This is a genomic window from Pseudomonas sp. Ps21-P2 (assembly GCF_039672565.1).
In the GTDB taxonomy this organism is placed as follows: domain Bacteria; phylum Pseudomonadota; class Gammaproteobacteria; order Pseudomonadales; family Pseudomonadaceae; genus Aquipseudomonas.
This window is the reverse complement of the sequence record NZ_JBDFPL010000010.1, coordinates 56154-113183: the sequence shown is the minus strand read 5'-3', so window position 1 is coordinate 113183 and position 57030 is coordinate 56154. Positions and strand designations below refer to the sequence as shown.

Below are 57030 nucleotides of genomic sequence, written 5' to 3'. Positions count from 1 at the left end.
TCACGTGAAGATCGAGTGTCGTTTGGCTGCTCTGAGGAGGCCGATTTCACCTACTTCGGCGAGGCGCTGTTCGGCAAGGCACTGGTGGAAACCGACGATCTGGTGCAAGCGTTCAATGAGGCAAAAGACATCGTCGCCCAGCGTGAGACGGACGAAAGCTTCGAAGCCTCCGAGCCGCAGATGTGGGCGCCGAAAGGTGTGGTCGCCCATTGGCGGCAGCTGCGCAAGAGCCAGGCGGAGCGGGCGTTGAATACCGTTCGACGCTGAGTGCTGAGGCCCAAAAGCGGGGTCGCTTGAACATTTCATGTGTTTTTGTGAAACCCTCCCGCTTCGCTCGCAGTCTGTTCCGGTACAGCGCCTATGCTTGTGGCGTATCAAGGGAGAAAGATCATGTACTTGACGCCTCAGCACATTTTGCTTGCCGGAGCTACCGGATTGACTGGCGAGCACTTGCTCGACCGCCTGCTTAACGAACCCACTGTCACCCGCCTCCTCGCCCCCAGCCGTCGTCCTCTGGCTGAACATCCACGGCTGGAAAACCCGGTCGGCGATCTCCAGAGTTTGCTGCCCACTCTCGAAGGTCCGGTGGACATCGCTTTCTGCTGCCTGGGCACCACGATCAAACAGGCCGGTTCCCAGGAAGCGTTTCGGGCCGTGGATCTGGACATGGTCGTGGCGTTCGGCAAACGTGCTCGCGAGTTGGGGGCGCGTCATCTGCTGGTGATCAGCGCGGTAAACGCCGACCCGCAATCGAGCATCTTTTACAGCCGCGTCAAAGGCGAGATGGAAGAAGCGCTGAAGCTTCAGGGCTGGCCACAACTGACCATCGTCCAGCCGTCGTTGTTGATTGGCGAGCGGCAGGATCAGCGGTTTGTGGAACAGCTGGCCGCGCCGATTGCCAAGTTGATCCCCGGCAAATACGGCGGCATCGAAGCCTGCAACCTCGCCCGCGCGTTGTGGCGCCTGGCGCTGGAAGAGCAGGAGGGGGTGCGGGTGGTTGAATCAGATGATTTGCGGCGGTTGGGGAAATGACTGAGCACTGCTCAAGCTGACAGCAAACACTCCTACATGGAATGCGTTCGGCCCGGACACCGCAGCATATTGTAGGAGTGAGCTTGCTCGCGAAGAGGCCATCACATCCGACGTATCTCCGACAGGACATAGACCGCCGCGAGCAAGCTCGCTCCCACATGGAATGCGTTCGGCCCGGACACCGCAGCATATTGTAGGAGTGAGCTTGCTCGCGAAGAGGCCATCACATCCGACGTATCTCCGACAGGACATAGACCGCTTTCGCGAGCAAGCTCACTCCTATAGGGATCGCCGATAGGAATTACATCCCGCCCGTAGCCTGATATCCCACACCCAGCGCGGTCAGGATCGACAGCGGCAGCAGCAGCGTGTCGAGCAGCGCGCTGCCGGGCAAGTCGAGCATGGGGTATTTCGGCGCCTCGGTGCCGAAGCGGTCCTTCTCACAGCAGCCGCCTTCGATGGCGTACAGATCCAGTCGCGTCCCGGCGTAAACGACTGGCGCGCCGGGCTGATTGGCATCGAGGGTGCGCACGGTCGAGCAGCCTGTGGTCAGCAACAGACCCAGCGCAATGACGACGAGCTTATTCATCAGCGCCAAAGTGATGCTCGCCCCAGCGCGGCAGCATGTCCTGGGGAATGCTGAGCAGATTGAGAATCCGCGCGACGACGAAATCCACCAGATCGTCGATCGTCTGCGGCTGGTGATAGAAACCGGGCGACGCCGGCAGAATCACCGCGCCCATGTTCGACAGCTTGAGCATGTTCTCCAGATGAATGCTGGAAAACGGCGCCTCGCGGGGCACCAGAATCAACTGCCGACGCTCCTTCAACGTCACGTCTGCGGCGCGCTCGATCAGGTTGTTGCAGGCGCCCGTGGCGATTGCCGACAACGTCCCGGTCGAACACGGCACCACGACCATCGCACTCGGCGAACCGGAACCGGACGCCACCGGCGACATCCAGTCTTCCTTGCCGTAGACCCGAATCTGGCCCGCGGTCGCGCCGGTGTATTCGTTGAGGAACGCCTGCATCATCTGCGGCTTTGGCGGCAGGTTGACGTCGGTTTCCGTGGCCATGACCAGCTGCGCGGCCTTGGAGATGAGGAAATGCACTTCGCGGTCTTCGCGCACCAGGCAGTCCAGCAGGCGCAGGCCGTATTGCGCGCCGGACGCGCCGGTCATCGCCAGGGTGATGCGTTCCGGGCCGCTCATTGCAGGGCCTCCGCAAGTTTGCCGTGCAGGCCGCCGAAGCCGCCGTTGCTCATGATGACTACATGGGTGCCGGGCACAGCCTGGTTTTTCACCAGATCAATGATGCCGTCGAGGCTGTCGCAGACCAACGATGGAATGGTGCACTGGGCCGCTGTTCCCGCCAGATCCCAACCCAGATTGGCCGGCGCATACCAGACCACCTGGTCAGCTTGAACAACGCTTTCCGGCAGACCGTCGCGGTGGGCGCCGAGCTTCATGGAGTTGGAACGCGGCTCGACGATGGCGATGATCGGCGCATCGCCGACCTTCTTGCGCAGACCGTCCAGCGTGGTGGCGATGGCGGTCGGGTGGTGGGCGAAGTCGTCGTAGATGATGATGCCGCGCACCTCGGCGACCTTTTCCATGCGCCGCTTCACGCTCTTGAACGCACTCAGCGCTTCAACGCCCTGCTGCGGCACGACGCCCACGTGGCGGGCGGCGGCGAGGGTCGCCAAGGCATTGGCGACGTTGTGCTGGCCGGTCATGCCCCAGTCGACGACGCCCTGGACCGCACCTTCAAACAGCACCTCGAATGTTGAGCCGTCATCGCTGAGCAGGTTCGCCTGCCATTGACCGCCCTCGCCCGTGGTTTGCACCGGCGTCCAGCAGCCCATTTGAATCACGCGCTCAAGCGCGGGCTCGGTGGTCGGGTGAATGACCAGGCCTTCGCTCGGAATGGTGCGCACGAGGTGGTGGAACTGCCGCTCGATGGCCGGGAGATCGGGGAAGATGTCGGCGTGATCGAATTCCAGGTTGTTGAGGATGGCGGTGCGCGGGCCGTAATGGACAAACTTGGAGCGCTTGTCGAAGAAGGCGCTGTCGTATTCATCCGCCTCGACGACGAAGAACGGCGTATCACCCAGGCGCGCCGAGACATCGAAGTTCTGCGGTACGCCGCCGATCAGGAAGCCCGGTGCCATGCCGGCGTGTTCCAGCACCCAGGCGAGCATGCTGCTGGTGGTGGTTTTGCCGTGGGTGCCTGCAACGGCGAGCACCCAGCGACCGCGAAGGACGTGATCGGCCAGCCATTGCGGCCCGGAAACGTAGGGCAGGCCCTTGTTCAGGACATATTCGACCGCGGGATTGCCGCGCGACATGGCGTTGCCGACCACCACCAGATCCGGTGCCGGTTCGAGGTGCGAAGGGTCGTAACCCTGCATCAACTGAATGCCCTGCGCTTCGAGCTGCGTGCTCATCGGCGGGTAGACGTTGGCATCGGAGCCCGTGACTTTATGGCCCAGATCCTTGGCGAGCACCGCCAGCGAACCCATGAACGTGCCGCAGATACCCAGAATATGAATGTGCATGACCGACCTCTTAGAACATGGGCCGCAGGTTAGCGTAGAAGGCAGTGGATGCGCACGGGGGAATTACCGAGAGCGAGTGAACGCCATGGTAGGACCGGCTTTAGCCGGGACGGCGTCGGGCGCTACGCCGCAGAACTGATGGCGATCACACCGGCCTCTTCCCGGCTGAAGCCGGTCCCACTAAAAGACCGCGTGCACATTGCAGAATTGATGGTGCCCACACTGGCCTCTTCCCGGCTAAAGCCGGTCCTACTGGCTGAACGCGACACCCTAGTGGGACCGGCTTTAGCCGGGAAGGCGTCAGGTGCCACGCCGCAGTATCGAGAGAACTCACACCGGTCTCATCCACCCAGGATTTCAGCGATTAATCCCATGCTTGCGCAGCTTTCTGTACAGCGTATTCCGGCTCACCCCCAGCTCCCGGGCGGCGTGAGTCATGTGCCAGCGCTGGGTTTCCAGGGTGGAGATGAGCGCTGCGCGCTCGGCGTCATCCAACGGCGAGTGGGCCTCATCGGGTATCGTCTGCACACTCCCCTGCCGAATCGCCACCGGCAGATCATCAAAAGCAACTCGCCCTTCATCACACAGCGCCGCCAGCGTACGCAGCACGTTGCGCATCTGCCGCACGTTGCCGGGCCAGTTGAAGTCGAGCAGCGCTTGCCTCGCCTCCGCTTCAATCACAATCGAAAGCCCGCCCGCCTCCTGCTTCAACAACAACTCCAGCAACTGCGCCCGATCACTCCGCTCTCTCAATGGCGGCAAAGCGATTTCCAGCCCGTTGAGCCGATAAAACAAATCCTCACGAAAGCTGCCGTCCTCCACCCGCTCCAGCAGATTCCGGTGGGTCGCGCTGATCAGTCGTACATCCACCGCCTGCGGCTCGCCGCCAATCGGTACCACCAGCCGATCTTCCAGCACCCGCAGTAAACGGGTCTGCAACGCCACCGGCATATCGCCGATCTCATCCAGAAACAACGTGCCGCCATCGGCCTGTTGCAACTTGCCGCGCATGCCTTCTTTACGCGCGCCGGTAAAGCTGCCGCCGCGATAACCGAACAGCTCGCTCTCGATCAGGCTTTCCGGAATGGCCGCGCAGTTCAGCGCCACGAATGGCTTGGCGGAGCGCTGACTCGCCTGATGCACTGCCTTGGCAAACGCCTCTTTGCCAGAGCCCGTTTCACCGTTGATCAGCAACGGCACGTCACGCTCGAATACCTTCAGCGCGCGGCGGAAATCAGCCTGCAGCGACGCGTCCCCCAAGCAGATATCACTCGACGCGAGCGGCACCGCCGACTTGCTGACCACCGGCGTAGCAAGGCCCTTCAGCTCGGCGCGGGATTGCCCACGGAGCACGGCGAAGAATCCCCGTCCATCACGCGTGCGCAGCGGCCAACTGGCGGCGGCGTCCGGCGAAGCGCGGCTCAGCAGTTCATCCAGCGAGCAGTCAAACAACGATTCCACGCCCTGCCCGACCCGTTCGTCACGGCTCAAGCCGAGCAGATTCAGCGCGCTCTGGTTCAGCGCACTGACGCGACCTTCGCCATCAAACGCCAGCAGCCCTTCGCTGAACAGACCAACCGCGCCGGCCTGAAGGTGAAAACGCAGCAGCCACTGGTCATTGAAATGGCGCAGGAAATAACTGCTTTCGATCATCTTCGCCGACAGATTCACCAGCGCCATGGTGTGAAACTGGCTCTGCCGGGACACGTCGTGACGGGCCGACGACACGTCCAGCACCGCAAGCAGATCGCCATGGGGATCGAACACCGGGCTCGCCGAACAGGTCAGCCCGGTGTGGCGCCCGCGAAAATGCTCGTCGCGATGGATCGTCACCGACTGACGCTCGACCAGGCAGGTGCCGATGCCGTTGGTGCCCTCCCGCGTCTCGCTCCAGTCGGCGCCCAGCCACAAACCGGCGCGCTCGAAAATCCGTCGATCGCCTGGCTCGGTCACGCAGTTGAGGATGATCCCGCGGGCATCGGTCAGCAGCACCGCGCTGCCGCCGGCAAGCTGCCGGTGCAAGCTGTTCATCTCGTCGCCGGCGATGGTCAGCACCTGCTGCAACTGCTCGCGACTTTCCAGCACCCGCGCATGTTCAAGCACGGTTGGCGCCATGGCTTGCGCAGGGTCGAGGTGATAGTCCTCCAGACACCGCAACCATGAACGGGCAATGGAGGGGTCGGTGGCAAGGTGATGGGGCGTTTTGCCCTGGGTAACGGTCAGCACTTGTTCGGCGTGGCGCGTCAGGTGATTGCTGTGCATTTTTATTCTTCATCCTGAGCCGGGGCTCTGCGGAGGATTTGCGACTCAGCATCCTCCTCGCCCGGATTCATTGCAATGCTGCGAAAGGCGGGGGCCGCTGAGTTGTCACGCAAGGGGTACAAAGTGTCACTCGATCCGCCCCGCCGTTGATACACCACTCGGCCAGGACCAGACGATCCATCGACAAAACCCCCATAAAATGGGCACCGGACGGCAGTGGCCCGCGCTTTGCTCTACGCTCTAGCCATGCGACCGAGTCATGTGCCGCAACGCGTTATCCCCAGACAATCACAAGAGCAAGGAGATATTCACCATGCGTTATGCCCACCCCGGTACTGAAGGCTCAATCGTTACCTTCAAGACCCAGTACGGCAATTACATTGGTGGCGAATTCGTGCCGCCGGTCAAAGGCCAATATTTTGAAAACACCTCGCCGATCACCGGCAAACTCATCGCAACATTCCCTCGCTCCACCGCTGAAGACATCGACAAGGCCCTCGACGCCGCCCATGCCGCGGCCGATGCGTGGGGCAAAACCTCGGTGCAGGAACGCTCGCTGACCCTGCTGAAAATCGCTGACCGCATCGAACAGAATCTGGAATTGCTGGCGGTCACCGAGACCTGGGACAACGGCAAAGCCGTGCGCGAAACCCTCAACGCGGACATCCCCCTCGCCGTCGATCACTTCCGTTATTTCGCCGGCGTGCTGCGTGCCCAGGAGGGCTCCGCTGCGGAGATCGACGGCAACACCGTGGCGTATCACATTCACGAGCCGCTGGGCGTGGTCGGGCAGATCATCCCGTGGAACTTCCCACTGTTGATGGCCGCCTGGAAACTCGCGCCCGCCCTCGCCGCCGGTAACTGCATCGTCCTCAAGCCGGCCGAGCAAACGCCGCTGGGCATCACCGTGCTGATGGAGCTGATCGGCGATCTGTTGCCCAAAGGCGTGCTCAACGTCGTGCAGGGTTATGGCCGCGAAGCGGGTGAAGCCCTGGCCAGCAGCAAACGCATCGCCAAGATCGCCTTCACCGGTTCGACGCCGGTGGGTTCACACATCATGAAACTGGCCGCCGACAGCATCATCCCGTCCACCGTGGAACTGGGCGGCAAGTCGCCGAACATCTTCTTCGAAGACATCATGCAGGCCGAGCCGGAGTTCATCGACAAAGCCGCTGAAGGCGTAGTGCTGGCGTTCTTCAACCAGGGCGAAGTCTGCACCTGCCCGTCACGCTGCCTGGTTCAGGAGTCGATCTACCCGCAGTTCATGGAAGTGGTGATGAAGAAGGTGCTGAAGATCCAGCGCGGCGATCCGCTGGACACCGACACTATGGTCGGCGCCCAGGCGTCGCAGCAGCAATTCGACAAGATTCTCTCGTACCTCGAAATCGCCCAGGGCGAAGGCGCCGAATTGCTGACCGGCGGCAAGGTCGAGAAGCTCGAAGGCTCGCTGGCGACTGGTTATTACATCCAGCCGACGCTGCTCAAAGGCAACAACAAGATGCGCGTCTTCCAGGAAGAAATCTTCGGCCCGGTGGTGAGCGTGACCACTTTCAAGGACGAAGCGGAAGCCCTGGCCATTGCCAACGACACCGAGTTCGGCCTGGGTGCCGGCGTCTGGACCCGCGACATCAATCGCGCCTACCGTGTGGGCCGGGCGATCAAGGCCGGTCGCGTGTGGACCAACTGCTATCACTTATACCCGGCCCATGCGGCGTTCGGCGGTTACAAGAAATCCGGCGTCGGCCGCGAAACCCACAAGGTCGCGCTCGAGCACTATCAGCAGACGAAAAATCTGCTGGTGAGCTACGACATCAATCCGCTGGGCTTCTTTTGATTTAGCGTAATCGGGCGACAAGCAACGGCCTCTTCGGAGGCCGTTTTTTATTCGCGGATACAGGCGCGGCAGCGTGTCAGCGGACATCGCTGCTGCATGCCTTTATACTGCCGCGCACATTTCCCCTCTTCGCCCCGCACGACCCGGATCGGGTCTCAAAACCAGGTGCCTACATGGATTTCAATCCGCTTGATCTGATTCTTCACCTCGACGTTTACCTCGACCTGCTTGTGACCCAATACGGCACCTGGGTTTACGCGATTCTGTTCTTGGTGATCTTTTGCGAAACCGGCCTGGTAGTGATGCCTTTCCTGCCCGGCGATTCGCTGCTGTTTATTGCGGGCGCGGTCGCCGCCGGTGGCGGCATGGACCCGGTGTTGCTGGCCTGCCTGCTGATGGCAGCGGCGATTCTCGGTGACAGCACCAACTACATCATCGGCCGCACGGCCGGCGACAAGCTGTTCAGCAACCCGAATTCGAAAATCTTCCGTCGCGATTACCTGACCAAAACCCAGGAATTCTATGGTCGCCACGGCGGCAAAACCGTCACCCTCGCGCGCTTCCTGCCGATCATCCGCACCTTCGCCCCCTTCGTGGCCGGTCTTGGCCGCATGCCTTACCTGCGCTTTCTCGGGTTCAGCGTACTGGGCTCAGTGCTGTGGGTGGGCGGGCTGGTCACCTTGGGCTTCTTCTTCGGCAACATCCCGTTCATCAAGAAGAACCTGACGCTGCTGGTGTTGGCGATCATCCTGATCTCGCTGCTGCCGATGATCATCGGTCTGATCCGCAGCCGCGCAGGTCGCTCCGCCGAGGCGCGCTGAGCCCATGTGGTCGTTCCGGGAATGGCGCAAACGGCGCACGCTGGCCCGCCATCCGGTCGATCCGCAACTGTGGGAGCGCGTACGCCAGCGCCTGCCGATCCTCGACGGGCTGAGCGCCGAAGAAGACCGCTACCTGCTCGACAGCTGCGTGCTGTTTTTGCAAGCTAAACACCTGACGGCGCTGGAAGGCGTCGAAATGGATGACGAATCGCGGCTGTTTCTCGCTGCTCAGGCGCAGCTGCCGTTGCTCGCCCTGGGCGATCTGAACTGGTATCAGGGTTTTCACGAAATCATCCTTTACGGCGACGATTTCATCAGCCCGCAACGCCATCGCGATGCCAGCGGCATCGAACACGAATGGGACGGCGAGCACAGCGGAGAGGCGTGGTCCCAGGGCCCGGTGATTCTGGCCTGGCCGGGTGTGCTGACGAGCGGAGGATGGGAAGCCTACAACCTGGTGATCCACGAACTGGCGCACAAGCTGGACATGCTCAACGGCGAGGCGAACGGCCTGCCGCCGTTGCACCCCGACATGCGCGTCAGTGACTGGGCCAGCGCCATGCAGAGCGCATACGACGATCTCAATCGGCAACTCGACGCCGACCCGGACGCCGAGACCGCCATCGACCCCTACGCTGCGGAAAACCCCGCTGAATTTTTCGCGGTCATCAGTGAATACTTCTTCAGCGCCCCGGATTTACTCGTCGAGGCTTATCCTGCCGTCTACGGGCAACTGAAAGCGTTCTATCGGCAGGACCCGTTGGCGCGGCTGACGGCACTTCAGCGCGACAACCCTGTCTATCAGGCTCAACACGACGCCTGAAGCCTGCCGTCACGCATGGCAACGCTCCGGGAATGTGCCTATAATCCGGGCCACTTTTTGGCGTTGCATGCCAGATTCTGAATGGTCAACCAAGGGGGCAAAGCCCAATGAGCTACAGCAAGATTCCGGCCGGTAAAGACCTGCCGAATGACATCTACGTCGCAATCGAGATCCCGGCCAACCACGCGCCGATCAAGTACGAAATCGACAAAGAAAGCGACTGCCTTTTCGTTGACCGTTTCATGGCCACCCCGATGTTCTACCCGGCCAACTACGGTTTTATCCCCAACACCCTGGCTGACGACGGCGACCCCCTCGACGTGCTGGTCGTGACGCCTTATCCGGTGGCTCCGGGTTCCGTGATCCGTGCCCGTCCGGTCGGCGTGCTGAACATGACCGACGACGGCGGCGGCGATGCCAAAGTCATCGCAGTCCCGCACGACAAGCTGTCCCAGCTGTACGTGGACGTGAAGGAATACACCGATCTGCCACCGCTGCTGATCCAGCAGATCGAGCACTTCTTCGCGAACTACAAAGACCTCGAAAAAGGCAAATGGGTGAAGATCGAAGGCTGGGCCGGCGCTGACGCCGCTCGCGAAGCGATCACCAAATCGGTAGCGGCCTACAAGGGCTGATCCGGTTGTGCCCCGCCGAAGCGCTCGCCGCTTCGACGGGGCCACGCTTTAGCTGCACGTCCCCGCCTCCTGCTTTTTGAACACCCCTCCCCCATACATCCCGCTTTTTTTCGCCCTCCGCCCTTACACGAATGTTTAAAACTCGCCTTCCACACACAGCGTGTTTAATTGCGCCGTTAGAATTTCTTATTTGAGCAACACCGCTTGATTCAAACTTCCCTGGCGACCGCTTTAGGCAGGCCTTTGCGTTCGCTAATGGCCTAAGACCGATAATGACATCGGCTTCAGCCATTGTTGATGCAAAAGAAAACAGTGAATGAATCGGCCTACAAAAACGGCCGAACGTTGTAATCCTTACATTCACGCCCAGGCATGACGGCGTGCTCATTTGAACACTTCGTTCATTTAAACGAGCTTCAACCCGCCGTAAACTTCGGCCCATGAATACATCAGGTGATCGACTGCGCGGCCTTTTGCGAGAGTGCCATCTCTCCGCGACGGACTTTGCCGCCAACCGAAAAGTTACGCCCCAACACGTGAACAACTGGTTCAAGCGCGGCATCCCCATGGCGCGTATTGAAGAAGTCGCTGAACTGCTGAGCGTCAACGCGCGTTGGCTGCGCAGCGGCGAGGGCCCGAAGCACCCCGGACAAGACCGCTCAATTGCCCAGCAGCCAGACACTCAACCGCCCCGGGCCGAGCGAAGCGCCCGCGAAGAACTGGAAATGCCGGTCTACACCGAACTGGAAACGCAAAGCTCAGGCCGGACTGCGGTGGGCGAAATCCACAACCACAAAGTGCGCCTGTCCCGGCGTGTGCTTGAAACCATGGACGTGGAGCTGCACAACGCCATTTGTGTGGCAATGGTCGGCAACAGCATGGCGGACAAAATTCAGGACGGTTCGCTGATCGGCATTGATCGCGGACGCGTGCAGATCATCGATGGCGAAATGTACGCCCTCGAACACGACGGCATGCTGCGGGTGAAATACCTGTATCGCCTGCCGGGCGGCGGTTTGCGTCTGCGCAGCCACAATTGTGCCGAGTACCCGGACGAGGTCTTCAGCGCCGAACAGGTGCAGGCTCAGCACATTCATATTCTGGGGTGGATCTTCTGGTGGTCGACGCTCAATAACCGCCGTCATCCGGCAACATTGCGGCGAGGCGCGGAATGAGCGTGTTTCAGAACTGGGCAGACGCCAACAACATGGGTATCCTGCACGCCTTCGTTTCAGCACCCGTCGGCCACACGCGGATGGGTGATCGACCTGGCACCGTCTCCGCGACCTGCCCGGTCTACCTGACAAGCGCCTCCTTGAAGCGCGCACTTTTGCGGACGGGTGCGGTTAGCCAAAAACTAATCAAACCCGTCACCGAGAAGCCGGCCACAAGCCGGCTTTTTAACTTCCCATGAATACGTCGCACCGCTAACCCACGCGGCGCCTCCGCGCGCGCGTCAATCGGCAATCAATGGACTGAGCGCCTTAATCAACGAAGCGGACAACCTCCTTCGTTCCAATACAGGAAGTTCATCATGAGTTATCGCAACAAAACCTACATCGCGTTCGCCAGTGAAGACATCAAGCATTACTGGCTGATGAAAGCCTGGAAGCAGAACGAGAAAATCGACTTCGACTTTTTCAATGCCCATGACTTGTTCGAAGCACGGGACAGCAGTTCGCCAGAGACCATCAAACGCCGACTGCGCGAACGCCTCAATAACACCAAGCAAGTCATTTTTCTGGGCAGCGAAGATGGCCGACGCAAAGGCGGTGACGGGGATTCGTTTCTTGCCTATGAAATCGAGGTGATTCTCGAACTCGATCTTCCGATCGTTATCGCCAATCTCTGCCAAAGCAGAAACATCGTCATGGACAACATCCCCCAGCCGCTCATCGATCAAAAGCACTTCAACGTGTCTGTGTCTTTTCAGCCGAAAATCATTCAGTACGCGCTGGACAACTACGTCGAGGGGTACGCGAAGAGCGAGATGCAGGGCCCCCATCGATATGTCAGCAGAATCTACAACGAGCTGGGCCTGTGATGATCATTCTTCAGGACATGCAGACGTGGCGCTTCTGGCGCCACTTTCTGGTGGCGTTGTTCGCCTGCGTCGGCGGGCTGTCGACGATCATGCAGACCTTCAACGTCATCTACCCCGGTAGCCACGCGATGGAAGGGTTTGGCATCCTGATAGGGATCATCGTGGTGTCAGTTTCCGCCGCGTTGTTCAAGGCGTGGCCGCGCCCGATTGCTGAGGAATACAACGCGCCGAAGACGCGGATCACCATCGTGCCCGGAGATCTTCTGAAAGAAGACGGCCATCTGGTGATCGGCACCAACGACACCTTCGACACGGAAACGCCGAACATCATTGCCACCTCCAGCCTGCAGGGCCAGGCGCTGCAGGTGCTTTACGGCGGCGACCTCAAGGAGCTTGACCGCCATCTGGACGACGCGCTGGTCAACACGCCCTGCATCGGCACGCTCAACAAGCCAGGCAAGCAAGTGCAGTACGGTGTCGGCACCATCGCCACGCTGAAGCACGCGCATCGGCTGATCTTCTTCCTGGCCTACTGCGAAATGGACGCCCAGAACGTCGCGCGCTCCACGCCGGACAAAGTGTGGAAAGGCTTGCTCGCGCTGTGGGCCGAAGTGTCCCGACGCGGCAACGGCGGGACGATCTCGATCCCGGTGATCGGCGGCGGACAGGCGCGACTGTCCAGCGTGCTCCCCGCCCAGGACGCCATTCGCTTCACCCTGCTGTCGTTCATGTTCGCCTCCCGCAACTCGAAGGTCTGCGACGAACTGCGCATCGTGGTGCGGCCCGACGACTACCGAAAACTTGACCGGCTGGAGCTGCAGTCCTTTCTTTCATCGCTGAGGTCATCATGAACCCGGAAACCAGCCTCGATCTGCCGGACAATCCCGACTGCGCGTTCTGCGCGTACCTGAAGGGTAAACGGCCCTACACCATCCTCTCCTGCACCACACACACCGCGACTTTCGTGACTCGAGAACAACGGGGCCATCCCCACTTGCTGGTGCTGCCACAGCGGCACGTGCCTTCGTTGCTGGAAATGACCGACGAGGAAGTGGCGGCGGTGGCGGTGGAAGTGCGCAACGCGGCGAGGCTGATTGAAAAGGCGTATGGGAAAACCGGGATCGCGGTCTGGCAGAACAACGGCGTGCCGGCGGGCCAGGCGATCGGGCATGTGCACTTTCATGTGGCGGGGACGTTGCCGGGCGGGGGGACGGAGTTTGGGCAGGTGCAGGAGATATCGGTGATGGAGACGGATGAGATTGCGCGGCGGTTGGTTGGGGGGAGGTAGGCCATGGCCGCAGCGTCGGCCACTTTCATTGCCGCGCAGTTTTGAATACTTTCCAGAACAGCGATTTCGCGTTCCGCACGTCTGGGACCAAACTAAGAAAATGAAGGGGGTATGGATCTTTCAGTGTTGCGTGGGCCCGGTTCGGATCTGTTGGCCTGTTTGGGCAGCAGCCTGCTGCCCAATTTGCCTTGGCCTCACTTATGAACCCTGTGCGGGGGTCATCAACGGCTCTGCACCCCCAGGGCAAATCTCTATTCGGCAACCGTGCAGCAGTCTCACAGCCACCTTCGCACCTCTCATTCGCTGGAGTACACGTGCTGTTTGCGCGAGACAAATCGGTTATCTCACGCCATCTGAAAACATCTTTGACAGCAGCGAGTTGCAACGTCAGGCAGTTGTTGCAAAAAAGGCAACAACTGTCGCTGACTGCTGGTGATTCTGAAGACGTTGAAGTCGGCTGGGTTGGATGCGGGCGACTGCCGTAGCACTTCTTGACCCGCGAAGCCTCGCGACAGACGATCCAGCGGAGGCTTAAGGATGCATATCGGTTTCTAATCAGAATCCGAAAAGTCTTTTTCTTCGGATTTTGATTTCGCCGTCGAGCAATGCGGATACGGTGGTAAGGAATACATATAGATCGCCTTCGAAGTAGTCTTCGGCGAAGGAAGTATCTTGGCCAAACGGCGGATCGACGTACTGCAAACCTTCGGGCGTCATATTCCTTCGGATATAGCTCTTTATTTGCCGCTTGAACAAGATTGCATGCAACAGATCCAGGAACCCGCAGCCGATATATTCATTGACTATTTGAGGCAACGTGAGGGGATCGAATGCTTTCTTTTCTTCTTCGGTTAGAAACTCGCCTACGGCATCACCGACAGAGAACATGAATCCGTGTATGTAAGCGTATCGCATGTCTTGCCCTATACAGATCAACTGCAATCTAAATAAAGATCAAAGCCGAAGAAGCGTTTTTCTTCGAGCCTTGATTTCGGCATCCAGCAAGACCAAGACGCTAGACAGGAAGCCATAAAGGTCACCTTCAAAATAGTCTTCTGCGAACGACGTTTCCTGGCCAAATGGAGGGTACACGTACGCCAACCCGTCAGTGGTCATGTATCGTCTAATGTAGGACCTAATCTGCCGCTTCAGGATCACGGCATGGACAAGGTCCACGATACCGCCTTTACCAAAGGAGCCTCTTACGATCTCTGAAAGACTGAGCGGCTGAAACCCGGCTTTTTTTTCATCTAATAAAAACTCGCCAATGCCTTCGCCGACCTCGTACATAAAACTGTGCAGATGCATGTACTTACTCATGCCCCCCCTCATAAGACGCTTCAGCCGCAAATGAGTTAACGGGACTCGCCATTACCCAGCCCGCCCTCATCAAATCTTTGAAAAAAGGTTTTCAATCGCTCTACGGTCCACCGCCACTTCGGGGTACTAGGACGGCATATGGTGTTCTGATTACCAAAGAATCCAACCTCGCGCACGGCTTGCGAAAGCGGGACCGTCTGCAGCCATTCAACGCCAACGAAGTATTCGCACCGTTCCAGGTCATCGAAAAATTCAACGTGATAACTACCACGTGTCGCCGCTTCCAGTACCGCGACGTCGACGCCATCCCTCATGACTGTAAACCCGCTGGCCGGTGCAGCGGCAGCGATGACCCGGCATACGCCGACGTAACCTTGCTGCGGAACGTTAACCCAAACTCGGTCGCCGGGAGCAAGTACCCGCAAGGTTTTGCTGTACCAACTGCCGCCGCCTCCAGAGATGAACCCGAACTCGATAGCGTCATCCCACGATCGCGCCGTTGATACCCCGTAAGAGCAATAGAACTCACCGTTCCACGGTTCGTTTTGAGACTCGCCAGTTGATGCCGCATTGACCTGTGTTTGCGCAGGATCAAGCAGCCACGACCGACTAAGCAGTTGACGCTCGCCAGCCTGGAAGATCTGAAAGCACAGAACATTGATCGGGATGTCTCGCTCACTTAGGTAGGAGACGATGCGTTCGCTGCTGGCATCGAGCTCCGTGGCGACAATGATTAATTGGTGGCTATTATTCAGATCGCCTTCACCGAGCACACGCCCAAACCGTTGACGGAAATCTTCGCCCAAGCTTCGTCCCGGCCGGAAACGGTTGTAGATCAGCTCGATTTCGTCGCTGCGTAGTTTTTCAATCCAAACCGCGTAATCAATCGCCTGGGCAACGACCTCACGGGGAGTGCGATCCCGCTTGAGCTCAATCAGAACCAACGCACCGTCGGGAGCGACTGCAAGCAGGTCGATTCTTCCGCCCATGCCGGTACTTTCCTGCCGTCCGATGAGCATCCACTCATCCGAGAGGATGTCTGGCGCATTCACGATCATGTCTTCGAGAAACTGCTCGCTTGGCAATCGGCTCGGTACGAGCTTGGTGGGAGCAGCGTCTACGGTCCAAATATCCGTTTTGATTGGCAAAGTTAGATCCTTCTGTATTGGAAAACGCTGGAGGTACTTGATTGACGATTAAAAAGGATACTGGCTGTTGGCGCTACTCCGCTGACATGCCTTTCAGAAAACACGGCCCTCTACCAAGAGGAAGTATGTCGGCAGCACAGCATCTGCAATCAGCCAACGCGTTTTGGATGCGAAGGCTATGGAGCGCCCACATTTGGTCAGCAGACTGCTGACCAATTGGCCTCTAAGTCACGACCGCCGAGATCATCCGAGGCCTTGATGTTTTAAATTCCATCGCACCGCTTGCACTGAGAAGCGTGGCTGGTCATCCCGTTTTACGCTGCTCAGGGAGCAATTGTTGAAGCTGGCTTTCAGAGCGCTTCTATGACGGGCTGAACAGTTTCACTCTTTCCAAACCTCAGCCGCCAACGGCAACTCATTCAGCTCGGCGCGTGCCTCACGCCAAGTTGGGAAATGCTCTGAAAGGATAGAGATGAAGCGCTCACTGTGGGTAGGTTCAAGTAGGTGAACCATCTCGTGAACGATCACGTACTCAAGCAAGTCTTTCGGCTTCTTCACTAACTCGGTGTTCAGGCGGATGTTACCTGCACGGTGGTTACAGCTACCCCACTTCGTTTTCATCCGCTGCAGGTAATAGCTAGCCACCCTCACCCCCAGCTTACGCTCCCACTCCTCGATCAACATCGGCACCACGGCGTGGAGTTGCAATTTCTGCCACTCGTGGAGTACCTGGGCACGTTTATGCGCCTCGCTGCCAGGGCGAACAGTTAGGGTGATGCGTTTGTGGTCTAGTACCACCGATGGCTTGGAATCTAGGTGGTTAACTACCATCAGGTAGCGCCGTCCCCAGACATAGTGGCTTTCTCTTTCCACAAACTGACGCGGCGACTCACGCGCCTGCGCTTCCAGTTTGTTCTGTTGCTCGCGAATCCAGCCCAGCCTGGAAATGGCATAAGCCCGGGCAACTTCAAGCCGCGTACTCGTTGGCGCGACTAACGTCACCCGCCCTTCTGGAGGGTGCACACTCAGGTGGACATTTTTGATGTCTTTCCTGGTCACCGAAATTGAGATATCACCCAGCTCAATAAGCTCGTTCATCAATAGCCCTGTTGGTTCTTGATGATCTCGAATATTGCCGACGTCGCTACACGGTCACGCCCCATCAGAGGGAAGAGCGCATTAAGAACCTGCGCCTCCCGTGCAGGGTCTCCTCGCCAGGACGCAGGGGCCGAGCCGCGCATGGCCAGATCAATATCCAAGGCCAGCTTCACCTTCGCCTCTTCATCTGTCGGGCACTGAAAGGAGGTCGTTGGAATGCTGTCCAGGTTGTTGAACAACACGATGGCTTCCCGATGCCCGCTCAGTGCAGCGGGTGAGGTTCCTGGTCCCTTCTGCGCCAGCTGTTTGACCAGCGCCTCGGCCTTGCGCAAAAACTCCTCGTAGGCGGCTGCATCTTCACGGCTCTGCTTGATCAGGTCCTCGAGCAACCTCGACATACCCTCGTAGAACTTCGGGTCTGTCAGTTGCTCTCGAATGATGGTCTTGCGCACGTTGTTGATAATGCCTTCGGCAATCGCCCCTTTGGAGAGGTTACCTTTGGCGTTAAGCTTTTTGGCAATGGCATCGTGGACGCCAGTCTGGACGATCAATTCAACCAACGAAAAATTATCGACCGTGCTCATCGGGTCAGCGTGGTCTGCCTGAATATAAGTATTTAGCAGATGCCGCATGTCCGCTTCGAATGGCTTGATATCCAGCTCTTCGCCGGAATTTTTTTTGATAGCCTCACGCACGTCTGCATAGAACTGTACCTCAGTTTGTAGCCGTCCCGCTTCAGCAGCCGAGTAACCGACTTCCGTGAGGTGCTGCACCAAGTCGGCAAACGCTCGCACAAATGAAGCCACCATTTTATAGAAGGACACCCGCAGTGCTTCGGTCTCATCCAGCGCATCGGCGTTAGTGGCAACACCACAGAAGTAATGGATAAACTGTTCAACCTCACGGGGTGGGGCCACGGGGGCGCACAAGTAACTCAATGCCTCACGGGCAGCGTCCAGTTGCTTCTTCCCTTCGACCAGCCAATTCTTCAGTTCAACGTTGTTACTGCCTCCGCTGCCTGCGTCGACATCCAACTCGTCAGAGGTGTACACCGAAATAGCATCTTGCACATCGCCGAACAGCTCCTTGAAGTCGACGATATAACCGAAGGCCTTGTCATCACCGTCGAGCCGGTTGGTGCGGCAAATTGCCTGGAACAGGTTGTGGTCCCGCAGCTCGTTATCCAGATAGATATAGGAGCAACTAGGCGCATCGAAGCCGGTCAGCAGCTTGCTGACCACAATGAGTAGCTTCAGGTTGGCCGGTTCCTCAATGAAGCGACGCTTAGTCTCATCTTCATAAACGGTGGTGGTCTGGCCGGGCTTCAGTACGTACTGCGTATAGGTATCAAATTTATAGCGCTCATCGCTTTGCGCAGGTTCGCGGGAGATCGCGTTGTGGTTCGGCTCATAGGACGTGATGATGCCGCAGTAAGGGCCAAACGAGGTGGTCTCAAACAAACGGAAGTAATGACAGGCATCGTAGATGCTGGCTGCCACCAGAATGGCCGTACCCCGATTGTTATTGAGGCGCGGCTTCAGGCTGAAGTCCTCAATGATGCTGGCGATGATGCGCTGCTTACGCTCGCCTGCGCTCATGAGCGCTTCCATGGTTGCCCACCGCTTGCGCAAAATCGATTTCTGGTAGTTGTTCAATGCTTTGGTTTTCTGTTCGAACCAGGCATCGATCGCCTTTTGGGAGGTCAAACGCTGCGGTACGTCGCGCGCTTCATACTTGAGGTCCAACACGACCTTATCCGCGACGGCTTCATGGAATTTGTAGGTATGGATGTAAGTACCGAACACATCGCGCGTAGTTTGCTTATCCTTACGCAGCAGCGGTGTACCGGTAAAGCCAATAAACAGGGCATTGGCCAACCATTGCTTCATCTGCTTGTTCATGTCACCGCCTTGGGTGCGGTGGCATTCATCCACGAATACATAGAAGCGCCCACGCATGGGGGGCGGCGGAACACTCAGATCAGGCTCGAACTTATGCAGCAACGCGCAAAGCAGTCGTGGTGTGCTGGAGGAAAGCTTTTGCGCAAGGTCGGCCCTGGATGTAACGCGTGGCGAGGGCGCGTCGTCGCCGATTAATCCGGCATTGCGCATAACCCCGGATATTTGCTTATCCAGCTCATCGCGATCCGTGATGACTAGAATGCGTGCATCAGGATCATGCTCCAGCAACCACTTGGCGATCAGCACCATCAAGATGCTTTTGCCACTGCCTTGGGTATGCCAGATCACCCCGCCTTCTTCACGCCGAACGCGCTCCTGCGCCGCTTTCACTGCAGCGTACTGGTGGGGGCGCGGCACCTTCTTGATACCCGCATCGAAAATGATGAAGTTACGGATCAGATCAAGCAGTCGCGACTTCTCGCACATCTGGGCAAGAGGATTGTCCAGCAAATAACCAGACTGACCCACTCCTACCCCCGGTAGCACTTGATAGCGCGCGGGCATCTCTCGCAAAACGCTCAACTCTTCGGGTTTAGCGCTTACCGTCCCCTTCCACTCGACAAAAAACTCGGCGCGAGTCGTGGCCGTACCATATCGCAAGCCTTGAGAGTCACTTCCAGCGAAGACCAACTGCACTGTACTGAAGAAACCCTTGTTGAAGATTTCCTCCTGGTTGGTGATCAGCTGGTTAATACCATCGGCTACCTCTACCGAACTGCGCTTGAGCTCAATCACGCCGATGGCGATACCGTTCAGATAAATCACCAAATCAGGGCGGCGCTCGTAGCCACCACGCAAGGTCACTTCCTCGGCAATGGAGAAGTCATTGCGTTCAGGATGCTCCCAGTCAACCAGATGCACCGTTTCGTGGGCCTGCCCTACGACTACCTGTACCGGCACGCCATAACGCAGCAGTTGGTAGGTACGCAAATTAGCCTGGTACAACGAAACGCCAGTTGCATCAGCCGCAGTCATTAGCCGCTGCAACGCTGCTGATATTTGCGCATCGGAGTAGCCCCGCTGCTTCAGGTTTGCCTGCAGCAGCTCGACTTCAATGTTGCGATTATGCCCACGCTTGCTCCACTCACCCAGGTAGTTGTAGCCAAGACAATCAGGTCGTGACGTATCCGTAAACAAGGCCACAATACGATTCTGGGTGCGACGTTCGGAGCGAGGTTGTTGAATCATCAGGTGCATCCTGCAGGGCTTACCCAGGTTAGTGTTTGCTGAGGCTATTTAGCCACGCGCTACTATTTGCTTGGAATTGACAGTTGGTTGTTGTTCTTACCGGTCCACTCATAGGGGGGCTGGTACTGAGGCATATCCAGTGCAGAATCCATAAGCAGCTCGTAAACGCTGATGATGTTGCTGGATAGCTCACTGCCTGCTTCGCTTGAATCGCTTCCATGCTCATGTTTGTCATAGCAGCCGAGTTCTTCCGGTAAGCAGTTCTTGCATCATGCCTTGCTTGAGTGTGTAGGTTTTGGCTAGCTGCTGTTCCAGCGTGGCCAACTCTACGTCCATATCCGCCAGAATGCCCGCGATGGCTGCTTGCTCAGGTACACTCGGAACAGGGATCGTAATTTTTGGCATGTTTGACTTGCTGATTCCAGAAACTTTTGTTCCAACTGCGAAGAAAAGAAACTGTTTCCGTATGGCAGCGGTCTGAAAACAATAACGACGATATTCGTGCACTAGCTCATCAGTCTTGCTTTTGGCAACAATCGTATGAAGACCGGCAATAAACGGGAGACTATCTTTGTTCACCACAACCACGTGCCGACTGGTTCCGTCATCGTCTTCCGAAGCATCAACAAACACCACATCTCCGTCTTCGAGCAGAGAACAAGGCGAGATTTGTTTCAATGAGATATCGAGCTTAGGGATATCTTCAAAGTCAGCACCAGTATCGATACAAGTTTTCTTTGTCCCATGGATATCGCCATAGTGAAGATAGCAATGTCCCTCATTGGAAAGCTGGTCACGTGAGGCCGAGTAACCGCCGCTGAAATTGAACAGTTCGCCCAGCGTCTTCACCTTCCACTCGCTTTGGAAACCAGGGAGACGGATTCGGCCGCTCAGGAGTTTCTGCATTGCAGCCTGTTTGAGGTCGCGCTTCTTGGCGATAAGTCGCTCCAATCCAGCCAGTAACGCATCTACATCACTCAATACCGTCGAGATGGTGCGCTGCTCTGGCAGCGGAGGAACTGTGATCCTGAAAGCACCAAAGCCTTTCGTGGTCAGATTTACAAAAGTGCCTCCATGTGTAGCCGCCGCTTGCAGCTGTCCTTGCAGGTCCGTCAATCGATAGAAGAGGTACTCGGGTTCAACGGTCGGACTTAAATGCACCAACCCTAACATTCCGTCGTGAATACACGCGTCCACTCCGAGAATGGACGGAAGGCCGACCACAGTCGGCGTGCCCGAGCACACGACCGTCAAAGTTCCTTTCTTACACGGCCGACTTAGCTTCGCTCCCTCGACAGTCAAAAAATCAATTGTCGGCGTAACGTATTTTCGATCTCTAGTAACGTCTTCGACCATGAGGCGCGGGACGTTGCCTCCGTAATATCGCTTGTCTCCCTTTGGCCGAGGACTTGAGCCACGAATAACGCGACCGATACTATTAAGAGACTCGACCTCCCATGCCTCCGGGATGAAACCGACCTCCGTCTGTTTATAGCCAGGCTTCACTGCCATACCGCCCCCATTTTCTTCAAATGCTCTGCCACACGGCTGGTAAGGGTTGCCACTTCATCAGTGAGCTGCGGCAGCGGGGTGGCGTAGCGCTCACTCAGCTCGCGGATGCGTTCGGTCAGAGTTTGAGACACTCGGTCGAGTTCGCCCTGCACAGCATCGGCCAAAGTAGCCAGCCATTTATAATCCACCACCAGGCTTTTGATCTCATCCTCGCCAAGCAGCGGGTATTTCGCGTGAATCTTGTTCTCGAGTTCTTCCTCTGCCTTTTTGAGCTTGGCGTGGAGGATGCTTTGCTGATTAATCAATGCGCCGTATTCGACCAATACCTTGAGTTCATCCTCATAATCCGGATCCAGGCCAATCTCGCGTTGACGTGTCTTGATCGCTTTGGCGGTGACCTTCTTCTTTTCACCCTCGCCTTCCACCACTTCGCTGAGCGAGCCATCCTCGCCGCTGTGCTCTTCAAGCATTTCACTCAAGCTTTGCTCAACACTGGCAAGCTGGGTTTGAAGATCTTCAACAGCATTGCGTTCGGCAATTAAATAGCGGGCAATCAGAATCTGGACCGGAATCAGGTCGGACTTGAAGCGGCGCTTGCCCAGGCAGTAGTCATGCTTCTCAGACCAACTCAACTTGTTGTTCTTATCCTTTACTTTGAGGATTTCGCGCGCTTTGGCGGCGGCTTTCCAACCTTCGGAGCTGATCAGGTAGCAGTCGTCCTGCATGGTTTCAGCCCAGTAGTCCATCAGGTGCTGATAGATGTCGTAATGGTCGAGCAAAGGTGCTTTGGCGAATGCATTAAGCAAGTCTTCGGACAGTGTGGCAATCAGCTCTTTAGGGTGGCTGTTGATTGCAAAGCTTTTTAACTGAGGGGTGCTTTCCGTCAGCCATTGGTTAAATAGCTTATCGACACCAGCCTTGAAGGCCGTAAACTGCGGGTGGCCGAAAATGACCGGTTTCACCTCGTGGCTGACCAGCTCAAAGTAACCGGGATGGCTGGCAGGCCTGAACAACGCAGCACGCAGTGCCGGCATCACCTGCCAGTAGCTTTCGAAAGCATCGATATCACGCTCGGGAATGCCACCGCGCAAATGGCCGTCGATATCCTGAATATCCTCAGGCTCGGTACTGTCGATATAGCGAGGCAGGTTTAGGTTGAAGCCGTTCTTCGGGTCGCTGATTTCATCAAAGGAGACCATGCGCGCGAAACGCGGCACGTCTGCCATTCTGGTAAAGGTATCGACGATCTTGTGCACGTCCTGATCGCGCAAGCGATTCTTTGGGCCGTCCTTGATAAAGCCCTTGGCGGCATCAATCATGAAAATGCCTTTGCGCGCACTGGCGTTTTCCTTGTCCAGTACCAGGATGCAGGCGGGTATGCCTGTGCCGAAGAACAGGTTGGCGGGCAGGCCGATAATGGCTTTGAGGTAACCAGAACGCACCAACTGCTCACGGATCACCGCCTCGGCATTGCCGCGAAACAGCACGCCGTGGGGGAGAATGCAGGCACCTTTACCGTTACTTTTCAGCGAGCGGATGATGTGCAGCAAAAAGGCATAGTCACCCTGCTTGGCCGGTGGCTCGCCCCAAGCAAAGCGCTGATAGAGGTCATTGGCTGGCGTCAGCCCGACGCTCCAGCTCTTGACCGAGAACGGCGGATTGGCCACTACGTAGTCATAGGTACGCAACTGCTCACCATCCTTGAACTTGGGCGTGGACAGCGTGTTGCCCTGCAGAATGTTGGCGGTCGGGAAGTCATGCAGGATCATGTTCATGCGGGCGAGACCGGCGGTGGTCACGTCCATTTCCTGCCCTTCCAGGGTGATGTGTTTGCCAGCCTGATCGGCCACTTTCAGCAATAGCGAACCTGAGCCGCAAGTCGGGTCATAGACACTCGTCTTTGCCACGGCATTGGCCGGGCTGATGCCGATAACTTTGGCGATGATGCGGCTGACTTCGGACGGAGTGTAAAACTGGCCCTTGCTCTTGCCACTTTCGCTGGCGAAATGACGCATCAGATACTCGTAAGCGTCGCCAAGAATGTCGTCGTGCTCGGCGCGATTTTTCGAGAAGTCCAGCTCAGGCTTCTCGAAGATAGCCACCAGATTGGTAAGACGCTGCACCATCGCATCGCCTTCGCCTAGCTTGTTTGGGTCGTTAAAGTCGGGGAAGTCGCTGCGCGCAAGCCGGGTGTTGGCATCGATCAATGGCTGGATGATCTGCTTATTGATTTTGTCGCCGATGTCGGCCTTACCCTTGAGGGCGATCATGTCTTTGAAGCTGGCTCCCGGCGGGATGTTGACCGGTGGCGCGAAGTCATCTGAGTTGCCGTACTTGTCGGAGATGTACTTAATGAACAGCATGAACAGGACGTAGTCTTTGTACTGGCTTGCATCCATCCCACCGCGCAGCTCGTCACACGAGGCCCATAGAGAGGAATAGAGGTCAGATTTCTTGATAGCCATTGGCATCCTAACTGGGTAAAAAATGAGTACGCCGCCGTCGTGGATTACGCGCTTGGGAGATGCCAATAGCGCCAGCACCAAACAGAGGTCGACAGAAATCTATATCGAGAAGAAAGCTTCAGCTGCGGTCAACTGGCGAACCTTATCTCCCTCGGTTTCATCGGGCCAGCATGTCGCCCCTATTTTGGCTACTGTCCAAATCACAGGTGAATCAACCGTGATTCTGCGTGCGGTGGTCGGTTGTCCTAGATGCCGCGCACATTAAGCCGTTGAGCCATCGAAGCCAACACTGGACGTCCATACAGGTAAATTAGCCACCCAGGTAAGGCTGATGCTACAGCGTTAACCAAGCGCAATTAGGCAGGACCCAGCGTTTTTGCAACCTAATTGACGAAAAACCTGTGCCGATAGTTGGCACATAAGTAACTATAACCTCTGTAAATCGACCTTGACATCGCTTCAATATTTCCGAAAACCATGCAGCTCCAAGAGCAACCATGACGATCCCGCTCGACAAAACCCGGCCACCAGCTGCCGGGTTTCACCCTCAATAGCCTCAGGCCACGCCCGCCGCCACATCGTCAGCTTCAGCCGACGCTGTCGCCGGATTCACCACGAACAGATCACGAGCCACGTTCCCGACCGTATTCGTTGTCACCGAATCGAACGTTGCGCCGATCAAGCCGCCCAGCAGTGGGACCGCTTTGCCCAGGTTCACGACACCGGTGCTGCCGAACTTGGTCAGTAGCCGGAAGCCCACAGCCTGGTTGATCTTCGTCAGGGTCGCGCCGCTGATTTTGTTAATGGAGCTGATCGCCAGTTTGTTGGCAATCGAGATGCCGACATCTTTCAGAATGTCTTTAGCCGCGTTGCCCGCCAGGCAGGTGTAAACCAAGGTTTTGACGCGATCGTCGCGGGGGTCGTGGCCGCCCAGGTAGGCCATCGCGGTGATCATGCGCAGCTGCACATACATAACGCTGGCGATGTTCGCCGGGATGGTGACCGGCAAGGTGATGATTCCACCCAGCCCGGTCAGAAAGCCGGAGGTGGCGGCTTTGGTGTTTTGCCAGCGGATCAGCGAGTTCGCAGCGTCGATGGCCGTATCGTTGTTCTTTCTGTATTCCGCGGCGAATTCCTCGGCCGACTCAGTGCCGGGGATGCCATCCATTGCTTTTTCGTAGGCCCACTCAAGAGCTTGGTTGAGTTTCGTGAGGGTCAATTCGCTAGCCATTTCCACCGCCTGTCCGTGTATGAGGTTGTCTGCATCAAATTGCTACCGAATTCATATCGACCAATGGATCCAATACTTTACAAATCCGGATCCACGGCGTGCGTCTCGCTATGAAACAGGGACAGGCTCCGACGAAGCCCGCCAGCCATTCAATCCCCCGGATAGCGTGCCTCGATCTCGGCATCAAACTCGCCTCCATACCCGGAATAATCCCTCGGTACCCGCTCGATATCTTCCGCCACAGCCTCAATCACGCCACGCAACTCAAGCCGCTCCAGCCATCGTTTCGGAATCGCCTCAACGCCGTACTGAATACCGAGCAGATGCCCGGCGATAAGCCCGGTGCTGTCGCTGTCTCCGCTGTGATTAACGGCATTGATCACGCCGTCTTCGAACGATGTGGCAGTCAGTGCGCACCAGATGCCGATCGCCAGTGCTTCTTCTGCAATCCATCCGCCGCCAAGCTCGTCGATACGCTCGGGGGTTGGACGGTAGCCTTCGTAAAAAAAGAAAAGCACGCGCTCGACAAGCGCTCGTGTCTCTTCCATGCCAGGTTTGTGGCCGTGCTCGACGAGGCTTTCGGTAATGGCGTGTTCGAGGCTGTCCTGCCGGTCAGCGATGCGCTGGAGAATATCGGCGAACAGTCCGGCCGCCATATACCCGGTTGGGTGGCCGTGGGTCAGACGCCCGGACTCAGCGGCATTGTCAAAAGCATTGCCAAAGAAGGCGCAGGGGGCGACACGCATGACAGCGCCGCAGCCTTTGCTATTGTTTTCGGCGAGAAAGCCCAGGCGCGAACTGGCCTTCAGCGCGCTGACACAAGTGTGGCCAGGTGCGCGGCGGGACCAAAAGGCCCGCTCCTGCACCAGCCAGCCGTTGAGGCTTACGGAGGTCGCAGGCGAATAATCCTGGGTCATCAGCCAGCGTAACAAGGCATGGTGGATGACGCTGGGCACGTGGCAAATGCCGCGGGAACTCCCACGTACATAAGCGCGCAGCAGACCTTCAGCGGTGAAGAGCATCATTTGTGTGTCATCGGTGATGGCACCTACGCGACCATAAGCTGGCGCAAAATCGACGATGCCCTTCGATCCAAACATTGCGCGGATGGCGCACCATTCAAGAAACTCAACCGGTGCTCCCAGGGCATCCCCCACCGCACCGCCTAGCAGACAGCCTTTGATCCGTTCAATTCTGTTCATCTGTGCTTCCTTACAAGGCCGGCATCATGGTTTGCAGGAGGTCGAGCTTTCTCCTGAGTTGCTCAACATGGGCTTTTTCTGCCCGCAGAGCCGACCGCAGTTCTTTATTCTCCACCTCATGAATTTGCGCCCAGCGCATCGAGCTCTTGCAATCGACGATCAATTGCCAGATATCCTGAAGCCGCAGGCACTGCAAAATCAGAACCACTGCAATGGCGGCCATTAGCACCAGCACCCCTGTCGAAATTGCATCTGACGTTGTCATGTTCACCTCCTTATCGTGAGTTCGCTTCATGCCGAAGACGAGCGCAGGATATGTAGCGTTTCATTACACGTATAGAATGTAGACTTATACAGGTAAACAAATCACGCACATGGAGCGGGTATGAAACGCGCGCAGGACATCCAACAGGTTCGCTGGGATCTGGCACTTCGCTATCGGTTGATCGAGACGGTCGTGTGGTGGGAAGGCCGGCTGACCACGGGCCACCTGATTCAGAGCTTCGGCATCAGCCGTCAGCAGGCCTCGAAAGACATCAATACCTACATCAATGAACATGCGCCTAAAAATCTTACATATGACAAGCAGCTGAAGGGCTATGTACCCAGTAAACACTTCAAGCCGCTGTTCATCGACGACAGCGCAAGCGCCTATCTGCACCTGCTCAATCAGACGCACTCACGAGCGCCGCACGTAGAAGGACTGGCCCTGGCGTATGCACACACCAGGGTTCTGGAAGTGCCGGATCGCACGATCCGCCCGGAAGTGCTGCGCCCGCTGCTCAAGGCTTGCCGTGAAAGCGAAGTGATTGCCGTTGAATATGTGTCGCTCGCCAACCCGGTCCCCGAGACCCGGTTGATCGCGCCCCATACGCTGGTCTACACAGGGATGCGTTGGCACGTGAGAGCGTATTGCGAGAAGAACCGCATGTACCGAGACTTCGTGCTGAGTCGGCTGCGCGGTCAACCGGAGTTTGAGCGCAGAACCGAGAACCTGATCGATGCAGACGAAGACTGGAACACTGAGGTGGCCGTCGTGATCGAACCCGACTCGCGCCTCAAGCCAGAACAAAAGGCGATCATTGAGGCTGATTTTGGGATGGAAGAAGGCGTGCTGACGATTCCGACAAGGCGCGCTCTGGTGAAGTATGTACTCCAGCGCTTTCAGATCGACCCGAAGAAGCTCGATCCTAAAGCAGCGGCGCAGCAGATCGTCGTGAAAAATCTCGATGAGCTGAAGCCTTGGCTTTATGAGTGATGTGACGGAATTACGTCCTCGACAATTGGGTTGAGGTGCGCGAGGGCTCATTTAACTTTGCGAAATCATTTTATAACCACAACGCGCAAAGTGTTTCAGCCTGATTGAGGACTCACTGTGCAGCCTCCCCCGCTCGATAGGGCAGGCACCTGTTTGCGCAAAATCCGTTGCACCGGAGCAGCCAACCGCTAAGGATGTCTTAGTAGTTCACCGTGAAGGAGCCAGGTATTCGCGTGCATCGGCTGCAAATGGGCGTTCTACTGCTGCCTGATTTTTCCATACGAGCCTTCACGCATTGAGACCGGAACCGCAGCCTATATTTCTTAAGCTCAAACCACCGCAAATCCACTAATCAATTCCCGGGGGCTTTCGCACATGTCGCCATCAGCGACACGAGAGCGAAACATGTCGCTGAAACCAATATATAGCGACACGTTATTCCCACATGTTTGCACGAGGCCATCCACCCGTTAACCGATGGCAATGGCCGCACCGGGCGCGTGCTCAACACCCTGTATCTCATCCACGAAGATCTGCTGAATATGCTAATTCTCTAACTCAGCCGCTACATCATCGCCCACCGAGCCGCCAAGCAGGCAGCCTTTGATCCTTTCAAGTCTGTTCATCTGTGCCTCCTTACACTGCCTGCATCATGATTTGGAGCAATTCGAGCGTTCTTTCAAGTGGCTCAACACAGGCGCTTTCTGCACGCGAAGTCCTGATCCTCTATTTGTTAATCCTCAAATTCAGGTTCCGGATCTTGCTCACGCCGACGCGACCTCCACCTCTTATACCCATCCGCAATCTCCCCCTCGGTCATCACCATTCCGAACCTCGGACAAGCCTGCTTCAGCTCCAGCTCAGCCGGAATGAAGTAATCCCCGCCCCTGATTGATCGGAGCATACCGTTGGGCACCTCACCGAAGGCGATAAGATCCGGCGCCTCAACTGGCAGCCCTTTTCCTTCGTAGGCATCGTATGCAGCCATGTAGAGCACATCATTGATGTGGGCTTGAACACTCCGATCGCTACGCTTGAAGAAATGCACAGACTGGAGGCTTTCTTCCAACAGATCAACGTGTCGCTGGAGCTCAGACTGAGGCGGAATTTGCCCGCTAACATTACCCGCCAACACAAGCACTTCAAGAATGTATCGAGCACTGAACTGCTGCAGAAAACCCTGCACGTCGTTGCGTTTCAGGCCCACAAACATCATTGCGTAGCGCGTGTCGACTTTCATGGCGAGCAGGACATGAGTCCTGCCGAATTTGGTGACGTGCAGTTGCCAGCGATCCACTCGATCGTGGGCTGCGCTGTCCGGTTCCAGCGATTGGGCAGCGGCGGAGGGCTGCACAGCGCTGATGATTTCGCCCTTCACTTTCTTCGAAAAAAAATCAGCGGCGTCTTTGGTGCAATCAAAAATCAGCATAGGGATGGAGGGTCCATTCGGCGATGGTCGAGGATACCGGCGATCAGCCTCACCCCGCCAACACATGGCGCAAAAACAACGCCGCCGCCACCGCCAAACCCTCCCTTGATCTCACGCAGACGTTGAGCTCACGACTGGCCCATTCCTCTTCCAGCTGAACCACTTTCGCACCCTCCATTCGGTAAATCCCTACGCTGCCTTCGGGCATGATGCCGATGCCCACGCCTGCCTGAACCATCAGGCTCAGGGCGTCATAGCTGGCGACTTCCATGCGGATTCTCAGGGAGCGACCGAGGTCGTTGGCGGCTTTGATCAACTGGAAATTCAAGTGGGTGCCGCTGCGCAGGGCGACGTATTCATGGTCGAGGGTGTCGCTGAAGCACACGGATTCGCGGCCTGCCAGCGGGTGGTCGTTGGGCACGATCAAGACCAGGCGGTCGGTGCGGAACGGGAAGACTTCGATGTCGGCGCCATGGGGCAGGCGCGTGAAGATGCCGATCTCGGCGCGGTTTTCGGCGACGGCTTTGGTGATCGCCAGGCTTTGCTGCTCTTCGAGGACGATGTTGATCAGCGGATAAAGCGCCATGAACGACTTGATCAAGCCGGGCATGAATTGGGTGATCGCGGAGATGTTCGCGAGCACGTGCACCGAGCCGCGCGTACCGTTGGAGTAGTCGCGCATCTGCAGGACGATGTCGTTGAGGTTGTTCAGCGCGCTGCGGGCCATGAACAGCAGCGACAGGCCGGCGTCGGTCGGGGTGATGCCTTTGTTGGTGCGGTTGAGCAGCCGGGAATCGAGCAGCTCTTCCAGTTCGCTGAGCCGCTTGCTGACGGCCGCCGCGGCAATGTGTTCGCGCTTGGCGGCGGCGGCAATGGTGCCTTCTTCGACGACGCTGACGAAGAGGCGCAGCGAGACAGGGTCGAGTTTCATGTGGGGTACCGGGCGTGCTGGCCTGAGTGGCCGCCATAGTACCCCGTCAGACATCGCCTCAGAACGCGCCCGACAACAGATGGCCGGCGTTCGGAACCTGCGCTTTGAGCCCGAGGGTTTTGAGCATCTGGTAGACGGTCGCCACAGACGCCGACAGCACCGGTTTATCCAGTCGGTCCTGTACGACCTGAATGGCGGGCAGTGACGGCATCTGCACGCAGCACGACAGCACCACCCCGTCGGCCTGTCCGATGTTAAGCCGGTTAGCGTGGGAAACCAGATCCATCGGGTCGAGCCGCCCGACTTGCAGGTTGTCGGAGACTTCCAGGCTGATGGCGTCCACCACCTCGATGCCGGCCGCTTCGATGTAGTCGATGACCTGTTGGGTGAGTGGCTTCATGTAGGGCGTGATGATCGACACTTTCTTGTAGTCGAGCATCTGCAGGCTGTCGATCAGCGCGCCGGCCGAGCTGAGCACGGGTGCGTCGGACGCGTTGCTGGCGACGGTTTTGCTCAAGCGCTCCTGGGAGACTTTGTGGTAACCGGCGCCCTGACACATGATTGCCACCAGGCAGGCGTACGCCATGACATCGACCCGCGCATCGCTCAATTCCAGCGCGCAGCGGTCGCTGTCGATGTCCATCTTTTTCAGTTCTTCGGGGCTGACTTTCATCATGCGCATGCGAGACGAGTGAAAGGTGAAGCGCTCGTCCGGAAACAGGGAATACCGCGACGTGAGCATCGCCGGGATCTCGGTTTCCATGGTGGTGTTGGAGCTGGGGACGATCTGGCCAATCCGGAAGTTTCTCACAGGGTCTTCTCCATTTCGCCGACGGCGAGGTCATGTGCGACCGATGCTAGGAGTGACGGTGAGCTGCGTATATCAGGCAATGGCGAGCCTGCCATCGCGGCTGGCGATGGCAGGCAAAAAGATAGGGATGACCGGGGCACGATATTAGTGCTGGCACCCGTTCATGTGGGAGCGAGCTTGGTCTGGGCCGCATCCGGACGAAGAGGCAGGAACATCCGCTGAATCTTCGGCGACTGAAATCCCGTCTTCGTGAGCAAGCTCACTCCCACAGGGACCGTGTTACTACGCGAAAGTGTGGAACGTCTGGACGCCGGGAATCTCCCAAAGGGAAAAGCGTGTGTCCGCTCTATCCCGATTACGCGTGAGAAAGCACCTCGCCTCGCGCAGGCGCTTCGGCCTTGTGATTGCCCAACATCGCCCGAGGGATGGACAGAATCAGTCCGGCGCTGATGAACAAACAGGCGCCCAGCACGTAGGTGCCGTTGTTGATGTTGCCCGTGAGGTTCTCGGCCACGGCGGTGATCATCGAGCCGGTGAAGCCCGACAGGTTGCCGATGGCGTTGATCATGCCGATTCCCGCAGCAGCCGCGACGCCGGACAGCACGGTGCCCGGCAGGGTCCAGTAGATCGGCATCAGGCTCAGCACGCCGGAGGCCGACACGCTCAAGAAGATGATCGACAACACCACGTTACTGGCGAAGTAGGCGCTGAGGATCAAGCCGATGCCGCCGATGATGGCCGGAATCGCGGCGTGCCAGCGGCGCTCGCCGGTCTTGTTGGAGTGCCGCGCGTTGAGGGTCATGGCGATCACGGCGATGCCATAGGGAATGGCCGTCAGCAGGCCAATGTCCATCGGGTTGGAGACGCCGGCGCTTTTGATGATCGACGGCATCCAGAACGCCAGCCCGTAGAAACCGGTGTTGAACGTCAGCAGGATCAGCACCAGCAGCCACACGCGTCCGTTGAAAAACACCTCGCGCAGACTGGTCGCCTTGCCTTTGCTGTCGGTCTCCAGGTTGGCCTTGAGCATGGCCTTTTCCTGGGGCGACAGCCATTTGGCCGCGTCGATGTTATTGGCCATGAACGCCAGCACCACAAAGGCCATTACCACCGAAGGCAGGCCTTCGATGATCAGCAGCCACTGCCAGCCGGCCATGCCGTTGACGCCCTGCATACGGGTCATCAACCAGCCGGAAATCACACCGCCCAGCGTCAGACTGATCGGCATCGCCATCAGGAAACCGGCCATCACCCGGCTTTGCCGACGGGTAGGAAACCAGTAGTTGAGGTAAAGAATGACGCCGGGAAAGAAGCCTGCTTCACAGATGCCGAGCAGAAAGCGCAGCACGTAGAACATGGTTTCCGACTCAATGTGCAAAAACTTCGCCAGCGGCACGGTAAACGCGACGGCCATGGATACGATGGCCCAGGTGAGCATGATCCGGGCGATCCAGAACCGCGCGCCGAAGCGATGCAGCAACAGGTTGCTCGGGACTTCGAAGAGGAAATAGCCCCAGAAGAACATGCTCGCGCCGAGGGCATAGATGGTGTTGCTGAATTGCAGATCGTTGAGCATGTCCAGCTTGGCGAAGCCGATGTTCACGCGGTCCAGATACGCCGCCATGTAACACAAGAGCAGGACGGGAAGGATGCGCAGAATGACTTTGCGGTAGGTGCGGTCTTCAAAGCTGGCGTGCCCGGGACCCGAGGACTCGGGCAGGCGCTGGGAAACGGTTTCCATGGCGGGACCTCCAGGCACTCGGAGGCGCCTGTATTGTTGTTATGTGAGGGTCGAAACACGGAGCGATGTTACTGACAGCGGCGTTGATTAGGATAATGACTTGTTTCCATTGATTGATAACGCTGCGTTATCGCTTACTGACGCGCCAGCTGCGCATTCGCCAGCAGAATTTCGGCAAATTCTGACGCCGCCCCGAGCAACGGCTCACCTCGGCGGGTGAGGATTCCGTAATCCTGGGGCGCTAGTTTCAGCGGCGTGTTCAGCACTTTCAGCAGGCCGGAATCCAGATGCGGCTGCGCCATGGAAGCCGGCAACATGGCGATCATCGGCCCCGCCTGCAGCACTTGCAGAAAGGTCTGCATCGAGATGGTATCGATGGTGTTCTTCGGCACGGGAATTCCAGCTTTGGCGAACGCCTGCTCCATCCGTGCGCGAATCGGCGTGCCCAGCGGGTACAGAATCCATGGCCAGTTTCCGAGCGCCTGCAGCGGCGTCTGTGCTAGTTCGGTCAGCGGATGGCGACTGTTGACGACCATGCAGAACGGCTCCGGCGCCAACGCCTGAAAGTCGTACACCTGCTGCTGGTTTTCATTGGTGTAACGCGCCACCGCGAGGTCGAGCTTCTTGTCGTCGAGCATTTCCATCAGGTGGTCGCTGGTCTGCTCCACCACTTCGATCGACAGCAGCGGCCAACGCTGTTTCAACTGCACGATAGCTTCCGGCAGCACCACCGCAGTCGCCGCGAAGATCGCCCCCACCTTCAGAAAGCCATGGCCGCCCTCGCGCAAGCTGCTGATCTGATCAACGAACTTGCTCGCGTCATTCAGGGCGATCTGTGCGTAGCGCACCACATGTTCGCCGAGGGCGGTGGGCGGCATGTTGCGCGGCAGGCGCTCGAACACATCGAAGCCCAGCAGCCGCTCGATCTCCCGCAGCATTTTGCTCACCGCCGGCTGGCTAAGATTCATGTGCTGCGCCGCCGCGTGCATGTTGCGAGTGCGCGCCAGGGTTTCGATGAGCACCAGGTGCTTGAACTTGAGCCAGTTACAGACCGTAGAAAAGGAAATGTCTGACATGAGGAAGGCCTCGATGAGCGATAACCCAGTGTTATCGATTACTGAGCAGATGTCATTGGAGTTTATCGCCGGTGCTGATTAGGGTCGTTCGTAAATCATAAAAAGCGTTGAGGACTTCACCATGCCTATCCAGCTCACTCCCGAAAACACCCTCCCCGCCGACGGCCTGAATGGCACATTGATCGGTCGCGCGTGGGTGCCCGGACACATCAGCGGCCCATCGCCTGTGGTGCTGCGCAACGACGGCGTGTTCGATCTTTCATCGAGCTTCGCCACCTTGAGTGAGTTGCTGGAGCTGGAATCCCCTTTGGCCGCCGTGCGTGAAGCCCAGGGCAAACGTGTCGCCAGCCTCGAAGAACTGCTGGCGAATTCGACCGCAACGCCTGATCCCAACAAGCCGTACCTGCTGGCGCCGGCGGACCTGCAAGTGATCAAAGCCGCAGGGGTGACCTTCGCCGCAAGCATGATCGAACGAGTAATCGAGGAACAGGCGGCAGGCGATCCGGCCAAGGCGGAGAGCGTGCGCGCGATCGTACAGAACGCCATCGGCGACAACCTGCGAAACATCAAGCCGGGCTCCGAACAGGCGAGCACCCTCAAGGCGCTGCTGATCGAGCAAGGCATGTGGTCGCAGTACCTTGAGGTCGGCATCGGGCCGGACGCCGAGATTTTCACCAAAGCACCGGTGCTGGCGGCGGTGGGCAGCGGCAGCCAAGTGGGTATTCATCCGAAATCGGAGTGGAACAACCCCGAGCCGGAAGTGGTGCTGGCGGTGAACAGTCGCGGGCAGATCCACGGCGCAACCCTGGGCAATGACGTCAACTTGCGCGACTTCGAAGGCCGCAGCGCGTTGCTGTTGAGCAAGGCCAAGGACAACAACGCCTCGTGCTCGATCGGCCCGTTCATTCGGCTGTTCGACGAAACCTTCTCCCTCGATGACGTGCGCAACTGCGTGGTCGACCTGCAGGTAAAAGGCGATGACGGTTACGTGATGAAAGGCTCAAGCTCGATGTCGCAGATCAGCCGTGATCCCGCTGACATTGCCGGCCAGGCGCTCAACGCCAACCATCAATACCCGGACGGCTTCCTGCTGTTTCTCGGCACCCTCTTCGCCCCGACCGCCGACCGCGACCATGCCGGTGGCGGTTTCACCCACAAGCTGGGCGATCAGGTCAGTATCAGCAGCAGCCTGTTCGGCGGCCTGCACAATGAGGTGACCCACAGCAGTGACGCGGCGCCGTGGACATTCGGCGTCGGCGCGTTGATACGCAATCTCGCCGTGCGCGGTTTGTTGTAACGCTGAACACCTTATGCAGCACACCTAATTCCAAGAGAGACCCGAACCATGTCCGACACGCCGAAACGCCCCCTTCGCAGCCAGCAATGGTTCGATGATCCGGAACACGCCGACATGACGGCGCTGTACGTCGAGCGCTACATGAACTACGGCCTGACCCGCGAGGAGCTGCAATCGGGCCGACCGATCATCGGCATTGCTCAGACGGGTTCTGATCTGGCGCCCTGCAATCGTCATCACCTGGAGCTCGCCCAGCGGGTCAAGGCCGGGATTCGTGATGCAGGCGGGATTCCGATGGAGTTTCCGGTCCACCCGATGGCCGAGCAGACCCGCCGTCCGACCGCTGCCCTGGACCGTAACCTGGCGTACCTCGGGCTGGTGGAAATTCTCCACGGCTACCCGCTGGATGGCGTTGTCCTCACCACCGGCTGCGACAAAACCACCCCGGCCTGCCTGATGGCGGCAGCGACCACCGACCTGCCAGCGATTGTATTGTCCGGCGGGCCGATGCTCGACGGTCGGCACAAGGGCGAGTTGATTGGTTCCGGTACGGTGCTCTGGCATGCGCGCAATCTGCTGTCGGCCGGTGAGATCAATTACGAAGGCTTCATGGAAATGACCACCGCCGCGTCGCCGTCGGTGGGCCACTGCAACACCATGGGCACCGCGCTTTCGATGAACGCGCTGGCCGAGGCGCTGGGCATGTCGCTGCCGGGTTGCGCGAGCATTCCGGCGGCGTACCGCGAGCGCGGGCAGATGGCCTACATGACCGGCAAGCGGATCTGCGATCTGGTCCGTGAAGATGTGCGCCCCTCGCAGATCATGACCCGCGAGGCGTTTGAAAACGCGATCGCGGTGGCCTCAGCGCTGGGTGCTTCGAGTAACTGCCCGCCGCACTTGATCGCCATCGCCCGGCACATGGGCGTCGAGTTGAGCCTCGACGACTGGCAGCGCATCGGCGAAGACGTGCCGTTGCTGGTCAATTGCATGCCGGCCGGGAAGTACCTGGGAGAAGGCTTTCACCGCGCAGGCGGCGTGCCAGCGGTGATGCACGAGCTGCAGAAGGCCGGCAAGCTGCACGGAGAATGCGGCACGGTCTCCGGCAAAACCATTGGTGACATCGTGCGCAACGCCGTCGCCCACGACGCTGACGTGATCCGTCCGTACGAAGACCCGCTCAAACACCGCGCCGGTTTCATCGTGCTGAGCGGCAACTTTTTCGACAGCGCGATCATGAAGATGTCGGTGGTCGGCGAGGCGTTCCGCAAGACCTATCTGTCCGAGCCGGGCGCGGAGAACAGCTTCGAGGCGCGAGCCATTGTGTTCGAGGGCCCGGAGGACTACCACGCGCGGATCAACGACCCTTCGCTGGAAATCGACGAGCGCTGCATTCTGGTGATCCGCGGCGCGGGTACGGTCGGTTATCCCGGCAGCGCCGAAGTGGTGAACATGGCGCCGCCGTCTGCGCTGATCAAGCAGGGCATCGATTCGCTTCCGTGCCTGGGCGATGGCCGGCAGAGCGGGACCTCGGCCAGTCCTTCGATCCTGAACATGTCGCCGGAAGCGGCAGTGGGCGGCGGCCTTGCGCTGCTGAAAACCAACGACCGGCTGCGGGTGGATCTGAACAACCGCAGCGTCAACGTGCTGGTCAGCGACGAGGAAATGGCCGAACGCCGCGCGCTGTTCGAACCGAAAATGCCGGCCTCGCAAACCCCGTGGCAGGAGCTGTATCGGCAGTTGGTGGGGCAGCTGTCCACCGGCGGATGTCTGGAGCCAGCGACCTTGCATTTGCGGGTCATCGCACGAAGCGGAGAGCCGCGGCATTCCCATTAACGCCGCAGATGTGTCGGCTGCCAAGTGACGCGGAGCGTCACGAGCGGCATTACCACGCGGAGCGTGGGAACGATCAGGCCTGGAGCACGACGCTACTCAAACTGTGGGAGTGAGCTTGCTCGCGAAGAGGCCAGTACATCCGCCAAATCTTCAGCGGTTGAAATGCCGTCTTCGTGAGCAAGCTCACTCCCACATATTTTGCGTTCGCTCAAGTTGGTGGCGCACCGCAGGATCCACTACAGACCTTGATCGTTCCCACGCTCTGCGTGGGAACGCATTCTGGACGCTCCGCGTCCGCCGTCAGATGACGCAGAGCGTCAGGGGCGGCATTACCACGCGGAGCGTGGGAACGATCACAACTCATGCTCACAACAACGCCGGCAATCCCTTTTCCATTCCCGCAAAGCGGTTTTTCAACAGCGAATGCAACTGCTGCACCGCCGGTGAAAACTGTTTGCGGTGCGGGCAGACGAGGTTAAGCGGGGTCGGTTCGCCCGGGTAATCTGGCAGCAACAGTTCCAGCCGTCCGGCGTGCACGTCCTCGCAGACATCCAGCCACGACTTGTACGCCACACCCTGCCCCGCCACCGCCCAGCGCCTCACCAGATCAGCATCATCGGTGAGCAACGGGCCTGACACCGAAAACACTCGCCCGCCCAGCCGCCATTTGTCGTACACACGCCCCGCCAGCGTAAACAGCAAACACTCGTGTCGCATCAGGTCATCGGACACCATAGGCCGGCCCTTGCGCGCCAGGTACTCCGGCGATGCCACCAACACCCGGCGATTCCATGGCGCCAGCGCCAACGCGATGTAGTTCGCGTCTTCGATCACGCCGTAGCGAATGGCAACGTCCACCGGATCACGAAACAGATCGGCCACTTGATCGGAGATAAACAGGCGCAGATTCAGCGCCGGGTGCTGGCTGCGAAAATCCGTCAGCCACGGCAGCAGCATGTTTCGCCCCAGATCCGACGGCGCCGCCACCTGCAGCGTGCCTTGCAGCTCAGCGCTTTCCCGCTGCAGCTTTTCCCGGCCATCCCGTAACGCATCGAGCACCGTCTGGGCGGTCGGCAGGTACTGCTCGCCTTCAGCGGTAAGACGCAAGCTGCGCGTCGAGCGGGCAAACAGGCGAATATCCAGCTCGCGTTCGAGGCGCTTGATGGCCGCCGCGACTTGCCCCGGCAGCAGATCAACCTCCCGCGCGGCATTGGAGAAGCTGCCCAGCGCGGCGGTGCGAACGAACAGGGTCAGATCGTCGATTCGGATCATTTTCACTCCAGCCGTGAAAGTGTTGCCGGATTCTGCTGGTTTTTCTGCCTGACGAACAAGAACAAGATGGGTCCAACGTTTCAATACGCCTCTGTCATCCCATTTAGAGAGATCGCCATGAAAGCCGTCGCCTTCACCCAACACGGTCTGCCCATCGAAGATCCCAATGCGCTGCTCGATATGGATTTGCCCAAGCCAACGCCCGGCGCTCGGGATTTGCTGGTCGAAGTCAAAGCGATTTCGGTGAACCCGGTGGACACAAAAATCCGCGCCGGCTCTGCGGCCACCGACCCCAAAGTGGTCGGCTGGGACGCGGTCGGCGTGGTTCGCGAAACGGGCAGCGACGTCACGCTGTTCAAAGCCGGGGACGAAGTGTTCTACGCCGGTTCCATCGCACGTCCCGGCAGCTACAGCGAATTCCACCTTGTGGATGAGCGCATCGTCGGGCACAAACCCAAGACACTCGACAACGCCCACGCCGCCGCGCTGCCGCTGACCTCGATCACCGCCTGGGAATTGCTGTTTGACCGTCTGGGCGTTGAAGAAGGCGGCGGCGAAGGTGACAGCCTGCTGATCGTCGGTGCCGGTGGCGGCGTCGGTTCGATTCTGGTGCAACTGGCCCGCCAACTGACCAAGCTGACCGTGATCGGCACGGCGTCCCGTCCGGAAACCCGCGAGTGGGTCGAAAGCCTGGGCGCCCACCACGTCATCGATCACAGCCAGCCGCTGGTCGAGCAGCTGAACCAGATCGGCGTCCGCCAGGTGAGCCATGTCGCCAGCCTGACCCACACCGATTCGTACTTCACGCAGCTGATCGAGGCCCTCAAACCACAAGGCCAGTTGGCGCTGATCGATGACCCGAAATCCCTCGACGTCGTGCCGATGAAACGCAAGGCCCTGTCGCTGCACTGGGAATTGATGTTCACCCGCTCGCTGTACGAAACGCCGGACATGATCGCCCAACATGAACTGCTCAATCGCGTCGCCGACCTGATCGACCAGGGCGTACTGAAGACCACCCTCGGTGAGCATTTCGGCGCGATCAATGCTGAAAACCTGCGCCGCGCCCACGCCGTGATCGAAAGCGGCAAGGCCAAGGGCAAGATCGTTCTCGAAGGTTTCTGAACCTGTTTCCATTATTTGAATGGCCTGCTGCGGCAGTCCGGGAGTCGTTTGTGTCCATGAAACAGAACATGATGGTGTCGGCGCTGGCCCTGTCAGTCGCTTTGATCAGCCAGACCGGCATCGCCGCCACGATCGCGACCACCGCGCTACCCGCCAATGCACCGGCGGAAAAAACCATCGGTCAGCTTGAGCAGGTGTTCACCTTCCACGACGCCATGCCCACCGGCGTGACCGTGACGGAAACCGGGCGCATTTTCGTCAACTTCCCGCACTGGGGCGACGACGTGCCGTTTACCGTGGGTGAGATTCGTGACGGCAAAGTCGTCGCCTACCCCGATGCCGCCATCAACAAGGAAGATCCCAAAGACCCGGCGAAAGGGCTGATCAGCGTGCAAAGCGTGGTCGCCGACGGTCAGGGCCGCGTCTGGTTGCTGGACACCGCCGCACCGAATTTCGCCGCGCCAAAAGCCGGCGGCGCCAAGCTGGTGGCGGTTGATCTGGCCAGTAACAAGGTGGTCAAAACCCTGGTCTTCCCGGCCAACGTCATCCTGCCGAGCACCTACGTCAACGACATGCGCTTTGATTTTCGCAGCGGCAAGGAAGGCACGGTTTACGTGACGGATTCGTCGGTCTCCGGGCCCGGCGCGATCATCGTCATGGACATCGCCAGCGGCAAGGCGAGCCGTCGCTTGAGCGGCGCAAAATCCACTTCGGCCGATCCTGACTTCAAACCGGTCGTCGAAGGCCAAACCGCACTGGTCAGCAAAGGCCCAGACGGCAAGCCAAAAACCATGGCCGTTGCGTCTGATGGCATCGCCCTGTCCCCTGACGGCAAGACACTGTATTTCAGCGCGCTTTCCAGTCGCCACCTGTATGCCGTGCCCACCAAGATGCTGCGTGATGCAAGTGTGAGCGAGGCGCAACTGAACGCTGCGGTCAAAGATCTCGGCGAAAAAGGCGCGTCGGACGGTCTGGAAGCCGATGCCAACGGCGCGGTCTACGCCGGCGACTACGAACACAACGGCATCCGCAAACGCCTGGCCGACGGCAGTTGGCAGACCATCGTTCACGACCCTCGCGTGCTGTGGCCGGACACCTTGTCGGTCGGGCCGGATGGCTACCTGTATTTCACCGCCAACCAGCTGCAGCGCCAGGCCGGTTTCCACGATGGCAAGGATCTGCGCGAAAAACCCTACAGCCTGCTGCGGGTGAAGATCGACGCCGCGCCTGCACCGACTCGCTGATTCCGTTTTCCCATTTTGGAGATTCATCATGCAACTGACCGCACTGGCAAAATCGCGCTACACCACCAAAGCCTACGACGCCTCACGCAAGATCCCGCAGGAGACGATCCACGAGTTGCTGGAGCAACTGCGTCACAGCCCGTCATCGGTGAACTCGCAGCCATGGCACTTCATCGTCGCCTCCGATGAGCAGGGCAAAGCGCGCGTGGCCAAATCGGCCGAAGGTGGTTTTGCCTATAACGAAGCGAAGATGCTCAATGCCTCTCACGTCGTAGTGCTTTGCACCCGCACTGAAATGCCGGAATCGCACCTGCACGCCGTACTGGCCCAAGAAGCGGCTGACGGGCGCTTCGCCAACGACGAGGCCAGAGCCGGTCAGGACAAAACCCGTCGTGGCTACGTGGACATGCACAAATTCGATCAGAAAGACTTGCAGCACTGGATGGAAAAGCAAACCTACCTGGCGCTGGGCACCTTGCTGCTGGGCGCTGCATCGTTGGGCCTGGACGCGACGCCGATGGAAGGCTTCGACTTCAAGAAGCTCGACGAAGAACTGGGCCTGCGCGACAAGGGTTTCACCAGCCTGGTCGTGGTCAGCCTGGGCTACCGCAGCGACAGCGATTTCAACGCCAAACTGCCGAAATCGCGCCTGCCGGCCGAGACGGTGTTTACTTTCCTCTAACCCTTGCCGCACACGCCGGTAGGAGTGAGCTTGCTCTGGGCCGCATCCGGACGAAGACGGTCGTTCAGCCGCTGAAGATTTATCGGATGTCCCGGCCTATTCGCGAGCAAGCTCGCTCCCACAGGTCCATCATCTGCGGCCAACATCCGCGAGGCAGATGCAATTCTTGTGGGAGCGAGCTTGCTCGCGAAGAAGGTATTTCAGCCGCTGATTATTTAGCGGATGTTCGGGCCTCTTCGCGAGCAAGCTCGACTCCCACAGTTAGTCCGCCGGTAGTGACATCTTCGGTGTTTGACGGGAGTGCGGCAGCAGCGAGCCCTCATCTGCACCCCCTTCTCATTTGCCCCGATGCGTGCGCTCTGCTAGTGTCGCGCCGGTTTAACGTCTACCGGGATAGCCGCCATGGCCCGCAAGAAAGCTGCACTGGATTTCGAACAGTCCCTCACGGATTTGCAAACGCTCGTCGAGCGTCTGGAGAACGGTGAGCTGTCGCTGGAAGACTCACTGACCGCCTTCGAGCAAGGCATCCGCCTGACCCGCGAGTGCCAGAGCGCGCTGGCCCAGGCCGAGCAGAAAGTACAGGTTCTGCTGGAACGCGACGGCGAACTGGCCGAAGAGCCATTTGACGCGGAACAGCCGGAATGATCGCGGCGTATCAGGCACTCAGCCAGGCTCGCGTCAATGCGGCGCTGGAGACGCTGTTCGATGCGCCCGCCCCTGAATTGACCCGCCTTTACGCCGCCATGCGCTACAGCGTCACCAATGGCGGCAAGCGCGTGCGCCCGCTGCTGGTTTACGCCGCCTGCGAAGCCTTGGGCGGCAACGCCGAGCACGCCAACGGCGCGGCCTGCGCCGTCGAGCTGATCCACGCGTACTCGCTGGTGCACGACGACCTGCCAGCCATGGACGACGACGATTTACGTCGCGGCCTGCCCACCACCCACAAAGCCTTTGACGAAGCCTGCGCGATTCTCGCCGGCGACGGTCTGCAGACCCTTGCTTTCAGCGTGCTGAGCGATAACCCACTCACCCCGCAGAACGCCGACACCCGGCTGAAGATGGTCGCCACCCTCGCCCGAGCATCCGGCCCTGCCGGCATGGTCGGCGGACAGGCCATCGATCTCGGCTCGGTCGGGCTCAAGCTCGACCAGAAGGCGCTGGAATTCATGCACCGGCACAAGACCGGCGCACTGATCGAAGCCAGCGTCAGGCTTGGCGCCCTAGCCAGCGGCAACGCAACCCAGGTTCAACTCGATTCGCTGCAGATTTACGCCCGCGCCATCGGTCTGGCTTTTCAGGTCCAGGACGACATTCTGGACGTCGAAAGCGATACCGCCACGCTGGGCAAACGCCAGGGCGCCGATATTGCCCGGGACAAACCGACCTACCCCGCGCTGCTGGGTCTGGAAGAAGCCAAACATTACGCACTTGAATTGCGCGATCAGGCCCTTGTGGCGCTGAGACCGTTCGATGAGGCTGCGGAGCCCTTGCGCGCGTTGGCGCGTTATATCGTCGAACGCCGCAACTAGTCGAAGCCCGCAACGAGTCGAACCCCGCAACCAAGCGCAGGTCATAGGACTTATCGGGCGTGAGCGGCCTTGCTGCCGCTGCCCCATTTCGCCGGCAATCGTTTCTCCTGAACATCGCGTTGCTGCACATCGTGCGCAGCCGGTAATGCATCAGGTAAACTGCCGCCTCTTTTACTTATAACGATTCGCCTGATGCCCACGACGTTCAAAGAGATTCCCCGCGAGCGCCCGTCCACGCCGCTGCTCGACAAGGCAGCGACGCCGGACGGCCTGCGCCGCTTAGGTGAAGCAGAGCTTGAAGCCCTGGCTGATGAACTGCGCCTGGAGCTGCTCTACACCGTTGGCCAGACCGGCGGCCACTTCGGCGCCGGCCTCGGCGTCATCGAACTGACCGTGGCCTTGCACTACGTCTTCGATACCCCCGACGACCGGCTGGTCTGGGACGTCGGTCATCAGGCGTACCCGCACAAGATCCTCACGGGTCGTCGCGAGCAGATGTCGACCCTGCGCCAGAAAGGCGGCGTGGCGGCATTCCCGCGTCGCAGCGAGAGCGAATACGACACCTTTGGCGTCGGTCACTCCAGCACCTCCATCAGCGCCGCGCTGGGCATGGCGATCGCCTCCCGGCTGCAAGGCAGTGAGCGCAAGTCCATCGCCGTAATCGGCGACGGCGCACTGACCGCCGGCATGGCCTTCGAAGCGCTGAACCACGCGCCCGAAGTCAGCGCCGACATGCTGGTGATCCTCAACGACAACGACATGTCGATCTCGCGCAACGTCGGCGGGCTGTCGAACTACCTGGCGAAAATCCTCTCAAGCCGCACGTACACGAGCATGCGCGAAGGCAGCAAGAAAGTGCTGTCGCGTCTGCCCGGCGCGTGGGAAATCGCTCGTCGTACCGAGGAATACGCCAAAGGCATGCTGGTGCCCGGCACGCTGTTCGAAGAACTCGGCTGGAACTACATCGGCCCGATCGATGGTCACGACCTGCCTATCCTGATCGCCACCCTGCGCAACATGCGCGACCTCAAGGGTCCGCAGTTCCTGCACGTGGTCACCAAGAAAGGCAAAGGCTTCGCACCGGCCGAGGTCGACCCGATCGGTTATCACGCGATCACCAAGCTTGATCCACTCAACGCACCGGTCGTGCCCAAGAAAGCCGGCGGTCCCAAGTATTCCGGCGTGTTCGGCCAGTGGCTGTGCGACATGGCCGAAGCGGACGAGCGTCTGGTGGGCATCACGCCTGCCATGAAAGAAGGCTCGGATCTGGTTGCGTTCAGTGAACGTTTCCCGGAGCGCTATTTCGACGTCGCCATTGCCGAGCAGCACGCGGTAACGCTGGCAGCGGGCATGGCCTGCGAAGGCGCCAAGCCGGTCGTGGCGATTTACTCGACGTTCCTGCAGCGTGGTTACGACCAGCTGATTCATGACGTCGCCGTGCAGAATCTGGACGTGCTGTTCGCCATCGACCGCGCCGGTCTGGTGGGCGAAGACGGCCCGACCCACGCCGGCAGTTTCGATCTGTCGTACCTGCGTTGCATCCCCGGCATGCTGGTCATGACGCCGAGCGATGAAAACGAGCTGCGCAAAATGCTCACAACCGGTCACCTGTTCAAAGGCCCCGCCGCCGTGCGTTACCCCCGCGGCAACGGCCCCAATGCCGTGATCGAGAGCAGTCTCGAACCGCTGGAAATCGGCAAGGGCGTGGTTCGCCGTCAAGGTAGCAAAATCGCGATGCTGGTGTTTGGCGTGCAGTTGACCGAAGCGCTGATCGTGGCGGAAAAGCTCGACGCGACCGTGATGGACATGCGTTTCGTCAAACCGCTGGACGAGGCACTGGTGCGCGAAATGGCCGGCAGCCACGACTTGCTCGTGACGATCGAAGAAAACGCCATCATGGGCGGTGCCGGTGCGGCGGTCAGCGAGTTCCTGGCGCGAGAGAACATTCTTAAGTCAGTGCTGCACCTGGGCCTGCCGGATGTGTACGTCGAGCACGCCAAACCGGCGCAGATGCTGGCGGAGTGCGGGCTGGATGCTGCCGGGATCGAAGCGTCGATCAACCAGCGCCTGCTGAAGATGTAGACAGTTACAGGCGTAAGCGGGATGGCCGAGCGACCGGGTCATTCCGCAAACTTGTGAGAGTGAGCTTGCTCACGAAAACGTTTGTGCCTTCGACACATCTTCATCGCCTGACACTCAGCATTCGCGAGCAAGCTCGCTCCCACAGTTAATTTTTCAGCAGGTCCATCTCTGGCATTGTCCGGGCGATGGGAGGCGTGAGACTGTCCTGCTGTGGTTGTACACCGCAATCAGCTGACGAACGCGAACCCTGTGGGAGTGAGCTTGCTCACGAAGACGTCTGCCCATTTAACGTATCTTCATCGCCTGTAACCCGGCATTCGCGAGCAAGCTCGCTCCCACTGGGGCCAGGGGTGTCAGACAGCATACTTGTATAGAACATGACGATTTCCCGCCTTGCCCTCGCCTTCTCCCTCATCCCCGCCACGCAGGCCTTCGGCGATCAGCCTGATCGCGAAAGCGCCCTGAAGCTGGACAACGTGGTGATCAGCGCCAATCGCCAGGTCGAGCAGCGTGATGCCAGCACTGCGGCGAGCACCGTATTCACCCGTGCCGACATCGAGCGGCTGCAACCGAGTAGCGTCACTGACCTGTTGAGTCGCGTGCCCGGCGTGCAAGTGGCGCCCAGCGGCGGCCGGGGCAGTTTGCCGGGGATTTTCATTCGCGGGACCAAAGCTGCGCAGAGCCTGGTGTTGGTCGATGGGCAGCGCATTGCCAATGCCACGTCGGCGGACAGTAACTTGCAATACCTCGACGTCGAGCAGATCGAGCGCGTGGAAGTGCTGCGCGGTTCTCGCTCGGTCATCTACGGCGCTGACGCCATTGGCGGCGTGATCCAGATCTTCACTCGACGGGGCGCCGGGCAAGGCCTCCAGGCCCGCCTGCATACGGGTTTTGGCAATCGCGGCACGCAGCAGCAGAGCCTCGGCGTGTCGGGCGGTGATCAGCAAACGCATTTCAACCTCAGCACCAGCCTGGATGAAACGGCAGGCATCGACCGCACCGGCCCGTCCTTCGCCAGCGATGACGATCACGACGCCTACCGCAATAAATCCCTGAGCCTGAACCTCAGCCAATGGCTCAGCGACGACGTGGAGGTCGGCTTCAACGCTCTGGATAACCGGGGCAAGACCGAGTTCGACAACCCGTTCGGTTTGTTCGACCCGGTCACGTTCAACACCGTGGGTCAGCAGCAATACAGCAAGTTTGACCTGAGCAGCCTCGGCACCTACGTCGACGCCCGCATCAACCAGACCTGGAAAACCCGTCTGGAGCTGGGCCACAGCGAGAATCGCGAAAAGACGCTGGATAAGCTGAGCAACGATCACTACGTGTTCAACACCTACCGCGACTCGTTCAATTGGCAGAACGACCTGACCCTGGACGAGCGCAACAGCCTGATGCTGGGAGCCGACTGGTACGAAGACCGCGTCAACAGCAGCACGCCGTTCGACGAGGACAGCCGCTGGAACCGCGCGGCGTTCATCCAGCATCGTTTCAAAGGCGAGCACTTCTCGACCGAGCTCGGCCTGCGCCATGATCAGAACGAGCAGTTCGGCAGCCAGAACACCTGGAGCGGCACCCTCACCGTTCCGCTCAATGACGCCAACGACGTGCTGCTGTCCTACAGCGAAGGCTTCCGCGCGCCGACGTTCAACGACCTGTATTACCCGGACTTCAGCAACCCGAATCTCAAACCCGAGCACTCCAAAAGCTACGAGCTGCAATGGCGCAGTCGCCTGAGCGAAACCGCCCGCCTTGAGGCCTCGCTGTATCGCACTGATCTGCAGGACGCGATTGCCCTCGACAGCGACTTTCGCCCCCAAAACATCGGCTCGGCACGGATCAAGGGTGTCGAAGCGTCCCTTGAGCAGCAATTGTTCGGCTGGACCGGCAAGCTCGGCGCGTCGGTCATCGACCCCCGTGATCGGGACACCGGCCATACGCTCAACCGCCGCGCCCGCCGAACCCTGAACCTCGATCTTGATCGGCAGTTCGATCGCCTGGGCGTTGGCGCTAGTTGGCAGGCCGTCAGCGATAGCTACAACGACGAGGCCAACACCCAGCACATCGGCGGCTATTCGTTGTTTGGATTGCGCAGCAGCTGGAAAGCCAGCGACGAAGTGAAGCTTGAGTTCAAACTGGATAACGCCCTGGACAAACGCTACAGCCGCACGCTGTACAGTTTTGATGGCAGCAATTACGGCTATCGCGAAGAGGGTCGAACGTGGATGTTTGGCGTGACCTGGACGCCTGAGCTGTAGATTTGCAGCCCGCCTGTTCAGCGTTCCGGCGCTATTACGCTGCACACCTTCGCCACCGCTTCCACCATCTGCCCGCTTGCTCGTTCGAAGCCTTTATCGGGCACGGCAAACAGGCGACCGGCTTTCACGGCCTTCAACTGCGACCAGGTTTTCCATGCCGACAACAATGCAGCGTCGCTGGCGAGAATCACGTCCGGATCTCGCTGCAGCACTGACTCGATACTCACCTGCGGCGCCGGTAGGGTCAGGTCTTCAAACACGTTGCGTGCGCCGCACACGGCCAGTGCATCGCTGATGATCTGGCCGCCGCCTACGGTGTAAAGCGGCTGATCCCACACTTGGTAGAACACCTTCAGCGGGACATCGCGGCGATAACGCTCACGCAATCCGGCCAATCGCTGACGGAAATCCCCCGCTACTTGTCGTCCACGATCGGCGAGGCCAAGGCGTTCGCCCATCTGCTCGATCTGATCAGCCAGTTCTTTCAGCGTGTGGGGCTCGGCGGTGTAGGTGGGAATGTTCAGGCGCTTCAGTTGATCGCGCTGGGCCGCGCTGACACTCCCGGGCCATAGCAGCAAAAGATCGGGCTGCAAACTGAGCAGGCGCTCGATGTCGAGCTGCCCGTAGCGACCCACCGAAGGCAGGCCTGCCACCTTTGTTGGGCGTGGGCCGCCGTCGAGCACGCCGACCAGCAGATCGGCGGCATCCAGTTCGATAACAATCTCAGTCAGAGAGGGTGCAAGGCTAACGACCCGCTGCGCAGCGCCGGCCTGAAAAGCAACCAGCAACAGGAGAAAAGCAACCAAGTGGCGCATCAAGCGCGTCCAGCCTGCGCCAGACGACGGCGCAGACTGCAAAGCATCACGCCGGGTCGACTTCGCTTTGATGCTCGTTGCCCATCATGTGGCCCAGCTTGCCGGCCTTGGTCGCCAGATAGAGCTTGTTGTGCGGATTGTGGCCGGTGTGCAGCGGCACACGCTCGGCGACGTTGATGCCCATGTCGGTCAGCGCTTTGACCTTGCGCGGGTTATTGGTCATCAAGCGCAGGGACTTGATGCCCAGATGCTCAAGCATCGGCAGGCAAATGCCGTAATCGCGCTGGTCAGCGGCGAAGCCCAGGCGCTCGTTGGCTTCAACGGTGTCGGCACCGCCGTCCTGCAATTCATACGCGCGGATCTTGTTCATCAAGCCTATGCCGCGGCCTTCCTGGCGCAGGTACAACAGCACGCCGCGGCCTTCGGCGGCGATGGCGCGCAACGCCGCCTCAAGCTGGGAACCGCAGTCGCAGCGCTGACTGAACAGCGCATCACCGGTCAGGCATTCGGAATGCACACGGCCGAGCACCGGGGCGCCATCTGACACATCGCCGAGGGTCAGCACAACATGCTCGCGACCGTTTTCCTGCTCGAGAAAGCCGTTCATCTTGAAAGTGGCAAAGGGGGTAGGCAGCTTGGAAGCCGCGACAAATACGACGGGCACCGGGTGCTCCTGATCAGTATGAGGGCTGGAAATTCGCAACATTGTAACAGCAGGTTCCGGCAGACGCTTAGGCTGAATTGTCGGCCAATCAGATCAACAAGTTTGATCAGTGGGCAGCGTCATTACCGGATTGACGACCGTCTGTGTCGAACGGATACGCATGCTTCCAGCGTGCAAAGATCGGCCGCAGCTTGCCGCTGTGAACAAGTTCGCCCATCCGTACGTCAAACAGATCCCGCAGCGCGTGCCCTCGCGGGGTATCGGCAAAGCTCAGGTACAACGGAATGGACGTGAGATAGGTCAGCCGATAACGCTGAGGATCGTCGCTTTGGGCGAGGACAAAGTCCATTTCCGGTTTGGCATCGATATACAGATCCGCGCGCCCGTATTCGAGCATCGGCAGAACGTGATCGCGCCGGGCGACCTCGTTGAAGTGCGTCACGTTGGGCAGATAGTGCTGATACTCGTAGCCACGCACCCAGGCCAAACGGTATTTGCCCAGCGTCTGCAGAGAAGGAAGCGGCTTGGAGGCCAGACCCAGCGTGTAAATCTCGTCGGTGTCGTAGTTCCACTTCGAGTAGAGCGTGCCCTCGACCTCATCCTTATAGGCGGCAATCCACGCGTCGGCCTCGCCCCGCTGCACCAGCCCGACCGCGCGGGTGTACGGCTCAATGCGCTGCTCGACCTTGACGCCGGCCGGCTCGAATATCTCCCGCATCAAATCCCAACCCAGCCCCGTGCCGTCGGTTTCGGTGTAACCAATCCAGTGCTCGCTGACCAGCTGGATGTCAGTAGGCTTGTCAGACATCGGCGCAGGGGTAGCCGCATCGGCAGTCGCCCAGACACTTGTCATCAGCAACCACACAGCGAGCAGCCATCCCACCCCTGAACGCCTCATGAGCGTAGCCCCTACATCACGGCCCACAGCCAGACCAGCCCTTGCATTGCCAGCCATGCGAAAACACCGGCGAGGACATCATCCAGCATGATGCCGACGCCGCCGTGCACATGCTTGTCGATCCAGTGAATGGGCCAGGGCTTGAGGATGTCGAAAAAGCGGAACACCAGAAAACCCACCAGCAGCCAGCCCCAGCCTTCGGGTACCAGCCACAAAGTAATCCACATCCCGACCATCTCGTCCCAGACGATGCCTTCATGGTCGTGAACGCGCAGGTCGTCCGCCACCTTGCCGCACAGCCAGAAGCCGAACAGTATCGTCAGGCCGAGCACCAGCCAGTAGCCCCAGTCCGGCAGCATTTGCCACAGCGGGATAAACGGCACGGCAACCATCGAACCCCAGGTGCCGGGCGCTTTGGGCAATGTGCCGGAGCCGAAACCGAAGGCCAGGAAATGCCACGGATTGGTCCAAACGGACGGAGGAACGTTCTCCGCCGGGACCTGATTAGGATGATCTGTCACCGTGTCTCCTGAAAATGTTGATAGCCCCGAGTCAACGGGGTGACGTCCTGCCCAAGTGCGTCGATCAGCGCCACACCGTGGCCTTCGACCACCCGACCCAGAACGAAAACAGGCAACCCTGCAGCCTGAAGTTCAGCCAGCCATGATGGCGGCAACGTGAAGGCCAGTCTGTAGTCATCGCCCCCACTGAGCGCCGCATTCAACGCCGCATCAGGCCCGAAAAAACTCAGCAGCGCGTCAGACATCGGCACTTTTTCGCGCTCAACGAGCAAACGCACGCCCGATGCGGTGGCGATATGTCCGCAGTCGGCGAGCAGTCCGTCAGAGATGTCCAGCGCCGCGCTGGCCTTGCCGCGCAACGCGATGCCCAGCTCGAACTGCGGCTGCGGCGACCAGTAACGCGCCAGCAAGGCCTGAGTGGTAGACGCCTCGGTGCTGCGCTGGTTCAACACCAACGGCAGCGCTCCGGCCCCGTCGCCCAGCGGACCGCCCACGCACAACAAATCGCCGGGCCGTGCACCGCTTCGGGTCAAGGCCTGCCCGGTGGGTACGGTGCCGAATACGGTGACGGTCAGGCTCAACGGCCCGCGCGTGGTGTCGCCGCCGATCAGGTGCAGGCCGCAGCCTTGGGCCATGGTGTTCAATCCACGGGCGAACGCTTCCAGCCAGTCGGCGGAAACCTGCGGCAGGGTCAGAGCAAGGGTGAAAGCGAGAGGACTGGCGCCCATGGCAGCCAAGTCGCTGGCCGACACGCCGAGAGCGCGCTGGCCGAGCAGGAAAGGATCGCAGACGTCGGGGAAATGCACCCCGGCGACCAGCGTGTCAGTGGAGATGGCGAGTTGCTCGCCAGCGGCCACCGACAACAGGGCGCAGTCGTCGCCGATCCCCAAGGCAACGCCTTCGCCGGGCTGCGCGCAGGGCGCAGCGGCAAAGTAATTGCGGATCAGCTCGAACTCGCCCATGGCGGAGACGCTCAGGTTCTGGAGAAACCCAGAAGCCTCAGCGCTTGTGCGCCTTCACTTCGACTTCGCGCAGACGCGGAGCCAGCTTGTCGAGCACGCCGTTGACGAACTTGTGGCCGTCGGTCGAACCGTAGACTTTCGCCAGCTCGATACCTTCGTTGATGACCACGCGGTACGGCACGTCGATGCGCTCCAGCAGCTCCCAGGTCGACAGACGCAGAACCGCCAGCTCAACCGGGTCCAGCTCGTCGATGGTCAGGTCCAGACATGGCGCCAGCGCTGCGTCGATCTTGTCCTGATTGCCCGGAACACCGTGGAGGATGTCGTGGAAGTAAGCGGCATCGACGGAGGTGAAATCGTTGTCGACGCGAAATTGTGCTTCGATTTCGTTCAGCGACTGGCCAGCCATGTGGCGCTGGTAAAGGGCCTGCATCGCCATCTGGCGAGCGGCACGACGCTTTTCGCTTTTCGATGGCTTGCCAGCGTCTGCCGCACGTGGATCACGCGGGTTGAACTGATCGCTTTCGTCGTTAATCACTTGGCCTCCAACTGCGCCAACAGGCTGACCATCTCGATGGCGGACAAGGCAGCTTCAGCGCCTTTGTTGCCGGCCTTGGTGCCGGAACGCTCGATCGCCTGCTCGATGGAATCGACAGTCAGGACGCCGAACGCGACCGGTACGCCGAACTCCATGGACACCTGGGACAGGCCCTTGGTGCATTCGCCAGCGACGTATTCAAAGTGCGGGGTGCCGCCACGAATGACGGCGCCGAGGGCGATGATGGCGGCGAATTCGCTGCGTTGAGCGACCTTCTGCACGACCAGCGGGATTTCGAACGCGCCCGGTGCGCGGATGATGGTGATGTCGCTTTCGCTCACGCCATGGCGAACCAGGGCATCAACGGCACCGCTCACCAGGCTTTCGACGACGAAGCTGTTGAAGCGGCCAACCACCAGGGCATAGCGACCTTGGGGGGCGATGAAGGTACCTTCGATGGTCTTCAGGGTCATTCGGCTGAGTCTCGTGTTCTCGTATTAAAGAGCATGAAAGCGCGCATCGGGCGCGCGCTTTCAGGGATTTTAGGCCACGAATGGGCGACTGCAGGGACCAGAACCACCCACGGCTGAACGCTGTCGGGGCCTGTCACCTGCCGGTCTTTATTCGGAGGGCACGTATTCTACAACTTCCAGATCGAAACCGGATATCGCATTGAACTTCATTGGCGAACTCATCAGGCGCATTTTGCGCACGCCGAGGTCACGAAGGATCTGCGAACCGGCACCGACGGTGCTGTAAGTGGTCGGCGTCTTGATCGGTGTGCCGCCAGCGGTTTCACGCACATGGGCCAGAACCGTGTCGCCATCGAGCGGGTGACCGAGCAGCAGCACGACGCCGCTGCCGGCCTCGGCCACGGTCTTCATGGCAGCGCGCAGGCTCCAGCGGCCGGGCTGCTTGACCATCAGCAGGTCGCGCAGCGGGTCCATGTTATGCACGCGAACCAGTGTGGCTTCTTCCGCGCAGATCTTGCCCAGCGTCAGCGCCAGGTGCACGTCACCTTCGACGGAATCGCGGTAGGTCACCAGATTGAAATGGCCCAGTTCGCTGTCGAGAGGCTGCTCGGCGATCCGCTGAACGGTACGTTCGTGGATCATCCGGTAATGAATCAGGTCGGCAATGGTACCGATCTTGATGTTGTGCTCGGCCGCGAAAGCTTCCAGTTCAGTACGACGGGACATGGTGCCGTCGTCGTTCATGACTTCGCAGATCACGCCGGTCGGCTCGAAACCGGCCATGCGCGCCAAGTCGCATGCCGCTTCGGTATGGCCTGCGCGGGACAGTGTGCCACCGGCTTGGGCCATCAACGGGAAGATGTGGCCCGGGCTGACGATGTCTTCAGCCTTGGCGTCTTTGGCAGCAGCGGCCTGAACGGTGCGCGCGCGGTCGGCGGCGGAAATCCCGGTGGTCACACCCTCGGCGGCTTCAATGGACACGGTGAACTTGGTGCCGAAGCCCGAGCCATTGCGCGGCGCCATCAACGGCAGTTTCAGGGTTTCGCAGCGCTCACGGGTCATCGGCATGCAGATCAGGCCACGGGCGTAACGCGCCATGAAGTTGATGTGCTCGGCCTTGACGCACTCGGAGGCCATGATCAGATCGCCTTCGTTCTCGCGGTCTTCGTCATCCATGAGGATGACCATCTTGCCTTGGCGAATGTCTTCAACCAGTTCTTCGATGCTGTTGAGCGCCACGCGGCACCCCCTTCAATTCAGGATTTGAGGTAGCCGTTGGCGGCCAGAAAGCTTTCGCTGATGTTGCCGCCCTGGGCAGGCGTCGGATCAGCCGCTTTGTCACCGAGCAGCAAACGCTCGAGGTAACGCGCTAGGAGGTCGACTTCCAGGTTGATCTTACGGCCCGGGCGGTAGTCGCCCATGATGGTTTCGGCGAGCGTGTGCGGCACGATGGTCAGCTCGAACTCGGCGCCGTTGACGGCGTTCACGGTCAGGCTGGTGCCGTCGACGGTGATCGAGCCTTTGTGGGAGATGTACTTGGCCAGCTCGCGGGGTGCACGCATGCGGAACTGGATCGCACGGGCGTTTTCCTCGCGGGACAGCACCTCGCCGACGCCGTCGACGTGCCCGCTGACCAGATGGCCGCCCAGGCGCGTGGTCGGGGTCAGGGCTTTTTCCAGATTGACCCGGCTGCCGGTTTTCAGATCGACGAAGGCAGTGACGTTCAGGGTTTCGCGGCTGACGTCGGCCCAGAAGCCGTCGCCTGGCAATTCAACGGCGGTCAGGCAGACGCCGTTGACCGCGATGCTGTCGCCCAGTTTGACGTCGGAAAGGTCGAGCTTGCCGGTCTCTACGTAAACGCGGACGTCGCCGCCTTTCGGAGTGATGGCGCGGATGCTGCCGATGGATTCGATGATGCCGGTAAACATGGGTGCTCCTGGAAAACAGGGCCAGCGCTGAGCGCGAAAGCCGGAATTATACGCCGGGGTGCGACGCGGGTATCGCAATGACTCGCCAGTCATTGCCGACCGCGCGCATTTCGACGATCTTGAGTTCGAGCGCTTCGCTCATCTGCGCCAGCGGCAGGTCCAGCAACGGCCGCGCCGACGAGCCCATGAATTTGCCCGCCACGAAGATCTGGAATTCATCCACCAGGCCCAGCCGGGTAAACGCGCCGGCCAGTTTGGGACCGGCTTCGACCAGCACGTCATTAACGCCCCGGGCCGCCAGTTCAACCAGCAACTTGCGCAGGTCGACATGCCCGCCGCTGCTGGGCAGTGCCAGCAGTTCGTGGCCTTCGTCGTGGTATCGCTCGCGGGCCGATGCAGCTGCGCAGGTCGCCACCAGCGCGCTGCCCGCTTTAAAGAAGGGCGCGTCGAGAGGCACCCGCAAACGCCCGTCGATCAACACGCGCAACGGCGGGCGGGTCGCGGCCAGGGCGCTGAGTTCGGCGTTCAGGCCCAACTCGTCAGGGCGCACGGTGAGCCGCGCGTTGTCGGCGAGCACGGTATCGGCGCCGGTCAGCACCACGCTCGACTGCGCACGCAGGCGCTGTACGGCAGATCGCGCTTCAGGGCCGGTGATCCACTGGCTTTCGCCGCTGGCCATGGCCGTGCGTCCGTCGAGGCTCATCGCCAGCTTGACCCGCACGTACGGCAGGCCGTGTTCCATACGCTTGAGAAACCCTTTGTTAAGCGCCCGCGCTTCGCTTTCGAGCACGCCGCTCTGCACCGCAATGCCCGCGTTCATCAGGCGCAACAGGCCACGGCCGGCGACGTCGGGATTGGGGTCTTGCATGGCGGCGACCACACGCGCCACACCGGCATTGACCAGCGCGTCGGCGCACGGCGGGGTGCGGCCATGATGGCTGCAGGGTTCGAGGGTGACGTAAGCGGTAGCGCCCTTCGCCTTGTCGCCCGCCTGGCGCAGCGCATGCACTTCTGCGTGGGGCTCGCCGGCGCGGACGTGCCAGCCTTCGCCGACAATTGCGCCATCACGCACGATCACGCAGCCAACACGCGGGTTGGGATGCGTCGAGTAGACGCCCTTGCGCGCCAGTTCCAGCGCCCGCGCCATGTAGGCTGCGTCGAGCACGCCTTGCTCTGTCGAGGTCATGCTCACTCTTTAACCGGCTCGCGGGCCAGTCGGTCGATTTCTTCGCGGAATTCGTTGAGGTCCTGAAACCGCCGATAAACAGAAGCAAAGCGGATGTACGCCACTTCGTCGAGCTTCTGCAATTCGCCCATGACCAGCTCACCCACGATCAGCGATTTGACCTCGCGCTCGCCGGTCGCACGCAGTTTGCTTTTGATATGGGCCAGGGCCGCTTCGAGGCGCTCGACGCTGACCGGGCGCTTCTCCAGCGCGCGCTGCATGCCGGCGCGCAGCTTCTCTTCGTCGAAGGGCTGACGGCTGCCATCCTGCTTGATCAGCCGGGGCAGAACCAGTTCAGCGGTTTCGAATGTGGTGAAGCGTTCTTCGCAGGCGACGCATTCGCGGCGGCGGCGAACCTGATCGCCTTCAGCAACGAGGCGCGAGTCAATGACTTTGGTGTCGTTGGCACCGCAAAAGGGACAGTGCATGGTGGCAGGCAACAAAAAAAGGGAGGGCCATGGTAGCGCATCTCGCTGGCAAGACAAGTCCGGGGCTTTAAGGTATATAGACGCGCATTCAGTGCGGTGAAACCCGTCGCACTCAGCGATACTGCGCCATCCCGTGCGTATCTCGCCCGCATTCTGCTTTGTCTGGAGCTGTTCATGACGCTACGTACGCTTGCTGTAATCAGCCTTGTGGGCCTGCTCGCTGCCTGCAGCACGGCCGAAGCGCCAAAACCTGCGGCATCCGCCAAACCTGCGCCCAACGCCATTACGCTGCCGGAAGGGCAAGGTCCGTTGCAGCCGTTCCAGCGCGAATTGAGCGGCCAGTTGCTGGGCGTGCCGGCCGGCGCAGAGGTCGAGCTGGCGCTGCTGGTGATCGACGATCGCAATCGCCCGCAGAAGCTGCTGACCAGCACCAAGTTGATCGGCAACAACCAGTCGCTGCCGTTCCAGCTGCGTTTCAATCCTGAGGCCTTTCCGGTGGGCGCGCGCGTCGAGCTGCGCGGCCGCGCCAGCAAGTCGGGTCAGTTGATTCTGCATCTGCCGTCCGTGCTGATCACCCAGCCCACCACTCAGGCGCTGGGTCAGCTGCAATTCGCTCCCGCGCCGTGACCGCTCCGTTTCACCTGCAAGCCGCATTGGGCGAACTGTTGGGCGATGCGCAACTGGTTGCCGAAGCGCTGCCGGGTACGGACCTGAAGCTGTGGCTGATCGACGCGAACAATATGGATCGCGCGTTCAGCCCCGAGGAAACCCGGCGCATTCTTGAAGACCCGCCCTACTGGAGTTTCTGTTGGGCCAGCGGCCTGGCGCTGGCGCGGTTTCTCGCCGAGCAGCCGCAGTGGGTCGCGGGCAAGCGCGTGCTGGATTTCGGCGCAGGCTCGGGTGTCGCAGGCATTGCGGCGATGAAAGCCGGGGCGCTTGAAGTCGTCGCCTGTGATCTCGATCCGCTGGCGATCGGGGCCTGCCGAGCCAACGCTGAGCTGAACGGCGTGACGCTTCAGTATTCGGGTGACTTCTTCGCCGAAGACGATCGTTTCGACCTGATCCTGGTGGCGGACGTGCTGTACGACCGCGCCAACCTGCCGTTGCTGGATCAGTTTCTCAGTCGTGGCAAACAAGCGTTGGTGGCCGATTCCAGGGTGCGGGACTTTCAGCACCCCTTGTATCAGCGACTGGGAATTCTGGAGGCGCTGACGCTGCCCGATCTGGCCGAGCCGTGGGAGTTTCGCAGGGTGAGCCTTTATCATGCGGTCAGGTCATGACTCGCTTCGCGCGCGCAATTGTGCGGCAGGCATCAACCCCGCTTTCGACAATCCACCCAGCGCTTTATAGTTCGCGCCATCAAGCCTTTTTTCGAGACTAGCGATGAGCCAGGACACGCCGTACATCTTCGATGCGACCACCGCCACTTTCGATCAGATGGTCATCGAGAATTCCTTTCACAAACCCGTGCTGGTGGATTTCTGGGCCGAGTGGTGTGCGCCGTGCAAGGTGCTGATGCCGCTGCTGCAACAGATCGCCGAGAGTTATCAGGGCGAGTTGCTGCTGGCGAAGGTCGACTGCGACGC

At 59.5% G+C, this 57030-nt stretch carries 55 protein-coding genes and 1 pseudogene (2 of these 56 running past the window's edge); 25 read left to right on the top strand and 31 right to left on the bottom strand.

Going from position 1 to position 57030, the window contains the following annotated elements; genetic code table 11:
* Both ABEH28_RS23495 and ABEH28_RS23490 read left to right on the top strand, forming a co-directional pair.
* Positions 1 to 267: the final stretch of a C13 family peptidase gene (locus ABEH28_RS23495; protein WP_346631205.1), read on the top strand. It extends 1428 nt beyond the left edge of the window; only the last 267 of its 1695 coding nucleotides appear in the window; its start codon lies off the left edge, out of view; its stop codon occupies positions 265 to 267.
* Between the two features lie 123 nt (positions 268 to 390).
* Positions 391 to 1032 carry an oxidoreductase gene (locus ABEH28_RS23490; RefSeq protein ID WP_346631204.1) on the top strand — a complete coding sequence of 214 codons (642 nt, stop codon included), beginning with the start codon at positions 391 to 393 and terminating at the stop codon, positions 1030 to 1032.
* Between the two features lie 301 nt (positions 1033 to 1333).
* Here ABEH28_RS23490 and ABEH28_RS23485 read toward each other — a convergent pair whose 3' ends face one another.
* The 4 genes from ABEH28_RS23485 to ABEH28_RS23470 form a co-directional block, all read right to left on the bottom strand.
* Complete coding sequence (locus ABEH28_RS23485; protein WP_346631203.1) at positions 1334 to 1621, bottom strand: YceK/YidQ family lipoprotein; 288 nt, start codon at positions 1619 to 1621, stop codon at positions 1334 to 1336.
* Complete coding sequence (ubiX, locus tag ABEH28_RS23480) at positions 1614 to 2243, bottom strand: flavin prenyltransferase UbiX (RefSeq protein ID WP_346631202.1); 630 nt, start codon at positions 2241 to 2243, stop codon at positions 1614 to 1616. The genes ABEH28_RS23485 and ubiX overlap by 8 nt, the downstream gene beginning before the upstream one ends.
* Positions 2240 to 3589 (bottom strand): UDP-N-acetylmuramate:L-alanyl-gamma-D-glutamyl-meso-diaminopimelate ligase, encoded by a 1350-nt coding sequence (gene mpl / locus ABEH28_RS23475; RefSeq protein ID WP_282372958.1) that lies wholly within the window; start codon positions 3587 to 3589, stop codon positions 2240 to 2242. The genes ubiX and mpl overlap by 4 nt, the downstream gene beginning before the upstream one ends.
* Positions 3590 to 3946: 357 nt before the next feature.
* Positions 3947 to 5851 carry a sigma-54-dependent Fis family transcriptional regulator gene (locus ABEH28_RS23470; RefSeq protein WP_346631201.1) on the bottom strand — a complete coding sequence of 635 codons (1905 nt, stop codon included), beginning with the start codon at positions 5849 to 5851 and terminating at the stop codon, positions 3947 to 3949.
* Positions 5852 to 6164: 313 nt separating this feature from the next.
* Here ABEH28_RS23470 and ABEH28_RS23465 point away from each other — a divergent pair, with 313 nt between their 5' ends.
* From ABEH28_RS23465 to ABEH28_RS23425, 9 genes are all read left to right on the top strand, one after another.
* Positions 6165 to 7685 (top strand): aldehyde dehydrogenase family protein, encoded by a 1521-nt coding sequence (locus ABEH28_RS23465; RefSeq protein WP_192173773.1) that lies wholly within the window; start codon positions 6165 to 6167, stop codon positions 7683 to 7685.
* Positions 7686 to 7858: 173 nt separating this feature from the next.
* A complete protein-coding gene (locus tag ABEH28_RS23460; protein WP_065988392.1) occupies positions 7859 to 8506 on the top strand; it encodes a DedA family protein in 648 nt (215 codons plus the stop codon).
* 4 nt (positions 8507 to 8510) lie between these two features.
* Positions 8511 to 9329: a M90 family metallopeptidase gene (locus tag ABEH28_RS23455; RefSeq protein WP_346631200.1), complete on the top strand. Its 819-nt coding sequence runs from the start codon at positions 8511 to 8513 to the stop codon at positions 9327 to 9329.
* 107 nt (positions 9330 to 9436) lie between these two features.
* The gene (gene ppa, locus ABEH28_RS23450; protein WP_062384817.1) at positions 9437 to 9964 is read left to right on the top strand and encodes an inorganic diphosphatase; all 528 of its coding nucleotides are present in this window, start codon (positions 9437 to 9439) and stop codon (positions 9962 to 9964) included.
* A 440-nt stretch (positions 9965 to 10404) separates the two neighbouring features.
* Positions 10405 to 11139: an XRE family transcriptional regulator gene (locus ABEH28_RS23445; protein ID WP_346631199.1), complete on the top strand. Its 735-nt coding sequence runs from the start codon at positions 10405 to 10407 to the stop codon at positions 11137 to 11139.
* A complete protein-coding gene (locus ABEH28_RS23440; protein ID WP_346631198.1) occupies positions 11136 to 11378 on the top strand; it encodes a hypothetical protein in 243 nt (80 codons plus the stop codon). The genes ABEH28_RS23445 and ABEH28_RS23440 overlap by 4 nt, the downstream gene beginning before the upstream one ends.
* A gap of 120 nt (positions 11379 to 11498) precedes the next feature.
* Complete coding sequence (locus ABEH28_RS23435; RefSeq protein WP_346627650.1) at positions 11499 to 12008, top strand: TIR domain-containing protein; 510 nt, start codon at positions 11499 to 11501, stop codon at positions 12006 to 12008.
* Complete coding sequence (locus ABEH28_RS23430) at positions 12008 to 12859, top strand: macro domain-containing protein (RefSeq protein WP_346627732.1); 852 nt, start codon at positions 12008 to 12010, stop codon at positions 12857 to 12859. The genes ABEH28_RS23435 and ABEH28_RS23430 overlap by 1 nt, the downstream gene beginning before the upstream one ends.
* A complete protein-coding gene (locus ABEH28_RS23425; protein ID WP_346631197.1) occupies positions 12856 to 13296 on the top strand; it encodes an HIT domain-containing protein in 441 nt (146 codons plus the stop codon). The genes ABEH28_RS23430 and ABEH28_RS23425 overlap by 4 nt, the downstream gene beginning before the upstream one ends.
* Positions 13297 to 13851: 555 nt before the next feature.
* Here ABEH28_RS23425 and ABEH28_RS23420 read toward each other — a convergent pair.
* The 10 genes from ABEH28_RS23420 to ABEH28_RS23375 form a co-directional block, all read right to left on the bottom strand.
* Positions 13852 to 14184 (bottom strand): hypothetical protein, encoded by a 333-nt coding sequence (locus ABEH28_RS23420; RefSeq protein ID WP_346631196.1) that lies wholly within the window; start codon positions 14182 to 14184, stop codon positions 13852 to 13854.
* A 66-nt stretch (positions 14185 to 14250) separates the two neighbouring features.
* Positions 14251 to 14616 carry a hypothetical protein gene (locus ABEH28_RS23415; RefSeq protein ID WP_346631195.1) on the bottom strand — a complete coding sequence of 122 codons (366 nt, stop codon included), beginning with the start codon at positions 14614 to 14616 and terminating at the stop codon, positions 14251 to 14253.
* A 35-nt stretch (positions 14617 to 14651) separates the two neighbouring features.
* Positions 14652 to 15764, bottom strand: a complete 1113-nt coding sequence (locus ABEH28_RS23410) for an endonuclease NucS domain-containing protein (RefSeq protein ID WP_346631194.1) — start codon at positions 15762 to 15764, stop codon at positions 14652 to 14654.
* Positions 15765 to 16145: 381 nt separating this feature from the next.
* Positions 16146 to 16862 carry a SprT family zinc-dependent metalloprotease gene (locus tag ABEH28_RS23405; RefSeq protein ID WP_346631193.1) on the bottom strand — a complete coding sequence of 239 codons (717 nt, stop codon included), beginning with the start codon at positions 16860 to 16862 and terminating at the stop codon, positions 16146 to 16148.
* Positions 16862 to 20011, bottom strand: coding sequence for a type I restriction endonuclease subunit R (locus tag ABEH28_RS23400; protein ID WP_346631192.1), 3150 nt, complete (start codon positions 20009 to 20011; stop codon positions 16862 to 16864). The genes ABEH28_RS23405 and ABEH28_RS23400 overlap by 1 nt, the downstream gene beginning before the upstream one ends.
* Before the next feature lie 231 nt (positions 20012 to 20242).
* On the bottom strand, positions 20243 to 21523 hold the full coding sequence (locus ABEH28_RS23395; protein WP_346631191.1) for a restriction endonuclease subunit S: 1281 nt from the start codon (positions 21521 to 21523) through the stop codon (positions 20243 to 20245).
* Positions 21514 to 23988: a type I restriction-modification system subunit M gene (locus ABEH28_RS23390; RefSeq protein ID WP_346631190.1), complete on the bottom strand. Its 2475-nt coding sequence runs from the start codon at positions 23986 to 23988 to the stop codon at positions 21514 to 21516. Before ABEH28_RS23390 ends, ABEH28_RS23395 begins: the two co-directional genes overlap by 10 nt.
* A 556-nt stretch (positions 23989 to 24544) precedes the next feature.
* A complete protein-coding gene (locus ABEH28_RS23385; RefSeq protein WP_346631189.1) occupies positions 24545 to 25219 on the bottom strand; it encodes an EcsC family protein in 675 nt (224 codons plus the stop codon).
* A 149-nt stretch (positions 25220 to 25368) separates the two neighbouring features.
* Positions 25369 to 26421 carry an ADP-ribosylglycohydrolase family protein gene (locus tag ABEH28_RS23380; RefSeq protein WP_346631188.1) on the bottom strand — a complete coding sequence of 351 codons (1053 nt, stop codon included), beginning with the start codon at positions 26419 to 26421 and terminating at the stop codon, positions 25369 to 25371.
* Between the two features lie 10 nt (positions 26422 to 26431).
* Positions 26432 to 26686 carry a hypothetical protein gene (locus ABEH28_RS23375; protein ID WP_346631187.1) on the bottom strand — a complete coding sequence of 85 codons (255 nt, stop codon included), beginning with the start codon at positions 26684 to 26686 and terminating at the stop codon, positions 26432 to 26434.
* A gap of 120 nt (positions 26687 to 26806) precedes the next feature.
* Here ABEH28_RS23375 and ABEH28_RS23370 point away from each other — a divergent pair, with 120 nt between their 5' ends.
* Both ABEH28_RS23370 and ABEH28_RS23365 read left to right on the top strand, forming a co-directional pair.
* Positions 26807 to 27679, top strand: coding sequence for a WYL domain-containing protein (locus tag ABEH28_RS23370; RefSeq protein ID WP_346631186.1), 873 nt, complete (start codon positions 26807 to 26809; stop codon positions 27677 to 27679).
* Positions 27680 to 28134: 455 nt separating this feature from the next.
* Positions 28135 to 28233, top strand: a pseudogene (locus tag ABEH28_RS23365) (Fic family protein); the annotation flags it as partial.
* Positions 28234 to 28412: 179 nt separating this feature from the next.
* Here the strand turns inward: ABEH28_RS23365 and ABEH28_RS23360 are convergent.
* The 5 genes from ABEH28_RS23360 to ABEH28_RS23340 all read right to left on the bottom strand — a co-directional run bounded on the left by ABEH28_RS23360 (position 28413) and on the right by ABEH28_RS23340 (position 33667).
* Entirely contained in the window at positions 28413 to 29108 is a 696-nt protein-coding gene (locus ABEH28_RS23360) for a hypothetical protein (RefSeq protein WP_346631185.1), read from the bottom strand.
* Positions 29109 to 29157: 49 nt separating this feature from the next.
* Entirely contained in the window at positions 29158 to 30039 is an 882-nt protein-coding gene (locus ABEH28_RS23355; protein ID WP_346631184.1) for a LysR family transcriptional regulator, read from the bottom strand.
* A 58-nt stretch (positions 30040 to 30097) separates the two neighbouring features.
* Positions 30098 to 30850, bottom strand: coding sequence for an Asp/Glu racemase (locus tag ABEH28_RS23350; protein ID WP_346631183.1), 753 nt, complete (start codon positions 30848 to 30850; stop codon positions 30098 to 30100).
* Positions 30851 to 31205: 355 nt separating this feature from the next.
* Positions 31206 to 32591 (bottom strand): MFS transporter, encoded by a 1386-nt coding sequence (locus tag ABEH28_RS23345; RefSeq protein WP_346631182.1) that lies wholly within the window; start codon positions 32589 to 32591, stop codon positions 31206 to 31208.
* A gap of 134 nt (positions 32592 to 32725) precedes the next feature.
* A complete protein-coding gene (locus ABEH28_RS23340) occupies positions 32726 to 33667 on the bottom strand; it encodes a LysR family transcriptional regulator (protein ID WP_192173787.1) in 942 nt (313 codons plus the stop codon).
* 121 nt (positions 33668 to 33788) lie between these two features.
* Here ABEH28_RS23340 and ABEH28_RS23335 point away from each other — a divergent pair, with 121 nt between their 5' ends.
* Both ABEH28_RS23335 and ABEH28_RS23330 read left to right on the top strand, forming a co-directional pair.
* Positions 33789 to 34964 (top strand): fumarylacetoacetate hydrolase family protein, encoded by a 1176-nt coding sequence (locus ABEH28_RS23335; protein ID WP_282372791.1) that lies wholly within the window; start codon positions 33789 to 33791, stop codon positions 34962 to 34964.
* A 48-nt stretch (positions 34965 to 35012) separates the two neighbouring features.
* Positions 35013 to 36797, top strand: coding sequence for an IlvD/Edd family dehydratase (locus ABEH28_RS23330; RefSeq protein ID WP_192173789.1), 1785 nt, complete (start codon positions 35013 to 35015; stop codon positions 36795 to 36797).
* A gap of 366 nt (positions 36798 to 37163) precedes the next feature.
* Here the strand turns inward: ABEH28_RS23330 and ABEH28_RS23325 are convergent, their stop codons facing one another.
* The gene (locus ABEH28_RS23325) at positions 37164 to 38069 is read right to left on the bottom strand and encodes a LysR family transcriptional regulator (RefSeq protein WP_346631181.1); all 906 of its coding nucleotides are present in this window, start codon (positions 38067 to 38069) and stop codon (positions 37164 to 37166) included.
* Positions 38070 to 38186: 117 nt separating this feature from the next.
* On the opposite strand from ABEH28_RS23325, the gene ABEH28_RS23320 reads away from it, so the two are divergent.
* The 7 genes from ABEH28_RS23320 to ABEH28_RS23290 all read left to right on the top strand — a co-directional run bounded on the left by ABEH28_RS23320 (position 38187) and on the right by ABEH28_RS23290 (position 46992).
* On the top strand, positions 38187 to 39194 hold the full coding sequence (locus ABEH28_RS23320; protein ID WP_346631180.1) for a zinc-binding alcohol dehydrogenase family protein: 1008 nt from the start codon (positions 38187 to 38189) through the stop codon (positions 39192 to 39194).
* Positions 39195 to 39250: 56 nt separating this feature from the next.
* A complete protein-coding gene (locus tag ABEH28_RS23315; protein WP_346631179.1) occupies positions 39251 to 40438 on the top strand; it encodes an L-dopachrome tautomerase-related protein in 1188 nt (395 codons plus the stop codon).
* A gap of 28 nt (positions 40439 to 40466) precedes the next feature.
* On the top strand, positions 40467 to 41120 hold the full coding sequence (gene nfsB / locus ABEH28_RS23310; protein ID WP_346631178.1) for an oxygen-insensitive NAD(P)H nitroreductase: 654 nt from the start codon (positions 40467 to 40469) through the stop codon (positions 41118 to 41120).
* Positions 41121 to 41522: 402 nt separating this feature from the next.
* Complete coding sequence (locus tag ABEH28_RS23305) at positions 41523 to 41765, top strand: exodeoxyribonuclease VII small subunit (protein WP_062384761.1); 243 nt, start codon at positions 41523 to 41525, stop codon at positions 41763 to 41765.
* A complete protein-coding gene (gene ispA / locus ABEH28_RS23300) occupies positions 41762 to 42649 on the top strand; it encodes a (2E,6E)-farnesyl diphosphate synthase (RefSeq protein ID WP_192173793.1) in 888 nt (295 codons plus the stop codon). Before ABEH28_RS23305 ends, ispA begins: the two co-directional genes overlap by 4 nt.
* Before the next feature lie 192 nt (positions 42650 to 42841).
* Positions 42842 to 44731, top strand: coding sequence for a 1-deoxy-D-xylulose-5-phosphate synthase (gene dxs / locus ABEH28_RS23295; protein ID WP_346631177.1), 1890 nt, complete (start codon positions 42842 to 42844; stop codon positions 44729 to 44731).
* 377 nt (positions 44732 to 45108) lie between these two features.
* Positions 45109 to 46992, top strand: a complete 1884-nt coding sequence (locus ABEH28_RS23290) for a TonB-dependent receptor (protein ID WP_346631176.1) — start codon at positions 45109 to 45111, stop codon at positions 46990 to 46992.
* A 17-nt stretch (positions 46993 to 47009) separates the two neighbouring features.
* Here the strand turns inward: ABEH28_RS23290 and ABEH28_RS23285 are convergent, their stop codons facing one another.
* The 11 genes from ABEH28_RS23285 to nrdR form a co-directional block, all read right to left on the bottom strand.
* Positions 47010 to 47807, bottom strand: coding sequence for a cobalamin-binding protein (locus ABEH28_RS23285; protein WP_346631175.1), 798 nt, complete (start codon positions 47805 to 47807; stop codon positions 47010 to 47012).
* A gap of 46 nt (positions 47808 to 47853) precedes the next feature.
* The gene (gene ribA, locus ABEH28_RS23280) at positions 47854 to 48471 is read right to left on the bottom strand and encodes a GTP cyclohydrolase II (RefSeq protein ID WP_346631174.1); all 618 of its coding nucleotides are present in this window, start codon (positions 48469 to 48471) and stop codon (positions 47854 to 47856) included.
* A gap of 106 nt (positions 48472 to 48577) precedes the next feature.
* Positions 48578 to 49324, bottom strand: coding sequence for a transporter substrate-binding domain-containing protein (locus tag ABEH28_RS23275; RefSeq protein ID WP_346627626.1), 747 nt, complete (start codon positions 49322 to 49324; stop codon positions 48578 to 48580).
* Between the two features lie 56 nt (positions 49325 to 49380).
* Positions 49381 to 49890 (bottom strand): phosphatidylglycerophosphatase A, encoded by a 510-nt coding sequence (locus ABEH28_RS23270; protein WP_346627625.1) that lies wholly within the window; start codon positions 49888 to 49890, stop codon positions 49381 to 49383.
* Positions 49887 to 50852: a thiamine-phosphate kinase gene (thiL, locus tag ABEH28_RS23265; protein WP_346631173.1), complete on the bottom strand. Its 966-nt coding sequence runs from the start codon at positions 50850 to 50852 to the stop codon at positions 49887 to 49889. Before thiL ends, ABEH28_RS23270 begins: the two co-directional genes overlap by 4 nt.
* A 37-nt stretch (positions 50853 to 50889) precedes the next feature.
* Positions 50890 to 51390 carry a transcription antitermination factor NusB gene (gene nusB / locus ABEH28_RS23260; protein ID WP_282370125.1) on the bottom strand — a complete coding sequence of 167 codons (501 nt, stop codon included), beginning with the start codon at positions 51388 to 51390 and terminating at the stop codon, positions 50890 to 50892.
* Complete coding sequence (ribE, locus tag ABEH28_RS23255; protein WP_037017809.1) at positions 51387 to 51863, bottom strand: 6,7-dimethyl-8-ribityllumazine synthase; 477 nt, start codon at positions 51861 to 51863, stop codon at positions 51387 to 51389. Before ribE ends, nusB begins: the two co-directional genes overlap by 4 nt.
* Before the next feature lie 147 nt (positions 51864 to 52010).
* Positions 52011 to 53102: a bifunctional 3,4-dihydroxy-2-butanone-4-phosphate synthase/GTP cyclohydrolase II gene (ribBA, locus tag ABEH28_RS23250; RefSeq protein ID WP_192173801.1), complete on the bottom strand. Its 1092-nt coding sequence runs from the start codon at positions 53100 to 53102 to the stop codon at positions 52011 to 52013.
* Positions 53103 to 53119: 17 nt separating this feature from the next.
* The gene (locus ABEH28_RS23245; protein WP_192173802.1) at positions 53120 to 53791 is read right to left on the bottom strand and encodes a riboflavin synthase; all 672 of its coding nucleotides are present in this window, start codon (positions 53789 to 53791) and stop codon (positions 53120 to 53122) included.
* 46 nt (positions 53792 to 53837) lie between these two features.
* A complete protein-coding gene (gene ribD / locus ABEH28_RS23240; RefSeq protein WP_346631172.1) occupies positions 53838 to 54977 on the bottom strand; it encodes a bifunctional diaminohydroxyphosphoribosylaminopyrimidine deaminase/5-amino-6-(5-phosphoribosylamino)uracil reductase RibD in 1140 nt (379 codons plus the stop codon).
* Between the two features lie 2 nt (positions 54978 to 54979).
* On the bottom strand, positions 54980 to 55444 hold the full coding sequence (nrdR, locus tag ABEH28_RS23235; RefSeq protein WP_065988433.1) for a transcriptional regulator NrdR: 465 nt from the start codon (positions 55442 to 55444) through the stop codon (positions 54980 to 54982).
* 174 nt (positions 55445 to 55618) lie between these two features.
* On the opposite strand from nrdR, the gene ABEH28_RS23230 reads away from it, so the two are divergent.
* From ABEH28_RS23230 to trxA, 3 genes are all read left to right on the top strand, one after another.
* Positions 55619 to 56071 carry a hypothetical protein gene (locus ABEH28_RS23230; protein ID WP_346631171.1) on the top strand — a complete coding sequence of 151 codons (453 nt, stop codon included), beginning with the start codon at positions 55619 to 55621 and terminating at the stop codon, positions 56069 to 56071.
* On the top strand, positions 56068 to 56724 hold the full coding sequence (locus tag ABEH28_RS23225; protein WP_346627622.1) for a 50S ribosomal protein L11 methyltransferase: 657 nt from the start codon (positions 56068 to 56070) through the stop codon (positions 56722 to 56724). The genes ABEH28_RS23230 and ABEH28_RS23225 overlap by 4 nt, the downstream gene beginning before the upstream one ends.
* 103 nt (positions 56725 to 56827) lie before the next feature.
* Positions 56828 to 57030, top strand: partial view of a thioredoxin gene (gene trxA, locus ABEH28_RS23220; protein WP_346631170.1) — the beginning only. It continues 670 nt past the right edge of the window; only the first 203 of its 873 coding nucleotides appear in the window; its start codon is at positions 56828 to 56830; its stop codon lies off the right edge, out of view.

Bases quoted from the DNA above. Each gene is read 5' to 3' on its own strand.
- ABEH28_RS23275 (WP_346627626.1), bottom strand. From the start codon at position 49,324: ATGACAAGTGTCTGGGCGACTGCCGATGCGGCTACCCCTGCGCCGATG.
- ABEH28_RS23245 (WP_192173802.1), bottom strand. From the start codon at position 53,791: ATGTTTACCGGCATCATCGAATCCATCGGCAGCATCCGCGCCATCACT.
- ABEH28_RS23330 (WP_192173789.1), top strand. From the start codon at position 35,013: ATGTCCGACACGCCGAAACGCCCCCTTCGCAGCCAGCAATGGTTCGAT.
- ABEH28_RS23435 (WP_346627650.1), top strand. From the start codon at position 11,499: ATGAGTTATCGCAACAAAACCTACATCGCGTTCGCCAGTGAAGACATC.
- ABEH28_RS23490 (WP_346631204.1), top strand. From the start codon at position 391: ATGTACTTGACGCCTCAGCACATTTTGCTTGCCGGAGCTACCGGATTG.
- ABEH28_RS23325 (WP_346631181.1), bottom strand. From the start codon at position 38,069: ATGATCCGAATCGACGATCTGACCCTGTTCGTTCGCACCGCCGCGCTG.
- nrdR (WP_065988433.1), bottom strand. From the start codon at position 55,444: ATGCACTGTCCCTTTTGCGGTGCCAACGACACCAAAGTCATTGACTCG.
- ABEH28_RS23390 (WP_346631190.1), bottom strand. From the start codon at position 23,988: ATGGCTATCAAGAAATCTGACCTCTATTCCTCTCTATGGGCCTCGTGT.
- ABEH28_RS23375 (WP_346631187.1), bottom strand. From the start codon at position 26,686: ATGACAACGTCAGATGCAATTTCGACAGGGGTGCTGGTGCTAATGGCC.
- ABEH28_RS23370 (WP_346631186.1), top strand. From the start codon at position 26,807: ATGAAACGCGCGCAGGACATCCAACAGGTTCGCTGGGATCTGGCACTT.
- dxs (WP_346631177.1), top strand. From the start codon at position 42,842: ATGCCCACGACGTTCAAAGAGATTCCCCGCGAGCGCCCGTCCACGCCG.
- ABEH28_RS23445 (WP_346631199.1), top strand. From the start codon at position 10,405: ATGAATACATCAGGTGATCGACTGCGCGGCCTTTTGCGAGAGTGCCAT.
- nfsB (WP_346631178.1), top strand. From the start codon at position 40,467: ATGCAACTGACCGCACTGGCAAAATCGCGCTACACCACCAAAGCCTAC.
- ABEH28_RS23400 (WP_346631192.1), bottom strand. From the start codon at position 20,011: ATGATTCAACAACCTCGCTCCGAACGTCGCACCCAGAATCGTATTGTG.
- ABEH28_RS23320 (WP_346631180.1), top strand. From the start codon at position 38,187: ATGAAAGCCGTCGCCTTCACCCAACACGGTCTGCCCATCGAAGATCCC.
- ABEH28_RS23290 (WP_346631176.1), top strand. From the start codon at position 45,109: ATGACGATTTCCCGCCTTGCCCTCGCCTTCTCCCTCATCCCCGCCACG.
- ABEH28_RS23420 (WP_346631196.1), bottom strand. From the start codon at position 14,184: ATGTTCTCTGTCGGTGATGCCGTAGGCGAGTTTCTAACCGAAGAAGAA.
- ABEH28_RS23340 (WP_192173787.1), bottom strand. From the start codon at position 33,667: ATGTCAGACATTTCCTTTTCTACGGTCTGTAACTGGCTCAAGTTCAAG.
- ABEH28_RS23470 (WP_346631201.1), bottom strand. From the start codon at position 5,851: ATGCACAGCAATCACCTGACGCGCCACGCCGAACAAGTGCTGACCGTT.
- ABEH28_RS23360 (WP_346631185.1), bottom strand. From the start codon at position 29,108: ATGCTGATTTTTGATTGCACCAAAGACGCCGCTGATTTTTTTTCGAAG.
- ABEH28_RS23430 (WP_346627732.1), top strand. From the start codon at position 12,008: ATGATCATTCTTCAGGACATGCAGACGTGGCGCTTCTGGCGCCACTTT.
- ABEH28_RS23415 (WP_346631195.1), bottom strand. From the start codon at position 14,616: ATGAGTAAGTACATGCATCTGCACAGTTTTATGTACGAGGTCGGCGAA.
- ABEH28_RS23315 (WP_346631179.1), top strand. From the start codon at position 39,251: ATGAAACAGAACATGATGGTGTCGGCGCTGGCCCTGTCAGTCGCTTTG.
- mpl (WP_282372958.1), bottom strand. From the start codon at position 3,589: ATGCACATTCATATTCTGGGTATCTGCGGCACGTTCATGGGTTCGCTG.
- ABEH28_RS23355 (WP_346631184.1), bottom strand. From the start codon at position 30,039: ATGAAACTCGACCCTGTCTCGCTGCGCCTCTTCGTCAGCGTCGTCGAA.
- ABEH28_RS23485 (WP_346631203.1), bottom strand. From the start codon at position 1,621: ATGAATAAGCTCGTCGTCATTGCGCTGGGTCTGTTGCTGACCACAGGC.
- thiL (WP_346631173.1), bottom strand. From the start codon at position 50,852: ATGGGCGAGTTCGAGCTGATCCGCAATTACTTTGCCGCTGCGCCCTGC.
- ABEH28_RS23380 (WP_346631188.1), bottom strand. From the start codon at position 26,421: ATGAACAGAATTGAACGGATCAAAGGCTGTCTGCTAGGCGGTGCGGTG.
- ABEH28_RS23345 (WP_346631182.1), bottom strand. From the start codon at position 32,591: ATGGAAACCGTTTCCCAGCGCCTGCCCGAGTCCTCGGGTCCCGGGCAC.
- ABEH28_RS23335 (WP_282372791.1), top strand. From the start codon at position 33,789: ATGCCTATCCAGCTCACTCCCGAAAACACCCTCCCCGCCGACGGCCTG.
- ABEH28_RS23460 (WP_065988392.1), top strand. From the start codon at position 7,859: ATGGATTTCAATCCGCTTGATCTGATTCTTCACCTCGACGTTTACCTC.
- ABEH28_RS23455 (WP_346631200.1), top strand. From the start codon at position 8,511: ATGTGGTCGTTCCGGGAATGGCGCAAACGGCGCACGCTGGCCCGCCAT.
- ppa (WP_062384817.1), top strand. From the start codon at position 9,437: ATGAGCTACAGCAAGATTCCGGCCGGTAAAGACCTGCCGAATGACATC.
- ribD (WP_346631172.1), bottom strand. From the start codon at position 54,977: ATGACCTCGACAGAGCAAGGCGTGCTCGACGCAGCCTACATGGCGCGG.
- ABEH28_RS23230 (WP_346631171.1), top strand. From the start codon at position 55,619: ATGACGCTACGTACGCTTGCTGTAATCAGCCTTGTGGGCCTGCTCGCT.
- ABEH28_RS23395 (WP_346631191.1), bottom strand. From the start codon at position 21,523: ATGGCAGTGAAGCCTGGCTATAAACAGACGGAGGTCGGTTTCATCCCG.
- ABEH28_RS23425 (WP_346631197.1), top strand. From the start codon at position 12,856: ATGAACCCGGAAACCAGCCTCGATCTGCCGGACAATCCCGACTGCGCG.
- ribE (WP_037017809.1), bottom strand. From the start codon at position 51,863: ATGACCCTGAAGACCATCGAAGGTACCTTCATCGCCCCCCAAGGTCGC.
- ubiX (WP_346631202.1), bottom strand. From the start codon at position 2,243: ATGAGCGGCCCGGAACGCATCACCCTGGCGATGACCGGCGCGTCCGGC.
- ABEH28_RS23440 (WP_346631198.1), top strand. From the start codon at position 11,136: ATGAGCGTGTTTCAGAACTGGGCAGACGCCAACAACATGGGTATCCTG.
- ispA (WP_192173793.1), top strand. From the start codon at position 41,762: ATGATCGCGGCGTATCAGGCACTCAGCCAGGCTCGCGTCAATGCGGCG.
- ABEH28_RS23405 (WP_346631193.1), bottom strand. From the start codon at position 16,862: ATGAACGAGCTTATTGAGCTGGGTGATATCTCAATTTCGGTGACCAGG.
- ABEH28_RS23385 (WP_346631189.1), bottom strand. From the start codon at position 25,219: ATGGCTAGCGAATTGACCCTCACGAAACTCAACCAAGCTCTTGAGTGG.
- ABEH28_RS23465 (WP_192173773.1), top strand. From the start codon at position 6,165: ATGCGTTATGCCCACCCCGGTACTGAAGGCTCAATCGTTACCTTCAAG.
- ABEH28_RS23305 (WP_062384761.1), top strand. From the start codon at position 41,523: ATGGCCCGCAAGAAAGCTGCACTGGATTTCGAACAGTCCCTCACGGAT.
- ABEH28_RS23285 (WP_346631175.1), bottom strand. From the start codon at position 47,807: ATGCGCCACTTGGTTGCTTTTCTCCTGTTGCTGGTTGCTTTTCAGGCC.